The sequence below is a fragment of the Nonomuraea sp. NPDC052265 genome (assembly GCF_044547985.1).
Classification (GTDB): domain Bacteria; phylum Actinomycetota; class Actinomycetes; order Streptosporangiales; family Streptosporangiaceae; genus Nonomuraea.
Genome location: NZ_JBIUBJ010000032.1, coordinates 1 through 54986 on the forward strand (window position 1 = coordinate 1; position 54986 = coordinate 54986).

Sequence of the window (54986 nt, forward strand, 5' to 3'; positions counted from 1 at the left end):
CAGTGGTCCCACCAGGGCTACATCAACAAGATCGGACCAGCTCTCTACGGGCCCATGCCCGCCAGCACTTAAGCCTTTGTCAGCAGGCTCTTAGACCTGATGGACGTGGTGCGCGGCCTAATCGCCGAAGGCTGGCCCATCACCGCCGAAGAGCTCGGCGCGCTGTCGCCCTACCTGCGCGCTCACATCAGCCGATTCGGCGCCTATGCCACCGACGAGATCGGTGTGCGGCCCGCGGCGTTCAACCCCGAGCTCACCGAGATCGACTTCACCACGGTCGGCCTGGCCGCCTGAACCCGAGATCGGCCAGGTCGTGCTCACAGCCCTGGTTTGATCACGTGCTGCGCCTCCGTCAGCTATGGCGAGCCGCAAAGCCTTCAGTAACGGAGCACCTTCTTCGTGCTGTTACCTTCCTGATGGTCTGTTGGCCAATAGTTTGCCGCGTCGGATGTCATGGCTGGGCTTGGTGAGCGGGAATGTTGGGTCGGTACGCGCGCAGAAAGATCCGTATGCCGCCCGCGACCAGGTGGCTGATCTCGGCGTCGGTGAGGTGCACGGCTCCGTACCAGGAGCGGTGGTTCACCCGGCCGGTGACCAGCAGCCCGAGGAACTCGGCGGCTTCCATCGGGTCCGGGATGTCGAGCAGCCCTTGCTCGGACAACTCGGCCAGCCGGTCAGCGAGAGCGTGCTGGACGGAACGGTTCGCAGAGGTCGGCTCCAGCAGGGCGGGGAAGTGTGTCGCCTCCGCGATCATCAGGCGCATTACGGCTGCCCGTTCCGCCGATCGCGCGATTTCGGTGGCGAACTCACGGCCAAAGACGGTCAGGGCGGCCTCTACGTCATCGATCTGACCGAGAGTGCGTTCCAGCAGCTTCTGGAACTCCTCCGTTTGCGCGCTTTTGGTCTCCTCCAAGGTTGACAGGAACAGTTGTTCCTTGTCGCCGTAGTAGTCGTAGATGGTGCGCTTGGAGACGCCCGCACTGGCGGCGATGGCGTCGACGCTCGCACGCGTGTACCCCTCCCGTACGAACACCTCAAGTGCCGCGCGCACGATCGCGGCGCGTTTGGCCGGTGACCCTTGTCGGAGTGGGGGCGGGCTGTTTGACATGGCTGGCTCCTTCACAAGCATTCACTATACCGTGCAGTGTAGCCAGCGAACTACACTGCACAGTATAGTGTGGCTATGGGCGACACCTCAACTGCCACGCGTCTGGACAGCGCCGTGCTGAAGCTCAGTGCCGTTGTCGTCACCGGCACCATCACCGCCATGCTGGACATGACAATGGTCACCGTCGCGCTGACCGACCTGACCCGCGCCTTCCATGCCCCCATCGCCACGATTCAGTGGGTCAACACCGCGTATCTGCTGTCGATCGCGATGGTCATCCCCCTGACCGGCCGGCTGGCCGAGCGGTTCGGCACCCGGACCATGTGGCTGTTCGCCCTCACCGTCTTCCTTGCCGGTTCGGTGCTGTGCGGGGCCGCCTGGTCGGTAGGCAGCCTGATCGCGTTCCGGGCCGCGCAAGGCGTCGGCGGCGGCATGATCGTGCCGCTGAGCATGATGATCCTCATCCAGGCCGCCGGCCCTGAGCGCCGCGGGCGGGTGATGGCGATCGCGGCCGTGCCCGCGCAGTTCGCGCCCCTCGTCGGGCCGCTGCTCGGCGGCCTGATCGTCGACAGCGTTAACTGGCGCTGGATCTTCTACATCAACGTTCCCATCTGTCTTCTCGCGCTGCTGCTGTCCTACCGCGGCCTCTCCGACGACGGCCGGCGAGAAGCCCAGCATCTGGACCTGCCCGGCCTAGCACTGTTGTCCCCTGCCCTCGCACTGATCGTCTACGGCCTGTCTCGGACCGGCACCCCCGGTGGCGGGCTGCCCCCGCTGGCCATCGGCACGGCCCTGCTGGTCGCGTTCGTCTGTTACGCGCTGCGCGCCTCCGACGCCCCGCTGATCGACCTGCGCCTGTTCACCCACCGGGCGTTGGCCGCCGCCTCGGTGCTCAACTTCATGTCCCGGCTGTCGATCTTCGGAGCGCTGATCCTGATACCCCTGTACTACCAGCAGGTCCGCGGCCACAACGCGCTCACCGCCGGCATGCTCCTGGTCCCCCAGAGTCTGGGCACGATGCTCGCCCTGCCCTACGTCGGCAAGTTGACCGACCGCATCGGCGCCCGTCCCGTCGTGCTGACCGGGATCGCCGTAACCACGCTCGGCGCCCTCGCCTACACGCAGGTCACGGCGCACACCCCCGACCTGGTCCTGGCCGCCTCGCTGCTGGTCTGGGGCATCGGGATCGCCGCCGTCGCCGTCCCGGTCTCGGCCGCCGCCTACCAAGGTCTGCCACCCACCGCAATTCCGGGCGCGACCAGCGCCATCACCACGATCCAGACGATCGGCGCCTCAGTCGGCGCAACCGTGCTGGCAGCGATCCTGCAAAACCGCACAGCCCATCACCCCGGCGCGCTGGGTGCCGCCTTCGCGGACACCTTCTGGTGGGTCCTCGGCGCCACCGCCCTCGCGCTGATCCCCGCCCTTCTTCTCCCCATGCGGCGGGCCAAGGACTGAGGCCAGTGAAGCCCCGGTACTGCGAACGGGCCGGGCTCGGGAGTACTGGTCGGGTGGTAAGCGTCCGATAACGGCCTGTATTCCCGGAGCTGTAGCGAGAGGCAAAGCAACCCGCAAGTAACTCAAATCGGATCTCCGTGGGGGTCTACAGGCCATCACAATCGTCAAAAAACCATCGTTTATTGACGATTAGCGGATGTCGATTTCCGAAGTCGGCTGCACGGATGTCCGCACTCGCCTGCACAAAGTGCCTGACCGCTATCTGATGCTGGTGGAACAGTCACGTTTCTGGTGGTCGATCCTTCCGCCGGGGTGACGGTGGACGGTCATCGGGCCCCAACGCCGCCGAGATCTTGCCCGCCCGCATCGCGCCATCGGCATCGGCCAGCAGCTCCCGATACGCGGCCGGCAACATCGAAACCTTGCCGCCTGGCGCTGGTCGCGGGCGAGCTTGTGGTGGCCATCCACATCGAGAAGGTGCGCGGCTGGTGGCCTTCGCCGCGGAGTACGGCTTGGCGGACCGCTTACAGTGCCGGGTGCGTGGGGGTTATCCTCGGGGGCCCTTGTAGCTGATGGCGGCGTCCACGCCGTCACCGCCGTTCCGCCGAGCCCGATAGGAGTCGCCGTTCGGGACCATGAAGGAGCCGCCCGCGGCGCGCCTGCCGACCGCGGGGACGTGGCTGCTGAGTCGGAGGTAATACCAAGCGTGACCAGGATCCTTATCGGTGCACCGGGAGTCCGGGACGCGGATCCGGGTCGCCTTGCGGACACAGATCTCGACCCGGGGGTCGTAGTCGACCTCGGTCATCTCATAGCGGCCCTGGCCGCCCTTCTCGGGTGCTCGATAGCGGTAGTAGTAGTCGTCAGGCATCTTCGTCAAGGCGTCCTCGGTCTTCTCACCCGCCGCGGGGATGTGGACGCTCAGGGCGCCCATGGGGAAGTAGCGCAGCGCGAACCCGGGGAGAGCGTCGTCACAGGAGCGGTACGACACCCGGACCGTGGTCCTCCGGTCGACACAGACCTCCACATAAGACGGCGGATCTGTCTCTTCGTGCTCGGCCTCTACCTCGTGCGTTGGCACCTGAGGGGTTGGTGTGGGTGTGGGCCGGGCTCGGTTCACCTCTTGGGTGCACGACGAGATCAGCACTAACAGAGGCAGGGCAAGGCAGGTGAGAGCTCGAGACGGAGACACTCATCCAGGATGGGGGATGTGGGTGGACCGGGTCAGCGGAAGCCGAGGATCTTCAGGGACTCTTGGCCGCGCGTTCGAGGACGCGGTAGACCGTGGCGCGGCCGACGGAGAAGACCTCCATCAGCTCAGCGATGGTGTACTCGCCAGTGCCGTGCATGCGCACGAGCTCGGCTTGCTGGCGAGGGGACAACTTGGGCTGCTTCCCGCGGAAGCCTGCCCTTGGCGCGGGCGATGGCCATGCCTTCGCGTGTGCGTATGCGCAGCAGGTCGACTTCGAACTCGGCGAAGGTGGCCAGGATGTTGAAGAACATCTTTCCCATCGGGTCGGCCGGGTCGTACAGCGTCCCGCCGATGGACAGTTTCACGCCGCGGGCGACCAGGGAGTCTCCGATGTCGCGGGCGTCGGGGGCGGAGCGGGCGAGCCGGTCGAGCTTGGGGACGACGAGGGTGTCGCCGGAGTGGACGGCCGCGAGGGCCTGGTCGAGGCCGGGCCGTTCCCGGTTGGTGCCGGTCAGTCCCTTGTCGAGATAGATGCGGTCGTCGGCGACGCCGAGAGAAGCGAGGATTTCGCGCTGGGCGGTGAGGTCTTGCAGGGCGGTCGAGCATCTGGCGTAGCCGATGCGTTCTCCCACCCACCAACCGTACCGTTTAGTCCCCCTTCACCGGACAGCTTCGCGGACTACCTATATGAGACGCGGGAGCGGCTTGCCGAGCTGCGCTTGCGTGATCTCCACGGCCGCGGGGCGGGGTGTCCGGTTGAGGATCCTCTAACGGACACCTCCGGGGGAGGCGAAACGGCCCGGCTCGGGATCGGGAAGGAACGAGGCGGGGATGCCCTGGCCGATCATGAAGTCGCCTTTCCGGTCGTAGGCCTCCCGCGTCCGGGAGAAACAGGTGAGGATGCCGAAGATCTGGCGCGCGGCGGCCGCGTCGCTGCGCGCGGTGTCGAACCATTCCTCCACCTCCTGCTGGGCTTCGGCCCACGACTGATGCATGGCCTCTCGCCCTGCCGTGCGCACCTGCTCCGCCGTGCCGGGCCGGTCGCCCTCGTAGACGGGCTGGTGCGGCTGGACGGTCAGCAGCGGCCCGAGGCTGCCGCGCGCGGCGATCTTCCCGGTCCGGATGAGGTCCAGCGCGGTCGCGGCGGCTTCCAGCAGCGCTTCCTGACGCATGGTGTCGAAGGTCTCGTACGGGCGCCATACCGTGATTCCGGCCCGAGGCGGCCAGCCGGCGGTGACCCAGATCTGTTCAAGGGCGGCGGCCGAGTGTTGGCGGACTTGTGAGGTGGACAGGCTGACCTCGTCCAGCAGAGTACGCAGCAACCGGAGCCAGACGCCGACGTGCACGGATCGGCGGGGCAGGCTGACCGTGCCGGAAGTCAGACCCTGGAAGGTGAGCCGGTCCATGACCAAGATGTGCTCGGGCGCCGCACGGTCCGGCGCAGGCTCGCCCAGCGCCTCGGCGAGCCAGAACGCCTGCTCGGTTTCGAGGCGGCGCCCGTGCGTGGGACAGCTGAGCATGAGCGGGATCCTGGCGGTCAACGGAATCCCGCGGCCGGGCTCGGCGGCGCAGACAGGGCAGACTCGTCGTACGGCCCGAGGGGTGTGAGGGGGCAGGGGGAACCAGGGGCGCCATCGCTGAACGACGTTGCTGCCGGCCTCGCCCGGCCACAGCAGGACGGAGTCCTGTCGGACGTAAGTATGGAAGGTTTCCTCGCCGTGGTCCGGGTCGAGGGTGTCGGCCAGCCAGGGCACCCACCCGCCGATCGTCATCCGGCGTAGTCGGCTGACCGGCGTGCCGGTCCGCTCGGCGAGCGCGTGCAGGATCGCCACCGGAGGATCCCAGTCCAGATCATCGGCGGCGGGTCATCCAGCAGGGTGGAGGCCGGGCCGAGGTTGTGCTGCAGCAGTTGGCGTGGCGATAGGTGGTAGATGCTCGCCAGGCGGCCGAGCCATGAGGTCAGTGCCTCGCCCGGATGGGGTGGCGGGTGCACCGGCCAGCGGCGGACGCGCTCGCCTGGTCTCATGTGAGTTCGCGTTCGAACAGGCGGCGCCGCTCGGTCGGCCCCTCGTAGGTCGCCATGAGCAGGGTGCGCTGGTTGATGGCTTCCTCGCCGGACTCGATCGCCGCGATGGCGGCGTCGGTGAGCAGCGCGGCCAGTTCCCCGATGGTGCCTTCGCTGCGGGTCAGCAGGTATTCGGTCATCTCCGGGGTGGCCAGGTGGGAGGGGCGGCGCAGCGGGAAGGCTGCGGCGAAGCTGGCCAGCAGGGTGCTCGCCTCCCGGTCGGGCTGCCAGCGCGGCAACGTGAACGGGGCGAAGCGGTTCTCCAGTTGGTCGTCGGAGCGGATCGCCAGGTAGGCGTCCCGGGTGCCGACGCCGACCAGTGGGATCTTCAGCTCGTTGCCGAGGAAGCGCAGCAGGTTGAGGAACTCGCGGCGGGCATCGCCGCGCCCGGCCAGGACGTTGTGGAGTTCGTCGATCACCAGCATCCGTACGGCGGCCTGCCGCAGCAGTCGCAGGGCGAGTTGCTCCAGCTCGGCCAGCCGCTGGCGGGGCCGTAGCGGCGCGCCGAGCGCGCTCAGCAGCGCGGTGTAGAAGCGGGCCACCTGCGGGTCGGACGGCATTTGCACCGTCAGCACCGGGAACTCCTCCCGGTCCGGATGGAAGATCGGCGGGTGAGAGCGCCGGAACTTCTCCACGATCTTCGACTTGCCGTTGTTGGTCGGCCCGATCACCAGCAGGTTCGGCATCCGCTGCTTCGCCGGCCAGGTCAGCAGCTTCTGCAGCCGGTTCAGCGCCTGCGTGGCGCGGGTGTAGCCGATCCACCGATCCGCCCGTACCCGGGCCAGCCGCTCGGCGGCGGGCAGCCGTGCCACCGGCCGGGCAGTCTCATGCAGATGAGACAGCTCCTCTGCCGGCCCTATCTCCAGTTCGACATCCGGCGTGCTGCTCACCACTGCTCGATCACCTCGAACGGGCGCACCGGCTCCCCCTCCGCAGGATCCTGCGCCGCGGCCGGCGGTAATGGCGCAGGATCCTGTGGAGTCCGTCGCGTGACGGGAGTGGCAGAGCGGCGCTCAACCTCCCGGCGGGCCCGGCGGGTCCTGGCCGCCGCGTCCTCGGTGATCTGCCGCATCTGCTCAACCATCGCGAACAGCGCCGTCTCATTCACCTGATCGCGACCCAGTTCCCGAAGCCGAGCGACTGCCGCGCGCTGTTCCCACAGACTGATCGGCGGCCGGGACATCGTCCGATACGGCACCGGCAGATAGGAGTCCCCGTCCGGATCGAGCGCCCAGACGCGGGAGATGTCGCGCGGGTCGCGCCGCAGCACGATCTTCTCCAACTGCCTGCGCCGGGCGATCCACGGCTTGAGGGCGTCGCAGTAGTACTGAACGTGATCGAGCGTGAAACCCGTGCGGGTCAGCGTCCGCCGCTCCGCCGGCAAGAAGTCGACCAGGAACGCCGTCTCGCTCGACACCGTCGCGGGACGGCCGCCCTCGGCGACGCCCTGCTCCCACCGCCCGGCCGGCGTCTGCTTCAGCGTGCCGTGCACCTGGCCGTGGTAGACCGCGACCGCCAGCGCCAGCCACTTGTTCAGCTCCGCCAGCGTCAGCACCGCGCTGGCCTGGCTGTCATACCCGCCGCGCTCGGCGGGGTTGGAGAACGTGGTGCCCGGCAGCTCGTGCACCATCTCCATCATCGTGCCGATGAGCCGCTCGATGATCCCGCCGAAGTGCGGCTGCCCCGGCGGCCGGTAGCTCTGCTTGATGCCGTCCTGGTCACAGCCCCGCTGTAACGCCTCGCTCGTGAACTCCGGGGCGTTGTCGGTGAAGATCTCGCGCGGCTTGCCGCTCATCGGCCAGGCCGCCTCGACCCCGAGCCGCTCCAGCCACGGCCGCTTGTCGGTCGCCATATGCGCCAGGCACAATCCCACCGACAACGCCGACGGCGGCTCCAGGATGACCACCAGACCTACCACGCAGTGGCTGGCCACATCGATCGCCACCGTCACGTACGGCCGGCCGATCGGCCGCCGATACCGCTCATCCACGATCTCCAGATCCACCACCGTGTGGTCAATCTGCACCTGCTCCAGCAGCCCCTCGACCACCGGCGGCTCTCCACCTGCCGACCGCAACGCCCGAGCGGCGTCCGCGCCCTGCCGGGCCGTGACCGAGGCCACCGGATCCAGCCGGCCGATCCGCCGCTCCAACGTCCCCCGCGACGGCACCGCCAACCCCCGGGTCCGGCACTGCCGGACGACCTCCTCGTAGACCGCGCTCACCGTCCGACGCTGTCTGGTCAGATACCGCGACCGGATCACCTCCAGCAGCAGCGCCTCGACCTCCTCCGGCAGCCGACCACGCCCCCGGCCACCAGTCGAGCGGCGCGGAAGCAGATCAGACGCAACCTGCGAACCCGCCCGCCACCGCTTCAGCAATTCATAGACCTGGCGGCGAGAGATGCCCAGCTGTGTCGCCGCCTCATCCGCTTCCGCGATGCGAACGCGCGGCTCCTGCGCCAGCCGGCCGATCACCTCCGCCCGGCGGACAGCCACCGACCATTCCGCCGCCGAAGCCGTCAGCACACCCAGCTCCGCCACATCCGCCACGTCGTCGACCATGCCGACTTCACCGTAGTGAACACGAGTACAGGCAAGAACCGACAGTAGTGAAGAGGAGTACAGAAATCAGGAGTTTCCGAAGTCCTCTGCAATCAGCCCTATAACCCCAGGACGTCAGTGAACACGACTACGAGAATCGACAGCGGATGGGGTAGCCGAACGGCCCGTCAGCCCTTCAAAAACCCCTTCAAAAACCCCGGTGGTTCAACAACCCCACAACACCGTTTATTGAGAGAATCCACGGCGTGACCACCGTCTTGGGGCTCCCCGATGATCCGCTCGCCGCCTTCCCCGCCCGGCCCAGCGAGATCCGCATCGGTTACGCCCGCGTCTCCACCGAAGGGCAGAAGCTCGAACGCCAGCTGGATGCCCTGGCCGCCGCCGGATGCCGCCGCGTCTTCGCCGACAAAAAGTCCGGCAAGAGTGCTGAGCGGCCCGAGCTGGATGCCTGCCATGCCTTCCTGGCCGCCGGCGACACCCTGGTGGTGCCCTCCTTGGACCGCTACGGCCGCTCCCTGGCCGACCTGATCGCCATGGTCGGCGAACTACGCCGCCGCGAGATCGACTTCACCTCGCTGCACGAGAGCCTCGACACCACCACCCCGGGCGGGCGACTGGTCTTCCACGTCTTCGCCGCCCTGGCCGAATTCATCCGCGAACTCATCGTCGCCGGCACCCGCGAGGGCCTGGCCGCGGCCAAGGCACGCGGCCGGGTCGGCGGCCGCCCCACCGTGGTCACCCCCGACCTGCTGCGCGCCGCCCGCGACATGCTGCCCAACCCCGAACACTCGGTGACCTCGATCGCCAAACTCCTCGGCGTGAGCCCGGGAACCCTCTACAACCACATCCCCAACCTGCGCGAGCTGCGCGCCGCCCGCCGCCCGGCCGAACTGCAAGCAGGCACCCGGTGATCCGCACCCCCTACCGGGCCAAAAGCGGCGCCGCCCAACTCGGCGCCGCGCTGCCGGGACAGCCAGGCCCGTTCGGCATCCGCCCGGAACCGACGCCGGAGCCCACCTCACAGGACACCGCCCAGGAGCCCCTGCCGCCGGTCGAGCAGCACAACCGATCACGTATCAGGCTCCAGCGCGGACTCTGAGCAGCCCTATTAGCCCTTTCCGGCTTACTTGGTCTGACCCCCACCTTCGGGAGCATTGTCCACGCGGACGGCTGGCCGGCGACGGAGACGCTGATAGTCGGCGGCGACGCGTTGCGACCCGACCTGGCCCAGCCGGACGAGGTGCTGGCGATGTTCCGGGAGGCGATCGAGATCTACCGCCGCCTCGCCGACGACGATCCCGCGCAACACCAGTGGCATCTAGCCGTCGCGATCTTCGTGGCCGCTCTGTGTGGGCCGCACCTCGGAGCGGGGCAGGAGTCACTGGCCCTCGCACGCGAGGGCGTCGAGATCATGGGCCGGCTGGCGCGCGAGAGGGACGGCCTCGACGAGGAGTCGCTCGACCACGTCGCGATCGCCTTGGGGGGGGCGGCGGGGAACCTGGTGACCTCGGAACCGGAGCAGGCCGAAACCCTGGCCCGCGAGTCCGTGGAGATGCTGCGCAGGCTCGTCCGGGAGCAACCGGCCAAGTCCGTCCATGAGGAGAACCTGCACAGCACGCTGACCATTCAGTCCGGGGTGCTGATGCGGCTGGGCCGCGCCGAACCGGCGCGCGCCGCGTTCCAGGAGGCCGTACGGATCCGTCACCGGCTGGACCGGCTCAAGGACCCCGACGGCTGCGCCGCCTTACAGGGCACTGCCGTGATGGTTCTCGGCCTGATCTGGCTCCAAGGCACCGGGAAGGACCTGGAGACCGGCTTGGAGACAGCCTTGGCGGTGTTGCACCAGGAGGCGCGGGACGCCCCCGTCACCCACGCGACCGCGGTGTCCCAAACCCTCTACATGCTCGATCTCTTTCTGCGTCGGCTGGAACGATGGGATCTCGTCCTGGCCGGGTAGCGCGTTCACGCCGACCTCCTCAGACGCATCGAGAACGACGACTGGATCGACCAGTTGATGGCTAGCGGCAGCATCTTGGGGATGCTGGGCAGGTGGGACGAAGCCCTCGACATGATGGGCGAGTTCGCCGCCGAATTCCACCGGCGGGACAGCAGCGACCAGCTGGAGTACTGCCTTTATGGCGCGCTGACCACGATATCCTTCAACGTGCTGGGCCAGACCTCGGATGAGCACCCCGTGGGCGCCTACGAAAACCAGGCGCGGGAGGAGAACGTCGCCCTGCTGGAGCAGATCGCGGCGGCCTACCGCCGGCGCTCCCGCGGTGACGCGCACGAGCGTGACCACGGCCTGGCCGTCACGCTGAAGACGATCGCGAAGCGCTGTGGATCATGGGCCGGCCGTGGCAGTCCCTGGCCGCCGGCGAGGAGGCCATCGAGGTTCGTCGTCGGCTGGCGCGCGGCGGCTCGCCCGAGCATCTCGCCTACCTCGCGTATGCGCTGCAACGCCAGGCGCACAAGGCCGGAGGCCGCCGCCGCGGCCGACGAGGCCGCCCGCATCTACCACCACCTCGTACGGGACGGCCACCACGCGAACGACCGCACGCTCGCCGCGACCCTGCACCGCCTGGCGACCAACCTGCGGTGGTTCAGCCCGGCCCAGGCGCTGGCACCGGCGCGATGGGCCGCCGAGATCCTGCAACGGCTGGCCCACGGCGAACCCGCCACGCCCGACGAGGCCCTCGCGACCGTGCTGGACATCCTCGCCGCGGTCCTCGAACTCCTAGGACGCGAGGAGGTGTTCCGGGCCGCGGCGAGCCGGGCGGCCACAGTGCGCGATCGGCTTACCGCGGGAAGCGGCTCCGCCGTGACAGGTCCGGGGCGCGGTCAGGAGCAGACGTAGCCGCCGCTCCTCACGCCGAGCACGTCGGTGAGGTTCTGCACCTGACCGATGGAGCAGCCGTGGCTGAGCGGCTGGTCGTTCCTTGACTTGGCCGGTGTAAATCCAGAAGGGCGTGGGTGCCGAGAACTGGGTCACAGGGTTTGATCGGGGATTTGCCGCGCTCAGCGGCTCAGTTCCGCCAGGACCGTAGGAGGGCTCTATGGCTGCTGTACTTGATCGTCGTACGGGTCTTCGGCTGGATCGCGCTGCTTGCCGATCGCGGCCGTGCAAGGACGCGGAGATTCTTGTGTTGCGGCATCAGCTGGCTGTGCTCAGCCTGCGTCTGCCGAAAGCTCCATCCGTGCGGTTCAAGCCGTATGTGAGTACTCGGCCGGCAGGTCGTCCAGTCCATGACGCCGACGACGTCGGGGTGTGCTTCAGAGCATTGAGACGAAGCGCCGACAGACGTGAACTCGGGCGAACTGCGCGCGTATCGCATGCTCGTCCTCCAAGCTGGCATGCAGGAAGATCGCCATGGGCCGTAGCCCTGGCCGGCGCGCACCAATAGCCCGGTCCGGCTCACCGGGATCGGTGTAGTAGTTCGCGTAGACGTGGAGGTAGTGCTCCCCTCGGTGAAGCCGTTGGCTCGATATCAGCGCAATGTTCCCGAATCATCCCTCGTCCAGGCGTCGAGCGTGCGTGCGCCGAGCGTGCGGGCCCGGGCACGGGCCTGGTCGAGGAGAGCGCTGCCGGTGCCTCGACGTTGATGGTCAGGATGGGGTGTTCACGAATAGGGCCGGCCTGGGGTGCAAGAGGGGGTGAGGAGATCACCTCCCAGGATCGGTGTGATCGTTTCCCAGCAACACGGCTTCGGGGAGGCTGGCTGCCATCTCGAAGTGGAACAGCCGGACGGGGCAGGACACGCAGACCCGCAATGGTCAGCACCAGACACAGCGTCAACGACGACGCACACTGAACGATCAGAGTGATGACAAGCGGTTGCACGGGGCCTTCGACACCGATCAGGAAGAGGCCGGGCGCGGCTGTCCTACCGACGCGCCGCGGAACTGTTCGAGACCCTCACCCGGCCGCTGGCCCACCCCAGCATCACCGGCGCCGCCGGACTCCTGCAGCGGGGCGGCTGGACACCGCACCAGCTACGGCGCTCCGCGCTGCCCCACGAGCCCGAGGACGGCAGCAACACCCCACTCTGCTGGCTCGCTCCCGGCACGCGGACGAGCTACGGCGGTTGGCCCAGCACCTGGCCGAACCGCTCCGCCGGCTCGCGGGCTCTATGCCCCGCGGGTCTGGAAGGCAACCTGAACCCTGAGTTCCGCAATGCGGTCGAACCCGCGTGTGTGCTCGGTCGGATCGCTTGACCTTAAGCACGGTTGAGGTCGCAGACTGCTGCCATGATTTTCACTGACTCAGAGCACGCATACCTGTCGGAGCAGGAACTCGGCCGCCTGGCCACCCTCGGCCCCGACGGGTCTCCCCACTCTCAGCCGGTCGTGATCTGGTTCGACCCCTCAACCGAGACCATCCAGATCGGCGGCCCGGAGCTGAGCAAGAGCCGCAAATATAAGAACGTCCTAGCCGACCCCCGGGTCTCCCTCGTCATTGACGACCAGTCACCGACGCCCAATGCCCTCGGCCAGACCGGCCGCGGCATCGAACTGCGTGGTCACGCCGAGATCGTCTTCCTGGACCCACCGCTCCACCCGGCCTTCGACCACGAGACCCTGCGCATCCGACCACACCGCATCGTCGCCTGGAATCTCGAGCCGATCACCAATCCGTCTTTCGGGAGCGGCTCCCACCTCCAGGGTTACAACTCCCGCGACGTCTGACCACGATCGACGAGACGACGGCAAGCGCGGCGATCTGCGCTTGGTTGGTCTGGGTGGTGAGACTACGGTCGTGGGCGCCGAGCAGAACCTGCGCCGCCACCGCCGCGCTCCGTCCGGGGCGGTGAGCCGTGGTGTGGAGAAGGTAGCCGTCATGGCAGGGGCCACCACGAACAGAGCTGCATGGGCCTGAGGAGCCTCCGATCGACCAGGCCTCGGACTCGGCGGTCGCGACAGCGGGCGCGGGCGCGCATCCGCACGGTGATCGCGCTGGCGGGCATTCCCGCAGCGGTCAGCTCCGCAGCCTTGGCACCACCGCGGCTCGCTGGGGCCAGCCGCTATCGCGGATACGGCTCGGCCGGCCTGGCAGATCGCTCCAGCCGTCCCCGGCGCGCTGACCTGGAAGGCAGGGGAGCTTAGATTCAAACGATCAACGCAACACTGCTAGTGGATGGGTGGATCGTGGCTCGGATGGGTCGGCCGGGAATGTCGGACGCGATGAAAGAAGACTTGTGGCGGCCTTCAGGATCTCGTTCGCCCGCCGGAGTTCGGCGTTCTCCCGGCGCAGCCGCTTCAGCTCGGCCGACTCGTCCGTGGTGCGGCCGGGCCGGCTGCCCTCGTCGATCTGGGCCTGGCGGACCCAGGTGCGCAGTGTCTCCGCGGTGCCGATGCCGAGCTTGGTCGCCACCGCGTTGATCGTGGCCCACTCGGTCGGGTAATCCGGCCGCACCTCGGTGACGATCCGCACCGCTCGGCGGCGCAGCTCGGCGGGATAGGGGGACTTACCTGGCATGGACTCGATCCTCTCAAGAGATCAAGTCTCCACCGAACCCGGGGCCTGCAGGTGAGTGAGGATCTGCTGCCACAGGCCGGCACGCCGCCAGCGGCGGAACAGGCTGTAGACCGCCTGCCAGGAGCCGTAACACTCTGGTACGTCCCGCCACGGCGCGCCCACCCGTACCCGCCAGCGGATCCCGTCAATCAGCTGACGTTTGCTCCATTGCGACGGCCGACCTGGCCTTTTGGGAACCGGCAGCAGTGGTTCCAGCCGCGTCCACTGCGCATCGGTGAGGTCGAACCGCCGCGTCACCGCTGAGGTGGCCACGAGGTCTCCGGGGTGCTGGTTCTTCTTGGTCGTTGAACCCTTTACCGGAGACCGCGGCGACGTCAGAGGGGCCTCGCTCCACCGGCTACCGGGTGAGCGCCGCGTCGGCCTGCCAGCAGTGCGTCCAGTGTCCCTCGCCCAGCTCCGTACGTCCTGGCACCTCGGTCGAGCACACCGGCAACGCCACCGGGCAGCGCGGATGGAATCGGCAGCCGCCCGGTGGGGTGATCAGGCTGGGCGGCTCGCCGTGCCGTTCCCGCACGGGGGGCGCCACCCGGTCGGGATCCGGCGCCGACTCCAGCAGCAGCCGCGTGTACGGGTGCCGCGGCGACCGCGTGAGCTCCTCGCTCGGCCCGCTCTCGATCAGCCGCCCCGCATACATGACCGTGATGTCCTCGGCGAAGTAGCGGGCGCCGGCGATGTCGTGCGTGATGTAGAGCAGCGCCAGCCCGTTCTCCCGCGTCAGCCCTTCCAGCAGCCGCAGCACGCCGAGCCTGATGGAGACGTCCAGCATCGACACGGGCTCGTCGGCGATCAGCGCGACGGGCCGCACCGCCAGCGCCCGCGCGATCGCCACCCGCTGCCGCTGGCCGCCGGACAGCTCGTGCGGCATCTTGTCCATGAACTGCTCGACCGGGGTGAGGCTGACGCGTTCGAGCAGCTCGGCGACCTGCTCGCGCTCCTCGGCGTCGGAGCGTGCGTGCCCGTGCAGGCGCAGGGGCCTGGCCAGGTGGTAGCGGACCCGGTGGAAGGGGTTCAGGGAGGCGAACGGGTCCTGGAAGATGAGCTGGACCTGGCGCCGGTACTCCTTGAAGGCGGCGCCGCGGTGGGCGCGTACCGGCTCGCCGCGCAGCAGCACCTCGCCGGACGTGGCCGGATAGACCTGGGCCAGCAGCCGGGCGACCGTGCTCTTGCCGCAGCCGCTCTCCCCGACCAGCGCCGTCACCGAGCCGGCCCGCAGCGCGATCGAGACGTCCTCCACCGCCCGCACCGGCGGCCTCCTGCCGAAGCGGCCCCGGGGGCCGCGGGCGGCGGTGAAGTGCTTGGTGAGGCCGCGCCCCTCCAGGGTGTTCATGACACTCCCCTCTCGTCGCCGAGGCTGCCGTCGTGGAGCAGGCACGCGACCTCGCCGTCTGCCTCGGCCCGCAGCACGGGCAGGGTCTCGGAGCACTCCCCCACCGCCATCGGGCACCTGGGGTGGAAGGCGCAGCCCGGTGGCGGCGAGCGCAGGTCGGGCGGGGTCCCAGGGATGCCGAGCAGCTCCTCGCGCGGCCCGCGCAGGCGGGGGAACGAACGCAGCAGCCCCAGCGTGTACGGATGCCGCGGCGCCCGGTGCAGCGCCTTGGCCGTACCGGTCTCCACGACGCGGCCCGCGTACATGATGGCGATCCGGTCGGAGATCTCCATGAGCAGCGACAGGTCGTGGGTGATGAAGACGACCGCGAAGCCGTACTCCTCCCGCAGCGCCCTGATCTCCGCGAGGATGTCGCGCTGCACCACCACGTCGAGCGCGGTCGTCGGCTCGTCCATGATGATGATCTCGGGGTTGAGGGCGAGCGCGATGGCGATGGCGGCACGCTGGCGCATGCCCCCCGACAGCTCGTGCGGGTAGGAGCGGCGGCGGTCGGCGCTGATGCCGACGCGCTGCAGGAGCTCCACCGACCGCTCGGTGCGCTCGTTGCGGGACATGCGGGGCGCGTGGATGCGCAGCACGTCGTCGATCTGGGCGCCCACGGTGAGGACCGGGTTGAGGGAGTTCATGGCGCTCTGGAAGACGACCGCCAGCTCCTTCCATCGGAAGGCGCGCAGCTCGTTCCCGCCCAGGGCGAGCACGTCCACGGCCGAGCCGTCCTGGCGGCGGTAGACGACCGAGCCCGACGTGATCGAGGCGGGTGGGCGCAGCAGCCGGGCCACCGCGCCCGCCAGCGTGGACTTGCCGCTCCCGCTCTCGCCCGCCAGGCCCAGGATCTCGCCGCGGCGCAGGTCGAGCGAGACGCCGGAGACCGCGTGCACGGCTCCGGAGCCGGACAGGTAGTCCACGCCGAGGTCGCGGATCTCCAGGACGTTCATGCGCGCGCCTTCCGGGGGGCCTTGATCGTCCGCAGCCGCGGGTTGGCGATCTCGTCGATGCCGAAGTTCACCAGGGCCAGGCCGGTGCCGATGAGCGCGATGCACAGGCCGGGCGGGATGAACCACCACCAGGCGCCGATGAGCAGCGCCTGCCCGTTCTGCGCGAAGTACAGCATGCTGCCCCAGCTCACCGTGGACAGGTCGGCCAGGCCCAGGAACGACAGCCCGGCCTCGGCCAGGATCGCCGCGACCACGGTGGCCAGGAAACTGGTGGCGATGACGGGCAGCAGGACCGGCAGGATCTCGTAGAAGACGATCCGCAGCGGCCCTTCGCCGCTCGCCCTGGCGGCCTGGACGAAGTCGCGCCGGCGTACCGACAGGGTCTGGGCGCGCAGCACCCGCGCGCCCCAGGCCCAGCCGGTCACCGCGATCACCACGGCGACCGAGGCCACACCGCGCTGGGGGAGATAGCCGGCCAGCACGATGATCAGCGGGAGGGCGGGCAGCACAAGGAAGATGTTGGTCAGCACCGACAGCGCCTCGTCCACGGCGCCGCCGACGTAGCCGCCGACCAGGCCGACCGCGACCGCCAGCACCGTGGCGATGAGCGCCGACAGCACGCCGACGCCGAGCGAGACACGGGCGCCGTACACGATCTGGACGAGGATGTCCTGCCCGGTCTGCGTGGTGCCGAGCCAGTGCTCCGCCGACGGACCCTGCAGCCCGGCCTCGCTGGTGGCGGCGGGATCGGCGTCGATGAGCAGCGGCCCGAAGACGGCCACCAGCGCGAAGAGGACGAGGATCCCGGCCCCGAGCTTGATCTTCATTCCGACTCCTGTCTGGTCCGGGGGTCGAGCACCACGTACGCCAGGTCGGCCAGGAAGTTGGCGACGAGCACGGCCAGCGAGATGACGAGGAAGATGCCCTGCATGAGCGGGAAGTCCTCGTTCTCCACGCCCTTGAGCAGCATCGACCCGATGCCGGGATAGGAGAAGACGATCTCCGTCAGCACGGAGCCGCCCACCACGAAGCCGAGCGAGAGCGCGAAGCTGGTGATGTTCGGCAGGATCGCGTTGCGGGCGGCGTAGGCCCACATGACCCGGCGCGAGGTCAGCCCCTTGGCCTCGGCCATCACCACGTAGTCCTCGCCGAGCGTGGTCACCATGACGTTGCGCATGCCGAGGATCCGGTCGGCCATGGAGGCCAGCACGATCGTGATCGCCGGCAGCGCCGCGTGGTAGAGCACGCTCCCCGCGAACTCGCCGGTCAGCCCCGGCATCACGTCCAGCCCGTACGCCCGGCTGACCGGGAACCACTGCAATGTCACCCCGAAGACGAACACCAGCGCCAGCGCGACCCAGAAGTACGGCACCGCGTGCATGAACGTGGCCGCCGGCAGCACCCCGTCCAGCCAGGTGCCGCGCTTCCAGGCCAGGATCACGCCCAGGGAGGTGCCGATCAGGTAGCTGATCAGCGTGGCGACGCCGACGAGCCCGACCGTCCACGGCAGGCTGTCCGCGATCACCGTGGAGACCTCGGTGGGGAAGAACGTGATCGAACGGCCCAGCTCGCCATGGGCGAGGTTGCCCAGATAGTCCAGATACTGCTGCCACAGGCTCGCGTCGCTGATGCCGAACGCCCTGCGCATCGCGTCGATGGCGGCCGGGTCGATGTTCCCCTTCATCCGGGCCACCAGCAGATCCACCGGATCCCCCGGCATGAGCCGGGGGATCAGGAAGTTCAGCGTGATGGCGGCCCAGGCCGTCAGGAGGTAGAAGCCGAGCCGCCGGGCCAGGAACCTCACGTACCGGCCGGCTTCAGGTGCAGCAGCACCACGGCCGCGTCGGGCGAGGTGTAGGGCGACGGCATCGCGTACGGGTCCTGCTCGGAGGGCCAGCCCACGTACTTGTCGGTCCGGTACTGCGCCCAGGCCGGGCTGTAGAACAGCGGCAGCGTGGGCATCTTCTCGGCCATGATCCTGGCCAGGCCCTGGACGGCCTGCTGCTGCTCGGCCAGGTCCTCGGTGGCGGCGTACGCGTCGATCAGCTTGTCGGTCTCGGCGTCCTTCCACCGCTCGTAGTTGCCGGTGGCGGACTCGCCGACGGGCTCGGCCAGCGCGCCGGACAGCATCGTGCGCATCTGAGAGTACGGGGTCGGCCCGGCCGGGGTGGCCCTGATCGACAGGTCGTAGTCGCCCTTGCCGACCTTGGACACCCAGTCCGCGAACGCCACGCCCCTGGTCTCGACCGTGATCCCGATCTTGGCCAGGTCCTCGCGGATGAGCTGGGCGGCATTGACCCAGTCGGTGAACGGCGACGGCACCAGCAGGGTGAACTTCAGCCGCGCCGGATCGACGTCCTTGAGCAGGTCCCTGGCCTTCTCGACGTCGACCTTGTAGGCGGCCTCGCGGTACTCGGGCGGCACGTAGGCCTGCCCGCCCGGCATCGGCACGCCGGTCGGGTGCGCGACCTTGGTGTAACCCCGCTCCGCCACCCGGACGATCTTGTCCCGGTCGATGGCGAGGCTCATGGCCGCGCGCACCTCGGGCCTGGCCAGCACGGGGTTGGTCAGGTTCGGCAGCAGGGCCACCACGCCCTCCGGCGGGAAGTAGAACTTGTTCTGCTCCGGCTTGTCCCGCACGTAGATCTTCTGGATGTCCGGCACGAACGCGCCCGCCCAGTCCACCTCACCCTGCTGCAGCGCCGTCTGCAGGGCGTTGGCCGTGTACGCCGGGAACCGCAGCACCGGCACCTCCGGCTTGCCCGGCTGCCAGTAGGACGGGTTCTTGACCAGCTCGTACAGCTGCGCCGAGAACTTCGACAGCGTGTACGGCCCGGTCCCGACCGGCTTGGGGTTGGCGAAGGTGGACGGGTCCGCCTCCTTCTCCCACACGTGCTTGGGCACGATGGGCGAGCTGCCGGCGATGTCGAAGAGCTTGGCGTAGGAGGTCTTGCCGAAGTCGAGGCGCACCTTGTCGGGCGCGAGCACCTCGGCCCCCTCGATCCCCAGCGCGTTCTTGTTGAGCTGCGGATGCTTCTTCAGCATCTGGAAGGTGAAGGCCACGTCGTCGGCGGTGAACGGCTGCCCGTCGGACCACTTCACGCCCTGCCGCAGCGTGAACGTCACCGACCTGCCCTCGTTCGACCACTTGTGGTCAAGCGCCAGCCAGGGCGTGATCTCCCCCGGCTTGAGCTTGTTGAAGTACATGAGGGTCTCGTGGATCATCCCGCTGGTGCCGAAGTTCACGCCTTCGAGGTGGTAGGGGTTGAAGTCCTGCTGGAACGTGCCCGCGTCCACGGCGTGGATCACCAGCGGCGGCGCGTCCCCGCTCTTGGCGGGGCCACCACCGCCGCCGCCGGAACATCCCGCCAGTGCCAGCGCGGCCAGCGCCGCCGCGACCCGGCTCATGGGCCGGCTCATGGGCCGCCTCATGCGGAGGCCCCCTTTCCGAAGTACTTCGTGCGTAACTGCCGCGAGCCCTTCGGGGCGGCGAAGGCCTGGGCGCGGCCGAACCCGGCCGGTGCGCCGCGCACGATCGTCAGCGCGCGGTAGTAGTCGACGTACGGGAAGCCGTAGGTCTCGCCCCTGGCGTAGGCGTAGCCGGTGATCGCCTGCGACCACAGCTCGTACGCCTCCTCGCTCAGCTCGACGAACACGTCAGGCGCGTAGCCCTCGGCGTCCTCCCAGTTGTCGGCGTAGTAGAGCTCGCCGGCCCAGTGGGCCGGATGCTCGCGCTCCAGGGTCTTCAGGCCGCCGTAGAAGCGGGCGTCCTCGACGATCCGGTGGGTGCGGGCGTGGTCCTTGTGGATGGAGGCGCTCCAGTGCGTCAGGATCACGTCCGGCCGCAGTTCCCTGATGACGTCGCCGACGCGTAGCTTGGTCTCGTCGTCCTCGGGCAGCAGGCCGTCCTCGTGGTCGAGGAACCTGACGCCGGCGCCGATCCGGCCCGCGAACATCTCGGCCTCCTCGCGCTTCTGCTCGGCGTAGTCGGCGACGGTCATGCGCGGATGGCCGCGTTCGCCGAGGGTCAGGTGCAGGAGCGTCGCCCGGTCGCCGCGCAGCACGTGCTGGGCGAGCACGGCGCCCGCGGTCAGGTCCAGGTCGCCCGCGTGGGCCCCGATGGCGAGAACGTGGGTCATGCGGACCGCCTCATCACGTGGAACCTTCTGGTGATCTCGTAGCCCGCCTTGGTGTAGAGGTGGCCGGCCGGGCTGGTCTCGCCGGTCCACAAGAACCAGGACGAGTGCAGCCCTTCGGCGCGCATCCTGGTCATGGTGAGGTGGAGGAGGATCTTGCCGAGTCCGGTGCCGCGCTGACCGGGGTCGACGCCGAAGGGGCCGAAGCGCTCGGGGACGCCGCGGTAGGCCGCGTACAGGGCGAAGCCAACTATGTGGTCTTTTTTCGCGATGACGATGCGTTCGGGATCGCGGTGGAGCCGGATGGCCTCGCCCCAGTCGGGGTTGAAGGCGTCGGCCGCGAAACGGATCAGTTCGGGCAGCTCACCGACGGCGGGGCTGCGGAAGGCATACCCCTCGCGCCGGCGCTCGCTAAGTAACGCGTGGACCTCGGGCGGGGTCTGGTAGCCGACGAGAGCGCGGTCCATGGCGACCGGCGAGTAGAGCGTCCGGAAGCCGAGCTCGCCCAGCAGCCGGTACCCGCCGGGATAGAGCTCGGCGTCCGCGCCCGGCAGAACGTAGTTGGGGGTGTACGACGAGAAGTCCACCTTCGTGCGGCCGAGGCCCTCCAGGAACGCCACCGCCTCGCCCACCAGCCGCCGGCCCAGGCCGCCGCCGCGGTGCTCGGGGACGACGAAGAAGAACGGGATCCAGCCGAGGTCCGGCTCCAGGCCGGTGCCGGGGGCCAAGGGGATCAGGCGGCGAACGGCGTACGCGCAGCCCACCACGGCGTCCCCGTCCACGGCCACGCGCAGGCCCTCGGCATCGAAGTTGGGGTCGAGCAGCACGCAGTCCCGGAACCAGCCGGACGTCGTCGGGTCGGCGGGCATGCTGCGGTTCCAGGCGTCGACCAGCGAGGTCTCATCGCCGGACTGGAAAGGGCGGACAGTGACCATGCAGGAGCGGTCCTTTCACCTTTCGGCACTCCCGCCACAGCTTTCCTACCGTCAACCGGTCAGGTCAAGAAGATTCGGAAGAAATTTTTCAACAAGTCGGATATCTAGAAAATTGTTTTCGCCTGCGGTATCTATGGATGGTTGGCCCTGCCGACGCGTGCCAGTTCGCCTGGTCTTTTCTTGAGTTGTTCAGGTGCTTCCGTCCCAGGACGGTGAACCCCCACCTGGGCCCACCATTTTCGGGCGCTGTCGTCACGTCGTGAAGGAGGCGATGCCGTCGAGGTCGAGGGAGCCCGGTGGGATCTGGGCCAGGAGCGGGAATGCGTGGGCGCCGTTGACGAGCGCTGGGGTGGCGCGGGCCGGGCTCACCCCCGCGTGGCGGGTGATCGCCCCCGACCAGCGCGCGCACGGCACCTCGGACCGGGCCGGCGACTACTCCCGTGCCGGCTACGTGGCCGACCTGGCCGCGCTGCCGACGCACCCCCCTTGTCGAATCCGACGGCTCTTGTCGAACTCGACGGCGACCACTTCATCGACCGTCCGAACGCGGCCCGCTGCACCGCTGCGATCCGCGCCTTTCTCGGCACGCTCGCCTGACCCGTCGTGGCGTTTCGGCACAAGCGGCGAGCCGAAGGTTAAAGCAGTCGCTTGACTTACGATGGCCCGGGTTGGTTGCCTGGACCTGACAAAGGAACGTGCTGGTGCGTCACGCGGGAGGTCGATGAGCGCCGTCCGGGCCGAGCGGGTCAACGCCACCCGCGAGCAGATCCTGGCCGCCGCCGAGCGGCTGCTCGCCGAGCAGGGCGTGTACGCCGTCTCCAACCGCCAGATCAGCCTGGCCGCCGGCCAGGGCAACAACGCCGCCGTCGGCTACCACTTCGGCACCAAGGCCGACCTGGTCCGCGCCATCGTCCGCAAGCGCACCGACGACGTCGAACTGCTGCGCCGCCGCATGCTGGCCGAGATCGAGGGCTCCACCGACGTGCGCGACTGGGTCGGGTGCCTGGTCCGCTCGCTCACGGAGTACCTGGCCGGTCTCGGCACCCCCACCTGGTACGCCCGCTTCGCCGCCCAGGTGATGACCGACCCCGCCCTGCGCCAGATCATGAGCGAGGAGGCGCTGACCTCCCCGACCCTGCAACGCGTCGTGGACGGCCTGCGGCGCTGCCTGCCCCGGCTGAGCCCCGAGGTGCGCGCCGAACGTGCCGACATGGCCGGCCGGCTCGTCGTGCACATGTGCGCCGAGCGGGAGCGCGCCCTCGCCGAAGGCCGTCCCACCGTACGGCCGAGCTGGCACGACGCCAGCTGTAGGAGCTCCGGGCCGAGCCGGGAGAGATGCCTCGCCGTTCTCGAAGTCGATTACCAGCTCTGCGACGACAAGGAGAAGGGCTACGCCCGGCGCCTCCTGCCCGCCGGCGCAAGGATCCCCGCCATCGGCAAGAAGGTCGGCAAGGGAACAACCGGCGAGTACGCCGGCCTGACGTACCGAGCTCCCAAGAAGGGCGGCAAGGGCGTGACGAACATGATCCTGGACGAGGATGACCGCATCGAGATCTGCGTCCACAAGGAGACCCGGGTCCGCGCCGCCGACAAGCACTGCGAGAACGACAGATCCGGTTACGGCTGGTACTACCTCCTGCTGTCCCGCCAGATCCCTCCGGTCGGCAAGAAGGCCGCGAAGGCTCCTTCTTCTCGAACGAGAACTCCGCCTGTACCAGGAAGTTCACAGGCCGCCGCCGCTAGGCTCCGACGTGTTGGCATGCAGCCTGGAAGGGATCCGATCATCAGCAGCGACTTTGCCTCTCCGCCGGAGGACCGGTCACGGCCGGCGCGCCGCCGCGTCACCGAAGCGGCCGTCCTGAGCGCCCACGACCAGAGCCCGGCCGAGGTCGCCCAATGGACCTGCCCGCATGGGCGGCATGCCGGCCATGGCTGCGTCGCCTGCTACCACGCCTGTGCCGACGCCGATCCGGCACATCCGCAATGGGAGGTCGCGGCGTGGTTCACCACCGAGCGGCCGATCCCCATCAGGGCGTTGCAGGACGTGCACCGCCACGACCGCGGGCTCACGCTGACCCAGCCGTCGACGCCCCTGGTCTACCTTCTGAGCGCACGGGTGAGAGCCGCCCTGGGCGTGGAGGCGGTGGCGGGAGTGGTGGGGTTCCTGGTGCAGAACCGGCACATCGTCGACGCGTTCACCGTGACGGAGATCCGCGCCGTCCACTCCTGAACGCCCCTGCCGGGCGCGCGTGGTGTTCGTGAGCGCCACACGGGCCAGGGCCCCTCCGTGATGCTCGGCCCGGCACAGGCCGGCCGCGACCTGGATCACCATGGGGCCGGGCGCCGCGGGCTGTGCGGCACCCGGCGTTGCGCACTGCGGGCCTTGGAGGACTGCGGCCCGGGGTGGCGGTAGGGCGCAGATCCGCCGGACAAGTCCTCCACGCGCAGGACTGGAGACGACCTCACCTCGGGAGCGGGCGGCGGTGGCCGTTCAACGGGGCGGGCGCTGCGCGTGGCCGTGGGCGGCCTCGGCGGCGCTGCAACTGCTCTCCCCGGGCATGGCCTGGACGCGGGAGGGCCACCACACCTCGACGTCCTGCGGGCCTACCCGGGCGAACAAGCATCTTCCCGGACGTTCCCGCAGCGCGACGCCGATCACGCCGTCGATCTCGGCCACGTCCTTGCCGATGCGGTCGTCGAGGTCCAGATGGTCTACCGCCTCCAGGGCGGCCACCAGGTCGGGGGTCTTGGGCAGGTGCGTCTCCAGCCACGCGAAGGCGTCGCCGGGGATCGCCGCCGGGGAGCGAAAGGCCCGGGGCTCGCCCGTCGGGCAGTCGACCTCGTGCACGTCGGCGTCGGCATAGGACACCCAGATCTCGAAGCAGACGGACGCCACCGCGTACCTGGACGGGGACGGGCCGTGGGTCGCTTCGTAGGCGCGCGTGGCGGCGTCCACGGGCTGCGGCCGGCCGTCCGCGCCGACCCGGCCGGCGGCGCGGATCCGCAGCAGCACCCGTCCCCGGTCGGTGGTGCTGTACCGGGTGCCCGTCACGGAGTACACCTCGACGTCCTCGTCCCGGGAGAGCACCCAGCCGACGTCTTCGGCGTTCCAGTCGAGGCCACGGCCTAGTTGCTCGGCAATCTCCTCGGCGTGCACGCGCGCGGCCCGTACGGCGGGATCCTCGGCGCAGGCGCTGAGCACGAGCAGGACGGCCAGGAACACCAAGGGGAGTCGGCGCACCCCTCCTCCCTACCTCACCCCGACGGCGGGGACGGCCGACGTGTCCGGACGGTGACCTGATCGCAGCGAAAGGCGTGCAACGCCTGGGCTCGCGCTGGACGTCAGGCGGCGGCCGATGACTGTTCGGCTCCAGGAGCCGTTTCGCCGCCCGCGGGCCGGCCTGAGAGCAGGCCCCTGCGCCGGCGATCTCCCTGAGCGGGCCTGACCTCTTCCCGTCCGCGCCAGGGAGACCCTGGCGGTGGTCAGCAGCAGGCACTACGGCTCTCCGGCGGCGACGCCCCCCGCCAGTGCGTCGTCCTGGTCGACCCGCGCACCGGCCAGCGCACCGCCCTGGTCAGGGCGCTGGCCGAGGTCTGGGACGTGCCGTGGGCGGTGCTGGACGGGGCCACGCTGACCGCGGGCGACGCGGAGGCGGTCAACGAAAGCGCTACAAGGATCCGCAAGAGATAGATATCTGCGCATGTTGACAGAGCGGTTGATCGAAGCTGCCCGCCGGCTGTACTTGCTACGGGGATGACTCACGCCCCTCTCCTTGGTTCTCCTCAGTGCGGCGCGGGATGGGTTGATGCCTGCAGTAGGTATCAGGCGCGCACCAACTCGCCGTGAGCGTAGAGACGGCTCGTTGGGTCGCCGTTGGGTCGCCGTGGTGTGGGGCTCCGGGCGCGGACGGTTCGGCGAAAGGAGAGGGACTGCCCGGGGTAGTGCGGTCAGTCCCGGCAGCCCGGAGCCTGCCGCGTTCTCACTGGTCAACCGCTGGCGAGGCATCTATGACCAGCGACGCGTCCCGGCTCATCTGGGCGTGCGGCGCCGACGAGGGCCTGGTTGTCGCGCTCGCGGGTGACGTCCGTCAGCACAGCCAGGCCGTCGATCTCGGCTGCGAGGGCCTGGCCCGCTGCCCCGTCCACGTCCGCGAGCACCACGCGGGCGCCGTCGCGGGCGAACCACCTGGCCACTGCGGCTTCCGATGCCGTCGGCTCCCCCGGTGACCAGGACGACCGTGGTCAGGCCCGCACCTCACTGTCTGTGCTCATCGGCTGTGCATGACCTCGTCATGAATCGAGCAAGGCGCACCGACCGGGCCGGGGCGGTGCGCCTGCTACGTCAGCGCAGTCCGAACGCCTTCAGCGTCGTCTGTTCCACCCGGTTGCCGTCGGTGTCCCAGGCTTCCGCCTTCAGGCTGACGGTCCCCGTGGTCTGGTCGCGGGGCGGGTAGGTCGCGGTCGCGGTGTAGGAGCCGCCCTTCTTCTTCGAGAGCTGGACCGGGTTCCAGGTCTTGCCGTCGTCCGTGCTGGTCCACACCTTCAGCCCGGCGATCTTCGGCATCGCCTCCAGCGACGGGCCGTGCCCGGCGTTGACGGTTAAGCGGTGCCGTCCGGTGGCCACGGTGTTCCGCAGGTCGAGCGTGTCATCCAGGTCGAAGCCGACGGTGACGATCGGCTCGGGACGGCACGGATCCTTGGACACGACCGCGCAGATGTGTCCCGGTTTCACCGTGTCCTTCTCCGCGCGGAACGAGGTGAACGTCCAGACGGTGCTGATCGTCTTGCTCGTCGCCGCAAGCCGGTACGTGGCCTTCTCCGGGGGCATCCTGAAGAGGGGGACGCGGTTGATCTGGGTCAGCGGCACGTCTGTTCCGTCCTGCTTGGTCAGCCGGTAGGTGTAGCCGTAGATCCCGCCCATGTCGTCGTGCTGCTGGAGCCCGCCGTTCACCCGCATTGTGTGGAAGATGGGGAAGAGCAGGTCGCCGCGCCTGCACAGGTCGCACGGGGTGTTCAGACCCAGGGTCGCCGGGTACGGCCTGGCGGGGTCGGGCACCAGGTACACCTTGTCCGGCGCCGTGTAGCCGGCGGGGGTGCGCGGCCCGGCGAACATCCGTTGCTGGGTGCGGACCGGCTTGTCGTAGATGTCCAGGGCGTCGCTCACCTCGACGGTGTTGTCAGAGGAGTGGGCGACGCTGACGTTCAGCTGCATCACGTCCGCGGCCAGCGGACCGACGTAGTCGCGCCGCGTGTGCGGACCGACAGCCGACCAGGTGCCGAGTTCGACCGCCTGCGGGATGAAGAGGCGCTCGTCCTGTTTCCAGGCCAGGCGGTGGTCGGAGAACTTGGTGGCCGGGTCCGAGGCCACGTGTACCACGTCGACCTGGGCGAGCTGGTTGCGCTTGTAGGTGTGGTTCAGCGATTCGGGAATCCTGCCCTCCTGGTACTCCTTCAGCGTGTAGGTGAAGGAGGTGTCAGGCGTTCCCGCCACCCGGATCGTGACCGGGCCCTTGGCCAGCCGGTCGCGTACGGCTGCGCCGTCGCGGGCGGACAGCGACACGTTGGCGATCCCCAGCTCCTTGAGCTCGCCGGTGAACGGTTTCTGCGAGATCGGCAACGGCAGGGAGCAGCGCGGCATCGTCTCCGACGGCGCGCTCGGGAACGCCACCACTCCGGCGGCCCCGGCCGCGCGCAGGTTCTGCAGCACCTCGATCGGCACCCCGCAGGCCGAGCCGAAGATGTTGGCCTGCAGGCCGGTCTCCAGCAGCGCCAGCTTGCCCTTGAGGTCGATGCCGGCCAGCTCCTCCGGAGTGCCCGTGCCCACGTTCACCACCGGGAGATCCTGGGTTCCGGTGAACGGGATCCAGCCGGGATGGCCGTTCTGGCTCTCGACTCCCTCGTACTCCCAGTGCATCCCCGTGACGGCCTGGATGTCCGGCATGCCCTTGCCGAGGAGGGACATGCTCACTTCCGACTGGCCGAGGATCGTCTGCTGGGTGAAGCGGAACTTGCCCTTGGTGACGCGCTTGGTGGGGGTGGCCCAGACCCGGTCCCAGGGGATGTGGTCGAGCATGCCCGCGTACTGCGCGCCGTTCTCCGTCGTGCGCTGGTAGGTCTCGACCACCATGTTGTTCAGCGGACCGGCGGGAGTGGGCGTACTGAACCGCACCTGGCTGGCCTTGCGCAGGTCGAGCGTGATCGTGGTGTCCTCGGTGACCTTCACCTCGGGGTCACTCAGCCAGCCGTAGTTCGTCCGCGAGTCGTCGTCGATCCACTCGGCCAGCTCCATGATGCTGTAGGTGCTCGGAGGCACCCGGACCGTCACCACGCCGGGCTCCGAGACGCCGGCGCCGTCGGGCTGCTCCTCGGAGTCCGTCACGCTGACGATGTCGAGCCCCGTGGGGGTCAGCGGGGCGCCGTCCCGGCCGATCGTCTTGACCGTGAGCGTGACTCTCGGTCCCGCGATGAACAGGCCGACCGGCGTGCTGAGCCGTACGTCGCCCGCCTCGGCGATGATGGCGCCGCCGTACGCGCCGAAGCCGAGGTCGGCCGCGTCGAGCGTGACCGTCGCGGACGCGGTGCCGCCAGCGGGGACCGTGAGGGTCTTGTCGGCGCTCAGCGCGCCCTCGATCGGTATGCGCTTGCTGTCGGACAGCGTCGGGGTCAGCGTGAGCGTGACCGGCTGGTCCGTCAGGTTCGCGTAGGTGACCTGCTTCGTGGCGGTCTTGCCGTCGCCGAAGTCCAGGTTCGCGGTGGTGGCGACGACCTGCTGGGAGGCCGCTCTGGCCACGTCGACCCGGCCGGCGCCCTCTTCGTAGACGGTCAGCCCGACCTGCTTGCTGGTGCTCATCAGCGCGGCCTTGTACTGCGCCGCCGTCCAGTCGGGGTGGCGCTGGGCGAGGATCGCCACGGCGCCCGCCACGTGCGGGGTCGCCATCGAGGTGCCGTTGGCGGAGGTGTAGTAGTCGTCCACCGGCGTGCCCATCGCGGTGCCCGCGGCCCGCGCGGCGACGATGGCGAAGCCCGGGGCGGCGATGTCCGGCTTGAGCGCCCCGTCCAGGCGGGGGCCGCGGCTGGAGAAGCCGGCCAGCTCGTCGGTCTTCGTCGTGGCTGCCACCGTCAAGGCGGCCTCTGCGGTCCCCGGCGTGTTGACGGTCCGTGCTCCGGGCCCGTTGTTGCCCGCGGCGATCACGAACAGCGTGCCGGTGCTCGCCGTCAGCTCGTCGACGGCCTGCGACATCGGGTCGGACCCGTCGCTGACGCCGCCGCCGATGCTCATGCTGACGACCTTGGCGCCGCTGCTCGCGGCCCACTCCATGCCGTCTATGAGCCAGGACGACTCGCCCTGGCCCGCGTTGTCGAGCACCTTGCCGATCAGCAGCTTGGCGCCTGGGGCGGCGCCCTTGTTCTTCCCGTCAGACGCACTGCCCGAGCCCGCGATCGTGGAGGCCACGTGGGTCCCGTGGCCGTGGCCGTCGGTCACGTCTTGGCCGGGGACGAACGAGTGCGTTTCCGCGAGCACGGCCGCCAGGTCGGGATGCTTGGTGTCGACGCCGGTGTCGAGGACGGCGACCTTCACCCCGGTGCCGTCGAACCCGGCGGCCCAGGCCTGGGGCGCGCCGATCAGCGGAACGCTCTCGGCCAGGTTGACCTGCACCTTCCGGTCCAGCCAGAGCTTGGCGACGCCCTGCTTGAGGGTGCGCGCGGCCGTACCGCCGTCGCGGACGGCGCTCCAGAAGTCGCCGGCCGTGGCCTTATCGACCCGGAGTCCGGCGCCGCTGATGCTGGTCAGGTCGGTGGCGGTGGTGGTGGCCGGCAGCGCGTCCGCCGCCGCCTTCACCCCGCGCCGTCCCTTCGGGTACTGGACGATGACCGGCAGCTGCTTGGCCTCGGCGTCGGTGTAGCCGTTCTCAGCCAGGTACTCGACGTTGAACAGTTCCTTGTCGACGTTGCCCGCATTCACGGCGGCCATGGCGTCGGTCGGGAAGACGTACACGCCCTTGGGCGTCGCCCTGGTCAGGAAGGCGGGCGCCGGGCCGCCCGGACGGGCGGCGGGGTCCACGTCGACCTGGTGAGCGCCGCCCCGGTCCGACAGGGTGACGGTGTCGCCGGTGATGAGCGTGATCTTGTGCGTGCCCGCCGGCAGCCGGTCCAGATCGGGCTGCGCGGCCGGCACGGCCAGCGCCCCCGGCGTGGAGACGGCAGACAGCGAGCCGGCGAGGGTCACCGCGGTGACGGCGACGGCGGATCCGCGCCGTAACAGGCGCGAGAAACTAGGCATGGGGCTCCTCGGGAGGTAGGTCAGGCGGGCGGGCGGTCAGACGTCGACCCAACCGTCATCGGGCACTCGGGCAGCGGGGTCCTCGTCGGGCTCCTGGTCGCCCTCTTCGGGCTCCTCCGGGTGCTCAAGGTCACGCTGCGGATTGGTTCCGGACATGACGCCCATGCTCTGCGGCGCGCCCTCTACCTACCTATGGGTAAAAATCCCCATTTATGCCCCGCCGTCCAGCCTTCGGGCGAGCGCGGCCCGCGAACGCAGCCCGAGCTTGCGCAGCGCCGCGCTGAGATGCTTGTCGACCGTCTTCGTCGACAAGAAGAGCTCCGTGGCGATCTCTCTGTTCGTCAGCCCGGTCGCCGCCAGCGTCGCGACCTCCCGCTCCCGGGGTGACAGGTCGCCGCCGTAGCCGCTCGGCCCGCCCCGGTGCCGGGCCGGTGAGGGGACGCCGCGCCGCCTGGCCAGGTGGGAGGCACGGTCGAGGTCCCAGCGGGCACCGAGCAAGGCGTACCCGGCCAGGGCCGCGTTCAGCAGCTCGGCGGCGCGCTCGTCGGCGAGCGCGAAAAGGCTGGCGGCGGCCAGCTCGCGCGCCTGGGCGGCCTCGTACGGGCAGCCGAGCCGGTCGTAGCCGTCGACCGCGGCCAGGAACTCGGCCGATGCGATGGCCGGGTCCTGTGCGCCGCCGGCGAGCAGGCCGCGGGCGTGGGCCAGCGACGGGGGCGCGAGTGGCGCGTCCAGCGTGGCGAGTTCCTGCTCGAGCCGGTCGGTCAGTGTCGCGGCCTCCTCCCGGCGCCCGACCTCGACCAGCGCGCCGACCAGCGGCGGCAGCACCCGCACGGCCACCGGCCAGAGCCGTTTGGTGTCCCACACCGCGATGGCCGCCGCGACCCCGGTGGGCGACTCGCCGCCCTGCCTGAGCAGCGCGCCCAGCGCGATCGGCAGCAGGTCGATCGCACCCATCCGCGTCGCCCGATCCACCACGTCGAGCAGCCCGAGCCGGGCCTGCTCCACCTCACCGGACGCGAGTGTCAGACAGGCCTTGACGGTGTCCAGCATGGCGAGTTCGCGCGGGTGATCGACCAGCCGTTCGGACAGGAATGCGATCTCCTCCCGCAGGCCGGTCCACGCGCCGCGCGCATAGGCGAGTACGGCGAGCGCCGCCCGGCACTTGAACTCCATCCACCTGGTCAGGTCGCAGCCCGCAGCGCCGAGCAGCGCGGCCGACAGCATCCGGTCGGAGACCTCGTACCGCCCCGCGTAGCACGCGTCCTCGCCGAGCGAGCAGAACGCGCCCACCTCCCTGCGGTGCACGGGCCTGCCGCCCGTCTGCGCCAGCAGCCGGTCCGCCAGCTCCCCCCAGCGGGGATCGCCCACCGCCGTCAGCACCATGGCGACCTTGCCCAGCACGAACGCCCGCAGCGGCGCGTCGTCGATCGCCGGCAACTGCTCCAGCGCCCGTTCCAGCCAGCCGACGTGCTCGGCCAGCGGCACCGCCGGCGTTGTCGGCAGGCCGAGCCCCACCATCGCCTGCGCGACCAGGTCGGGCCGCCCGTCCAAGTATTCCACCGCGTCGGTGAAGGCCCTCCACTGCAGGTGGGGCTCTGCCGCCGTCCGGTCCAGGCCCAGCGCATACAGGAACGTCAACTCCCCGCGCAACGGCTGGGGCGGGTCGTGCGCGAGCGCCTCCGACAGTGCGTCGAGCTCGGCGACCACCTTCAGCGTCCTGGTGCTCGCCCAGCCGAGCTTGACCGCGAGCTCCGCCCGCCGGACAGGATCCAGCGGAGCGTGACGCAGCACCGCCTCCAGCAGGTGCGCCGCCTCGTCGTCGTCGCCGAGCGCGATCGCCTGATCGGCGGCCTGCTCGGCCGCCGATACCCAGGCGTCCAGCTGCCCGGAGTGGCGCAGGTGGTGCGCGAGCTGCCCGAGCGGCACCGGGCTGAGCCGCCCCACCGCCGCCCCCGCCCGCGTGTGCAGGTCCCGCCGCCGCGACAGCGACACACTGCCGTACACAGCCTGTACGGCCAGCAGATGCCGGAACCCGACCAACCCCGACCGCTCGACCAGTAGGCCGCGTTCGAGCGCCTCGTCGAGCCCGGGCTCCGCCTCGCGTGCCGGGACCCCGCAGGTCTCCAGCAGCGTGCCGATCGGGACGTGCGCCTCCAGCACCGCGCCCGCCTCGACCACCGCGCGGGCGGCGGGAGACAGGCGGCCGACCCGTTCGAGCACCGAGTCGCGCACCCCGGCGGGGACGTCGAGCTCGTCGATCGCCTTGCGCGCCCAGCCGTCGTCACGCCGTACGAGTGTGCCGCGGGCGCGCAGCAGCGCCAGCAGCTCCTGGATCGCGAACGGCAGGCCCGACGTGCGCTCTCGCAGGTAGAGCGCGAAGTCCTCGGACACGCGCACGGTGCCAAGGATCGAGGCGGCCAGCTCCTGCGTGTCTGCCGTGCTGAACGGGGCCAGCGCCACCCGGGTCCTGGCCACGGCGGTCGGCAGCCGGGAGGTCAGCGCCCGCACGCCAACCCCCACCTCCTCACCGCGGTAGGTGAGGACCACGCTCAGAGCCGGCGGGGGATCGGACAGCAGGTAGCCGAGGAACTCGACGGTCTGTTCGTCGGCCCAGTGCATGTCCTCCAGCACCAGTACCATCGCGCCGAGGGTGGCCAGCAGCTCAGCCAGCCCGCGGAACACCCGGTGCCGCTCACCGACCCGGTCGCCCAGCGGCTCCGGCGCGACCGGGAGCACGTGCGCGATCTCGGGCAGCAGTGGCCGTAGCGCCCCGACCACCGGTGACAGGGAGGCGGCCGCCAGCCGTTCGCCGGTGCCGCGCAGCGCCTCCAGCACCGGGCCGAGTGGGAACGGCTCGCGGATGTGCCCGCAGCCGCCGGTCAGCACGAGCGTCCCGGCCAGCTCGGTGGTCAGCTCCGTGACGAGCCGGGTCTTGCCGATTCCCGCCTCGCCCTCGACAACCGCGACCGCCGGGGGGGTGCCCAGCGTGGACAGGAGCGTGGACAACTCCGCCGCCCTGGCGACCAGTTTCGGTGAGACGATCCGTGCGCTGCTGGCGATTCGGGGGGTCACGTCACCGGCCTCGTTCGAGATCAAGACGAGGGTCAGCCTACTAGCTGTTCTGTCCCGTGAGGTTGGGTACGCGGCTGGCGGGTGGCAGGCCGTTCAGGGCGGTGTGTCCGCGGTAGTGGTTGTAGGTGTGTAGCCACACGCTGGCAGGGCAGCTCGGCGTTCGGTCTCTGAGGCGTATGGCTGGGCGTAGGCCCATTCGTCGAGCAGGGTGCGGTTGTAGCGTTCGGCCTTGCCGTTGGTCTGGGGCCGGTAGGGGCGGGTGCGCTTGTGGGTGATGCCCGCTTTGGTGAGGGTGTCGCGCCATAGGTGTGAGCGGTAGCAGGAGCCGTTGTCGGTGAGCACCCGGCGGACGGTGATCCCGGCTGCGGTGAAGAAAGCCTGGGCGCGTTGCCAGAACGCGGCGGCGCTTTCCTTGGTCTCATCGGCACGGCCGGTGGCGCGGTCCAGGTGGGTCAGGCGGGTGAGCCGGTAGCGGGTAAGGACGCGATGCACGGTGGAGGGGTGCAGGCCCAGGTGGTAGCCGATGCGGGCGGGCCCCCAGCGGCGCAGCAGCCGTACTTTGATGATGCGCCGTTCGGTCCGGGTGGGGGTGCGGCGGGGGCTGTGATGCGGGCGGGAGGAACGGTCACGCATGCCGGCCTCACCGAACAGGCGGTAGCGGTTGGCCCAGCGGCGGGCGGTGGTGACGGCGACCTGGAAGCGTTCAGCGGCTCGGCGCAGCGGCCATCCGTCCTCGACGACACAGCGGGCCAGGCGCAGGCGTCCCAGTTCGGTCAGCGGCGCGTTACGGTGGGGCATGAGGGCCTTTCCGTTCGGCGTGTGGATGTCGCAATCCACACCGAACCGAAGGCCCTCACCCATTCACAAGATCATCGACATCGTGTCGTCGTCCCCGTATGGGGTCCCCGTAGCAAACAGCGAAAAACCAACGGATATGGATCTGACCTGTGGTTAGTGGGTGCGTCGAGGCGGAGCGAGGATGGCGGTGATCTCGGTGATGGCTTCGCCGCCCGGGTGGGTGTAGCGCATCGCGGTGCGCGAGTTCTTGTGCCGGGTCTTGGCCATGATGAGTTGCAGTGGCACCTTGGCCTCGCCCAGATGGGTGGCCGCGCTATGGCGTAGCTGGTGCGGGTCCAGCCCGAGGTGGGCCTCCATCAGGACGCGAAGGCGGTCATACCCCAAGCGTGGCCGCCCGGTGTGGGGGCAGATGTGTTCAGGTCCGGGCCGGCGGGCGGGGACGGGCCTCCGGTTGGCCAGGAACAGCGGCCCCCGCAGGCGGACGGGCCCGTCGGGATGTCCGTCGGGCAGGCGCAGCAGCCGGCAGGTCGAATACTTCCGCACGCGCGACCTGCTGACCGTGGCCCGGCACCTTGAGGCCGCCATCGCAGTGGAGGGCCGACAGCCTGACTCGATGAGCGACCGGGAACTCCAGATCGTCGGTGAGTGCCTGACCGCCGCCGTGCAAGGGCCGTTCTTCGACAACGACAGCGAGTTCCCGACCTACATGGGGATCGAGTGGGACCGCCTCGCTCCTGTCCGCCTCGGCCGTCGCCACCGAGAAGGATCAAGGAACGCGGCCCGGCGCTTACCTCCGCGGGGCGCGCGCAGGCCGGTGAGCCCGAGGAGGGCGGCTGGCAGGACGATACGTAGCTTCGTGCCCGCGATTCTCTCCCCATCAAGTTCATGCCCCTTCGGTAGATCCATAGTCAAGATTTCGATATACCGTCGCGCGTGTGGACTTACGCCGATTGCAGTACTTTGTGGTCGTCGCGGAAGAGGGCAGCGTGGGACGCGCCGCCCATCGCCTGCTCATCTCCCAGCCGCCGCTGAGTCAGCGCATTCGCGAACTGGAGGCGGAGCTGGGATGCGCGCTGTTCGTCCGCACCGCGCGCGGGATGATCCTCACCATGGCCGGCGAGGTGCTGCTCAGGGAGGCCCGGGGACTGCTCGCCGCCGCCGCGGGCGCGGTCGAGCGAGTACGGCAGGCGAACGGTGAGCCGGTACTGCGGATCGGCGTGCTGGGCCCGGCCGAGTCGGCCTTGTCGGCCGAGGCTGCCCGGAGCTTCACCCAGCGGTATCCGGCCTCGCGGGTCCAGCTTCGCCAGGGCAACGTGGCCGATCCCACGATCGGGCTGGGGCGCGGCGAGGTCGATGTGGCGATCACGTTCACGCCGTTCGACGAGACCGGGCTGGCGGTTCACGCGGTCCGGGCGGAGCCAATATACGTGGCGCTGCCCATGGACGACCCGCTGGCCGACCGGCTCTCACTCGCCCGCGCCGAGCTGTACGGCCACCGGACCGTCCGGCTGCCCAGCGAGGCGGACCCCACCTGGGTGAAGTTCTGGCAGATTCCGGGCGACGGTCCGGTGGTGCGATCACTCGGCGAGGGGCTGCACGCGGTCCTGTGGCAGCAGGCCGCGATCTTCGTTCCCGAGCGGACGACGCGGACGAATCCCGTCCCGGGCGTGCGCTACGTCCCGCTGGCCGATCATCCCTCGACCCACCTCGTCCTGGCCAGGCGAAGCACCGATCACTCGCCCCTGGTGACCGGGTACATCGCCGCGAGCCTCGCCTGGGCCCAGAACTCCGAGTCCGCCTGACGGCTAACGGTCAGTCATCGATCAGCTTGATCCAGCCCGAGACATTCCAGGCCGCGGTCGAGGGACTGTAGATGGCGAAGTCGATCGCGCCGCCGATGGTCGTGTAGCCGCTCTTGCCCTTCCAGCTCACCCCGACGCCGGTGTCGGTGCTGTTGGCCCAGGCCCAAGGGTCGACCTGGCCCCGGCAGTTGTAGATGCTGCCTCCGACCGAGAAGCCGAAGATGCTGACGGAGATGGGCTGCTGCCGGCAGGGCTCGAAGAACTGCGTCCACTTGGGGTCCTGGTCGACGACCATGTTGCCGGGCGGGACATAGGTCCACTGCCAGGTCTGCTTGATCTCCGTACCCTTCGCCAGGTCGTTGGCGCTGTGCCAGATCTGGCCGAGGACTCCCCAGTTCCCGGCTCCGTCGTTGTTGACCAGCCAGTAGCCGTACCAGCCGTAGATGTGGGCGTTGCCGAACCAGTAGTCGGCGACCAGCCACCAGTCCGGGTTCCGGTCCACCGGGGTGCTCAGGGCGGCGGCCCCGCTGGTCGCCGGATCGGGGACGGACCCGGCGTACTTCAGCAGTTCGGACTTGCTGAGGTTCGGTCCGGTGATGGACAGTCCGACCGCTCGGCCGCCGGCGAGCTGGGCGGAAGGGTTCACACCGGGGACCTGAGACGCCGCGTGGACGACCCGGACGGTGCTGCCGGGCAGCACTCCCTGAAGCCTGAGCTTCGCGCCGGTGTTCGAGGTCCAGGTGATGGTCCGGACTCCGACGGCATCCGCCGCGCTGACGGACTCGGTGAAGGTTTCGCCCGCCTGATCGGAGACGATGGTGACCGGCTTGTCTCGGCCGGGCGGCGGCGACTGAGCCGCCGCCGGACTCGTCGTCAGGGCAAGCGTCACGGTGACGGCGGCCAGGATGCGCAACGACCTCATGGTTCTCCTTCCGGTGCCGGAGCGGGGTGACGAGGGGAGGTGCGGCTCCAGCCCTTCCAGAAAACGATTTCAGTAACCGCTCGTCCAAGACTTTTTTGGGGTCACCGGGACAGTTCTCGATATGGCTCACTTCCGCGTAACGTCGGTGTCGTCGGTGGTGGTCTTGCGGGACGTGGCGTTCTCCGCCTTGGTGGCGATGAGCTGGGCCGGGGTGCAGTCGAAGATGTCGCAGAGCGCCGCGATCGTTTGGACCACCTCGCAGCGCCCATGAATCGGCTGCTCCGGTGACCACTGCCGCTCGACACACTGCCGTTTGCCGCTGGTTCCGGAATACGGGCTACAGGAGGCCGGCGTCGCGTACCGTGTTCGCCACGTCCACGCGGCTGTCGGTGCCGAGCTTGGCGAAGATGCGGGTGATGTTGGCCTTCACCGTGGCCACGCTCACCGACAGGTTCGTGGCGATCTCGGAGTTCGAGCTGCCCTTGGCCACCTCGATCGCCACCTCGCGCTCGCGCTCGGTGAGCTGGTCCAGCTCCTTGACGGCCTGCGGCTTGTACCGGCAGGTGGCCGCCGCGATCACCTGGTGGGCGACGCTGGGTGACAGGACCGGCTCGCCCCTGGCCACCGCGCGCACAGCCTCGATCATCTTCGCGGGCGGCGTGTCCTTCAGCAGGAAGCCGTGCGCGCCGAGCCGCAGCGCGCGCAGCACCATGTCGTCGGCGTCGAACGTGGTCAGCACCAGAATGCGCGGCGGCGACGGCCGATCGAGCAGTAGCTCGGTGGTCGTGAGTCCGTCCTGGACCGGCATCCGGATGTCCATCAGGACGACATCGGGCCGCATGTCGCGGACCACGGTCATGGCCTGCCTGCCGTCCGCTGCTTCGCCGACGAGGTCCAGGTCTGGCTCGCCGCCGAGGATGAGGCGCAGCCCCGTGCGTACCATCGGGTCGTCGTCCACGATCACCACTCTGATCACGGATCAAGCCTCCCACGGCAGCCGTACGTCAAGGACGAAGCGTCCGTCCTGGACCGCATGGCTCAGGGTGCCCCCGGCCATTCGGGCCCGCTCGGCCAGCCCGACCAGGCCCAGCCGCCCGCCGGGGCCGGGGCCGGACGATCCGGCGTACGGAGCCGGGTTGCTCATCCGGATCCGTAACCCTTGGCCAGGCCGTCCGCCGAGCTCTGCCCTCACTCGGGTGCCCGGCGCGTGCTTGCGCGCGTTGGTCAGCGCCTCCTGCACGATCCGGTACGCGTGCCGCCCCGTCTGCGCCGGCAGCAGCTCGCGCCCCTCGACAGTGTCGGCCACCTCGACCTGCTGCCCGGCCGCGCGTACTTCGTCGAACAGGGCGTCGAGGTCGGCCAGGTTCGGCTGCGGGTCCTCGACGCCGCCGTCGCGCCGCAGCGTGCCGAGTACGGCACGCAGTTCGTTGAGCGACTGGTGTGCGTTCTCCTGAATCGCCTGGGCCGCCTCGCGGGTCTGCTCGGCGGTGAGGTCGGTGCGGTGTGCCAGGCCGCCCGCGAGCATGGCCAGCAGAGAGATCCGGTGTGCCAGCACGTCGTGCATCTCGTGGGCGATATTGACCCGTTCGGCTAGTTTGGCCTGTTCGACGCGGTGCGCCTGCGCCTCTAGCGCGGCCTGTCGCCGCGAGGCGCCCAAGTCGCGCCATGTGCGCAGGTAGAGGCCGAAGACGGTCAGCCCACCGACGATCACGCTGCCGGTCGCCATGGTGACGCCCGTGACGGAGAGGCCCCTGAGCTTGTCGGCGTCCGACCACAGGATCTGCGCCGCCGGGCACAGCCACGTGGCGAGAGCGACCGGGACGATCTGGCGCCAGCGGCGATGCGTGCACAGAGAGACGTAGGTGACGTACGCGGGGCCGGCCGCCGTGGTCGAATAGAGGGTCAGGAGCGCGGTCGCCAGCGCGACCTGCCAGGGGAAGCGGCGCCGCCATCGCATCAGCGCCAGACCGGCCCCGAACAGGGCCAAGTTCAGCGCACTCTGGGCGAGGCCGGGGGCGACCTCGCGGTTCACGGCTGACAGGATCGAGATCCCGCCGACGAACAGGGCAGGCACAGTGGCGCAGAGGTAACGCAGAGCCTCGTCCCGGCTCCTTCCTTTCACGCCCGGCTCATCGACGCCCCACTTATCCACCTCTGGCTCGTTCACGCCCGACAGCCTAGGCAAGCACTGGAGCCGCCCTTAGCTACCCGGGTCCAGAGCGGGTAGCCCTGGGTCTATTTCTCGGCCGGTGGCCGTCGACCTGGGTCCGATGCCCCGAGGCGGGGAATCCGGTGAACTGGGCCCGTGATCGAGTTCTCTTGCGTCAGCAAGGCATACAAAAGGGTGAAAGCCCTCGACGAGGTGTCCTTCACCGTCGAGGCAGGCAGCGTCACCGGGTTCCTCGGCCCCAACGGCGCGGGAAAGTCAACGGCTCTGCGCATCCTGACCGGGCTCTCGCGGCCGACGTCTGGGGCGGCCACCGTGTTCGGGCGGCCGTACGCCGAACTCGCCTGTCCCGGCCGCCGGGTCGGCACGCTGCTCGACGCCGGCGCCTTGCATCCGGGGCGCAGTGGGCGGGAGGTCCTGACGCTGGGGGCGATGATGCTGGGCCTGCCCCGCTCGCGCGTCGGAGAGAGCCTGGAACTGGTCGGGCTGACTGGCAAGGAGGGCAGGCGGGCCGTCGGCGGCTATTCGCTGGGCATGCGCCAGCGGCTCGGCATCGCCCACGCGCTGCTCGGCCGGCCCGAGGCGCTCGTCCTGGACGAGCCCGCCAACGGCCTCGACCCGCAGGGCATCCAGTGGATGCGCGGGCTGCTGCGCAGCCTGGCCGACTCCGGGTGCGCGGTGCTGCTCAGCTCACACCTGCTGCACGAAGTGGAGCAGGTCGCCGACCAGATCGTGATGATCGGCCGCGGCCGTGTGCTCGCCCGGGGCACCGTCGCCGAGCTCGCCGGCGACGGCGGCCTGGAGCGTACCTTCCTCGAACTGACCGCCCAAGCCGACAGGAGTGCCGCATGACCCCTACCGACATTCCGTTCACCAGGCTGCTACGGGTCGAGACCCGCAAACTGTTCGACACACGCAGCGGTCTCATCCTCGCGGTGAGCACGATCGGGCTGGCGCTCGTGGCCGTCGTCATCCGGGGCCTCACGTCGGAGCCACGCTGGTTCACCCTGGCCGGGACCGCCGCCATCCCGCTCGGGACGCTTCTGCCCGTGCTGGCCATTCTCACGGTGACCGGCGAATGGCGGCATCGCACCGCGCTGACCACGTTCGCACTGGAGCCCCGGCGCGGGCGGGTGCTGGCGGCCAAGTGCCTGCCGCCACTGACGGTCACCGTGGCGGGCTGTGTGTTCGCCCTGCTGGCGGCCCTGCCCATGACCGCCGTCGCCGCCGCGGTTCACGGCGCCGAGGCCACGTGGACCGTCGCGCCCGCCAAGGTGCTGGGCTGGATCGCGACGATGGTGCTGGTGACCGGCCAGGGCCTCGGCATGGGGCTGGCGTTGTTGAACGCGCCGGCGGCGATCGTGATCTGTTTGGCCAGCACGGCCCTGTGGAGCACTGTCGCCCGGCTCGGCGACGTGGGCGCGACCCTGGCGGGCTGGCTGGACCTCAACCTCACTACCAACCCCCTGATGAACGGCGGGTTCACCGGCGGCGCCGCCCTTCGGCTGGCCGTTTCGGTGTTCGTGTGGATCGTCGTTCCGGTGGCCGCAGGGATGCTGCGCATCTCCAGGAAGGAGATCGGCTGACGGCGGCGTGGTCACGGCGGATGCCGTGGGCGAAGGCGCGCAGGTGGGACAGATCGTCCTCTTCGGCGGCGGTCAGCCAGTTGGCAAGTCGGTCACCGTGGCGGCCGGTGAGCATCTCGGCGAACGCGGCGACGTGAGTGCTGAGGCGTTCCAGGGCAGGATCGCGATCGCCGCACGCGGGTTGTCGCGGTTGACGGACAGATGACGGGTCGCGCGCAGCGCGGCCTCGCTCTCGCCGTGGCGGCCGCCGTCGGCGGCCCGCTTGATCCCCACGTTCGTGCCGAGCGTCCAGGTCGGGGATGTGCCGGCAGTTCACGGAGGACCAGAATGAAACGCACAGCCCTTCTACGTGTCGCCCGCGTTGTGCCGCGAGCGCAGCGGCGCGATCTCCAGGTACGCGGGAGAATCCCACCAGGCCCGTGCCTCGGCGATCTCCGGACGCGGCCCGGCTGTACCGTGAGGCGGCCTGGCTGACCGGCGATCGGATCGAGCAGCGATGCCTTCTCGACCGGGCCGATCACCTCGGCTGAGCGCCCGGCCGCCTCAGGCGCCTGTGTCCTTCGAGGGCTTGAAGGCGGTTGTCTGGGACCGTGGTGGAGGCTTGATGGTGACCTTCATGCCCCAGTGCGAGAAGCGGATGTCCTCGACGAACCCGAACCATCCCTGACCGCCGGTGGCGCCCTTGAGCCGGCCCTCGGGCTGACGCCACTTGACCCAGCCACGGCGCACCAGACCGTCCTGGCCGATCCACAGCCGCCAGGTGACCGGCCACTCGGCGTACTCGTTGTCGTCCTGCTCCGGACGCAGTTCCGGCCGGACGTCCCACAGCTGACGAGACGTCATCACCCCCTCATGGAGGGTCGTGGGCACGCCGTCGTAGCGGTCGGAGGGCCGCTCGGACGTCCTGGTGGCCAGCACGGCCGCGAACACCTTCGGCTTGTCCAGCTGCAGGTATCCCACCTCCAGGCGCAGTCTGCACTGGTACGGGAGGAGCACCGGCAGAGCCACCCACTTCTTGCCCTCGGCACGCTTCTTCGTCGGGTCGTACACCCATTGGCGTTTGCCGATGCAGATGTCGCGCACGTCATCGACCTGATGATCGACCAGGTCGGTCGCGACGACCTTGCCATCGCCGAACCCGATGACGCCCTTGGTCGGCTTGAAGCGTTCCCATTCGCCGTTGTTGTTGAAGGTGCTGTGTTGGACGATCCGCACGCCGTGGCCTTTGACCATCTGACGCCGGGTCGCGGCGACGGGATCGACCGCCGTCCATGCCGCGGCCGCGCCGGGCGCGGGCAGCCCCGGCAGTGTGGCTCCGGCGAACGTCAGACCCACGACTGCTGCCCATGTCCTCATCGCGTGACGTTCTCCTCCGGCCACGGGCGCGCCTCCCCCGGCGCGCACTGGTGCGGTGAGGATTCCAGACGGAGGTTACGCCGTGATCACACCGCGCGGTGGCGCAGGAGCGGAGTCGTGTTCGGCGGTGATGCGGACGGAGATCTCCTCGACCGGCCGGACGTACCTGCTGAGGCCGAACAGGTGCTGGTGGCGAGACTGGGCCTGCGGCTCCGGTGCGGTGCGGTGCGGCCAGATGCTTCAGCGTCGAATGGCGGAGCTGGTGCAGGGTCCATCGCGCGCCGGCCGATGCCGACCAGCGCAGCGTCTCGCCGGACGCGTCCAGCTGAGCACCGGTGTCCGGGAGCCAGGAGGAAGGCAGGCGCCTGCGGCGCTCGAAAGCCGAGCGTCCATGCGTCCTGCCACCACGGAGGGCTGAACCCGCTTCTGCACCGGGCGACGCGGTCGCCGCCGATCAGCAGGAAGGCCGCCTCAACCTCCTCATTGAGCGGCCGTGACGGGCGTGCACGGCTTCACGGACGTGCCCGCCTGGGCCAGCCAGGCGCCGAGCTGCCAGGGCACCTGCGGGTTCCCGTTGTCGCGGAACTCCACCACGAGCGTCTCGTCCGGCTTGATGTACTGCGGGAAGATCCGGATCGTCCGCACGGACGTCACCCGGGTGGCCTTGAACGATCGCGACCCGTCCACGAGTGAACGCAGCTCGCTCGCGCTCTGAGCGGGTTCCCCGCCGTAGGCCCGGTCCACGCCGGTGAATCGCGGGGCCGCGCACCGCGTGGCCGGGGCCAGGAAGGTGACGTCGGCCTTGATGCCCACCGCACCCAGCTTGGCTTCCAGCCCGGCGGGATCGCTCAGCTCGTTGACGGTGACCTCGACCGTGCCGTCCGGGCTTGTGGTCACCGCGTGGGCGGGGGGCTCGGTTCCGGTGATCAACGGTGTGACGGTGAGTGCCGCCGCGATTAGGTCAGCTCGGCCCATGCGACGAGCAGCAGCACGTCGCGATCGGCCGGGGCGAGCTCCAGCAGGACCAGCGCCAGCGGGCGGTTGACGGCCAGGGTGTTGACCTCGTCCTCGACCTGAGAGCCGGACAGCTCCGCCGGATGCACGCCGCTGCGAACGTAGGCGCGATAGAGGCTCATCTCGGTACGCCGCCGCCGGCCGATCAAGTTGGAGGCGATGCCGTACAGCCACGGTCGGGCATCGGCGCGACTTCGGTCGTAGCCGCCGCGGTGCTGGAAGGCGGCCAGAAAGGTGTCGGCCACGACGTCCTCCGCCTCGCTGGGCCCCAGGCGCCTGGTCACGTAACGGTGCAGGAGCGGCGCATGCCGGTCGAACAACGTGGCGAAGATCTCGGGTTCGTTCAGCGATCTCTCGATGAGGAGCGCGTCATCGACCTCAACTACTTCGCGAGGGATTGTCATGCATGTCGGCCTTTCCTGGCGTATGCGGTCACCTGTACTTACCGCGCCAGGCCGAAATTCTTCACGGGCCGACCATCATGGGCACGCGGGCAGTACGGGGCCGAGCGCCGGGCAGCAGGAGACGCCCACGTTCCCGCAGGCCGGAGCGTGCCGGCCTGCGGCGGAGGGTCCGTTATCGGATCGCGATCAACCTTGCGCGGCGATGAGTGGTCCAACCCCGTGTGAAGATCCTTTGTGCGGCGCTCGCCGTCCTTTCGGTAGTCGTGGCCGTCCCGGGCGCCGCCCGCGCCGCCGTTCCGGCGGGCGCGACGTCCGCCCCCATCCGGTACGCCGCCGCCTCCGACTGCGACAAGGGCCGGCTTGATGCCGCCTGGTGCGGTCCTTGGTGGTACCGGACGACCGACGGCAGGCGCCACCCGCTCAAGGAGGCGGGACGGTGGGAGGACGCGGTCGCCGTCAGCGGTGACGGCCGCCGCCTGGCCTACATCAGGGCCAAGGACGCCCGGCTCGTCGTCCGCGACCTCGACGGCCGGACGCGGGTGTCGAGGGTCAGGGCATGGCCGTCGAAGTCGGAGCTCGAACTCACCCGGGTGACGATGTCGTACGACGGCTCCCTGGTGGCGGTGGACTGCTGCTGGGCCGGCTTCACCGACCACCCCGCGCGGGTGTACGACGCCGCCACCGGCGCCCTGCTGACCAAGGTCACCGGGGTGTCGGTGCACGACGACGCCTTGAGCTTCAGCAGCGACGGCGACCAGATCCTCGTCAGGACGTACGACGGCAGGTCCGGCAGGCTCAGCGTCCACGACCTGAACGGCAGGCGGACCGGCAGTGTGGTGCCGCCCCGGCTCATCGGCGTCAACGCGGCCACCGCCGCGCTGAACGCCGACGGGCGCACGGTGGCCGTCTACGTCTCCGGCCGCAGACCCGGGATCGCCCTGTACGACCTGAAGACCAGGCAGGTCACCGCCAGGTTCCCGGTGCCGGCGTCGGGCCAGAAGGTGGAGCGGGACCCCGCGGAGGACAGGGTCACGGAGGTTGACACGGACGTCAGGCTCGACTGGACCGGCGACTCCACGCTGCGGATGGTCAGGAAGGTCGGGTTCAAGCTGGTGCGGGTACAGGTCTACGGCATCGACGCCGGCACCGAGGCGGTCGTGTTCGAGCGCTCCTACGCCATCGCCGGAACGACCTCTGAGGCCCTCAGCGGCCTGTGATGCTGATGGGGCTGCTCGTCCCCCTCTACCGTCGGGCGGGCGAGCGGCTACGGCGCCGACGACCAGAGAGCCCTTCGGAGGAGAGCCATGTCCTTTCCCGAACGTCCCCAGCCGGAGACCGGCGAGGTGCTGCTGCTCCGCACGTGCTACGAGGGCGACACGGAACAGTGGGGCGGGCTGCTCGACGAGATCGGGGGCCGCCGGGAAGGCGACGTGCTCGTCGTCGGGGACCGGGTGCGGCTGCGACCGATCGAGGACAGCAGGTGGGACTCGCTGCGCGGCGGCAACGTCCCGGCACTTGTCGCCGACGGCGGCCCGGTCGCCGTCCTGGTGGACCTTCCGGCGGTGTACGGGGACGGGCCGCTGCTGGTGGATCTGGCGGCGACACCCGGGCGCGGCGTCCGGGGCCCGTCGGCCCGGCTCGGTGAGATCCTGGCCGCTCTGCTGGACGGCACACTCGAGTTCGACCACCTGGTACGCGACATGGACGTGTACGGCATGTACCAGGGAGACGGCGGCCGACCGGCCTTCCCCACGCCGGCTGCCGTACCGTACCGGTCCTTCCCGGCACTGCCCACGGGGGAACTGCTGGTCCGCACCTGTTTCGACGACGAGGAGGGCTGGCGCGACCTGCTCGACGAGCTCGGCGGCGCCGACGAACAAGGCTGGGTCGGCGCGGACCTGGACCCGGACGACATCGACGTGGATCACTATCCGCTCACGGCATCGGTCGTCGACGACCGGGCCTTCGAGGGTCTCCTGCCCGGTCAGGTCCCGGCGCTGGTCCCGCCGGGCACGGACAACCCCACGCTGGTCGTCCTCGCCGACGCCCGGACCTTCGCCGAGCCCGGCCGGCCGCTGACCGTCGTCGACCTGTACGACACCCCGGGGCACGTCGCCGTCCTCCCCTGCCGCATGGTCGGATCGATGGCGGCCAACCTGGAGATCGCCAACATGGACTTCCACGAGTTCGTCGCCGTGGAGGACACGGAGCCGTGGTGGCAGAGCTCGCCCAGCCACCCGTAGCCGACTTTGCCCGCCAGACCGACGGCCGCACACGCCGCGTGCCTGGGGGCGTTGGCGCTGCTTGCGCGCCGTCCAGAGCGTGCCCTCCGCAGCCCCGTCACACCTCCGAAGTTCACCTCGGCGGTGAAGACCGCTCTCCTGACGTCGGTGTCGCGGGGAGGGTCGCCCCGGCGAACGTGACGTCGCGGCTGAAGGTCACCCGTCAGGCGGTCGTGAAGGAGATCCACACGTCCGGCGGGACGTCGGGCCGGTGCGGGACCGCCCGGCGTTCCTCCGTCCACGCCTCGCCGGCGATCGCGGTGGCCACGCGCCTCCAGAAGGCCACGGCCGCCTTGTTGGAGTCCTGGAAGGCGATCTTCCACGGGCCGGGATGCCGGGAGATCACCTCCCGCACGACCGTCATCCCGATCCCGGACCGGCGCGCACCGCGTACGACGAAGAAGCTGTTCAGCACCCGCTCCGGCCCGGACAGCGCGCGTACGAACGAGAACCCGACCGGGTGGTCGTCGCTGGTGAACAGGTAGGGCGCCCAGTCATCGTCCTGGAACGCGGCCTGTAGGCGGTCGCCGTGATAGGTGGCGTCGGGGGCGGGCAGGCCGCCCTGGAACTCCGACATGTCGTGGCGGAACATGAGCCAGAGTCGTTCGACAGTGGAGAAGTCTGCGGCGCTCGCGGGCCGGACGCTTACCTCGAAAGTGTTCATACAAGCACTTTCCGGCTGAAATCAACATTTCAGCCGGAAAGGTAATAATACCAGACTTTGATCATCGCCGGCCACGACCCAGAACCAGCAGGGTGGCAAGTTCGGCCGGGCTCGACGTGGAAGTCCAGCCCGAAGCGGCCGACCACGACGTGCTCGTCCTCCCCCTCGACAAGGATGGCGTTCAGCGGCCGATACGCTCCAGGTCGGCCGCGTCCTCATCGGAGAGGGAGAGCCCAGCGCCGGCGATGTTCTCCCTCAGATGGGCTGACGATGATGTGCCGGGGATGAGCAGGATGTTCGGTGAGCGCTGCAACAGCCAGGCCAACGCGACCGACATCGGCGTCGCCCCAAGCCGGACCGCGACCCCCGAGAGCACATCGGACTGCAGCGGCGTGAAGCCGCCCAGCGGGAAGAACGGCACGTAGGCGATGCCATCGGCGGCGAGCCTGTCAATGAGGTCGTCGTCGTGACGGTGGGCGAGGTTGTACATGTTCTGCACGCAGACGATCGGGGCGATGGCACGGGCCTCGGCGACCTGCCGGAAGCGGGCCAGGGCCGCGGTCACGTCGGCGCGCGTCCTGTCGAGGTCGCCCGCGTTCTCGGCGAGCCGGGCCCGGAACATGCGGGCCGGCCCGGACAGCCACACGTCGTCGCCGTCGGCCAGGTGCTCGACGATCGCGAGCGCGGTCTTCTCCTCTTGCAGGAACGCGAGCGTGAGCGCGTACGCGCCGTACGGGCCGGGCAGCTCCGGGTACGCGAGCAGCCGGTTGGTCAGCTCACGGATCCGCGCCCGGTCGTCCACGGCCTCCCCGGCGGCCATGCCCGGCCGGGTGTCGACCCGGTTGGACAGGTAGATCGCCTGGGCGCAGTCGCGCTCGGGCGTCGGCTCCGCGCAGGGCACCCATCTCCTCACCCTCGTCAAGACCGGCGGCGGAGGGCTCGGGAGCGCGTCATGCGACCTTGGACTCCGGCGCCTTCCAGGTGTTGCACGCGCCCGGAGTGCCCTTGGTGTAGCCCTGCGTGAACCAGTAGAGGTCGTTGGCGCTGAGCTTGTCCTTGCCGAAGCGGTCGCGCCAGTACTTGTCCTTCGGCGTGGGCTCCTCGGCCTTCAGCGTGGCCTTCCAGTTCTTCGACTTTCCGCCCAGGGCCTTGAGCGTCACGCCGGCCAGGCACAGCTGCTGCATAAGCGACGCCCAGGCTGGACGGCGTCTGCGGCAAGCCCCTCGCAGATGACCATCCGACCGACGCCCTCGCGAGATCCGAGCTCGCACGGCGGCCCATGACCGACGGCACCGATGCCCTGCGCCCGCTGAGCAAGGCTCATCGGACCGGAACCGCTGCCGCTGGTCACGGGCGCGTCCGGCGTCATCGGCTCATGGAGCCACGGTCAGGGTGAGGGTGGCTGTGTGGTCGAGGGCGACGCCGTCGCCCACCACCGTGATCGCGTAGGTGCCGGGCGCGGTGCTCGCGCCGACCGTGAAGGTCAGCGTGGACGTGGCGCCGGTGGTGATGCTCGCCGGGCTGAAGGAGGCCGTCATGCCCGGCGGAAGCCCCTTGGCGCGCAGCGAGATCTCCTGCGGGGCGCCCGAGACGACGGCGCTGGTGACGGTGACGCTCACCTGCTGGCCGGGCTGCGCGGTCGCCGCGGCGGGGTTGACCGCGACCGAGAAGTCGCACGTGTACGGCTCGCCGGCGCGGGCGGGCACGCGGACGGCGTTCCACGCGGCCTTGACCGTGTTGTACTCCAGGCACGACGCGGGGAACAGATCCAGGGCCGCCTGCAGCGAGGCTCGGCGGGCCGCGGTGTGAGGCCAGACAGAGGTCTTGCGCAGCAGCGTGCCCATGTAGATCTGGCCCGCCTTGCGCGCGCCGAGCCCGACGATGGTGGAGGAGTCGCAGGTCGGGCTGGGAGGTTGGCCGTTGGTCGGGTTGCTGCCCTCGGCCAGGAGGTAGAACCAGTGGTTCTGGACCCCGGCCCCGATCTGAGGAAACATCGTCGGCACCGCGCTGCTGAAACAATCGGGGTCACCGGGGCTCAGCGACGGCTTGTACATGTAGCGGAGCGGGCCGGTTCCACTGATGTCGAGCTCCTCGCCGACGATGTAGTCGGGCGGGTCGAGGGTGGCGGGCTGGTTGGCGTACTGCTCGGTCAGCGCGGCGAAGATGTCGCCGGTGGACTCGTTGAGTATGGCCTTCTCGTTGTCGCCGAGGTCAAGGCCGGGCGTGGTGGCGAAGACGGCGTGGCCGTACTCGTGCGCCACGACGTCCATCGAGGTGACCTGGCGCCGGTTGTCGGAGGTACGGCCGAAGGCGGTGTAGGCCCCGGTCCAATAGGCGTTGACGTCGTTCAGGCCCACGCGGGCGGGGTAGCCGTCGCCGGCGCCGTTGAAGCCGTTGCGTCCCAGCCAGTTCTTGAGCATGTCCCACTCGGTGTCGATCGCGTAGAGCACGTCGACGCAGGCGGTCTCGAAGTTGGTGCCGGTGCCGTTGCCCCAGTTGTCGTCCGTCCCGGTGAAGGCGGCGCCGTTCTGGCCGCCGCAGCGCACGCCCCGCCGTACCGGATCCACCATGGTGAAGGAGGCGCCGCCCCCGCTGGTGCCGATGGTGACCGGGTTGCCGTTGTAGTAGCTGTTGCCCAGCCCCTCCCTGACCTCGTCGGACTTCTCGGCGACCGCGCCGGTCAGCGCGTCGACGAAGACGTGCAGCTTGCTCTGCCTGCCTCTGATGGCGCCGTTGACGATCACCTCGTAGGCCAGCCGGCCGCGTCCTTGGGCCATGACCACCAGTCGGGGCGTGGTGACCGAGGAGATCTCGGGCAGTTGGCTCCTGGCCACCCGGACGGCTTCGGCGGCGCCGAGCTTGGGCGTGGTGGCCACGTCCAGGGCGCTGTCCTGGGAGACGGAGGTGCTCAGGACCTCGCCGGTGGCGGCGCTGACCACGACGAAGTCGCCGCCGTAGACGGGCAGTCCCGCGTAGGTGCGGGTGTAGGTCGTGTAGCGCAGGCCGCCCTGTCCCTCGATCAGGCCTTGCCGTACGTACGCGTCCTTGGGCGAGCTGTGGAGCAGTGCGGGCCTGGCCTTCACCAGGAGGTCGGCGGGGTCGCCCTTGGAGGCGTTCGCCGGGCCGGGGACCGAAGTGGCCACGAGCACACAGACGGCACTCGTGACCAGGGCTAACGCGGCATTGCGTCTCACGTGGTCGCTCCTTTGCGCTGGCGGGCGGTGAATGGGGTCACCTGCATTTGAGTTGATGAACTACAAGAGGTCAATATCGTGGTAAATAGCGGAAAAATCGTGTCCGGACATCGGCAGGGAGGAGTTGATCAGGTTCTTCCCGTTGCCACGGAAGGATCTGGGGGTTCATCGACAACTTAAGCCGGGGCCGGGGTTCGGCGGCGCGCTTGGGGTTGGCGGCGCAGCTGTGCACATTGCCGCGGCTGGGGTTCGTACCGGACGACATCCGGTCGGTGGCGCAGCCCCTGCTGGACCGGGCGATGGAGCATGACACGCCGTCGCTGCTGTGCCACCAGGCGGCCGAGCATCTGATCAGCTCGAAGGTGGTCCGGCCCGGTGTGGTCGTGTTGATGAAGATGGTCGGGTCGGCGCGTAACGCGGCGGGGGCGTTGACGTCGGAGAAGGTCGATCGTCTGTTGATCGGGCCGATGCGGGCGGAATCAGACCGGCTGCTGGTGCGCGATCCGGAGATCGGAACGACCCGGTTGGCGTGGCTGACGACGCCCACGGTGGAAGCGACGCCGACGTCGATCAAGTTAGCGATCGACAAGTTGATGTACCTGCGCACGATGGACTCGCAGCTGCGGGATCTGTCGATGCTGTGGCCGACGCAGATGTAACGAAAGAACCCTTTGCGCCGCCGCCCCCGAGGGGGACGCCGACGCGGTGCGGAGCGGGCGGCCGTGACCCCAGGCGGCGCACCCCTCCGCCTGCCCGACCCGCCGGTCGACCGTCTTCTTCGTGCAAGCCCCACGGCACGCCGGAGTTCTCCTTCCCACCGCCGCGGCGGGCGGCTGTGACCGGATCGACCTCTGCGGCCCGCGTCGGCCGGGATCAGTGCACGACGGCCCGGACGAGGAGACGCTGCAGGGCGTCCTGCTCCTCGGAGGAGAGCGGGGCCAGCGGGGAGTCCTGGGAGAGCAGCTCCAGGAGGCGCTCGCGGAGTTCGGTGCCCGCGGGCGTCAGGACGAGATGCTTGGCGCGGCGGTTGCCGGGGTGGGGATGGCGTTCGAGGTAGCCCTGTTCCTCCAGGCGGTCGGCGACGAACGTGGCGTTGGACGGCTCACAGCTCATCCGCTCGGCGAGCTCGCGCAAGGTCATGGCGCCGGTCAGCTCACGCATCGCGACGCCCTGCAGGAACCATGGCCACGACGACCACCTTCGACCGCACGCGCCTGAGCCGCGCGCCCCGCGTGCGTTCTCTCCGGCTGGGCGAGCTGAGGATCACCCATATCCCGGACGGAGTGGTCCGGCTCAAGCCGTACGGCTGGTTGCCCGCCGCCACCGCCGCCGACTGGGCCACCTACCGCGACCACCTCGACGACGACGGCCTCCTGGTCGCCGGGATCGGCGGCCTGCTGGTCGAACGTGGCGACCGGGCGCTGCTCATCGACACCGGTTTCGGCCCCGAGTCCCACCCCGACGACCCGGCCAACCCGCTGCTGGGCAGGTTGTACGGCGGCGAACTGCTGGACAACCTGCGGCACCTGGGCCGTGCACCGGAGCAGGTCGAGGCCGTCGCCATCACCCACCTGCACTCCGACCACCTCGGCTGGACCTGGAGCACCGCGCCCGGCGAGGACGCACCACCCTTCGCCCACGCCGCGCATCTCCTCGCAGCGCCGGAGTGGGAGCGGCGCGACCTCGCCGACGAGCCGCGACTGGCCGTCATGGAACCCCGGGTACGGACGATCGAGGACGGTGAAGAGATCTTCCCCGGCGTCCACGCCTCGTTGTCGAGTCCGCCAGGCACCGCCGCCGCCTGGTCGAGGAACTGAGCCGTCCGGACACGATCGGCTACGGCGGCCACTTCGCCGACGTGACGTTCGGGCGGGCCGAACCCCGCCCCGACGGCCGGTTCACCTGGACCCCCGTCGCCTGAGCAGCCGGCTCGCGAGGCCCTGCACGACGGCGACCAAGAGCGGCGATCAAGAGCGGCGGGCTACGGGTGCGGAGCATCCCCCATGGGAAGACGGCCCCAGTCGGTCGCGGCGGCGGGTCAGGGAGGCGGTTACGGCGGTGTTGCCGGCCAGTTCGATGGCCTGGTCGTAGGCCGCGCGCGACTCCCGGCCACGGCCCAGCCGGCGCAGCAGGTCGGCGCGGGTGGCGTGGTAGGCGTGATAGCCGGCCAACCTGTGCCCGAGACGGTCGACGGCCGCCAGCGCCGCCTGCGGGCCGTCGAGCTCGGCGACCGCGACGGCCCGGTTGAGGGCGATGATCGGCGACGAATCGAGGCGGACGAGCTGGTCGTACAGGGCGAGGACCTGCGACCAGTCGGTGTCGCGCATGTCGCGGGCGGAGGTGTGCACGGCGTTGATGGCCGCGAGGATCTGGTAGCGGCCCGGCGCCACACCGGCGGCGGCAGCGGCGAGACGCCCGCGCACCAGCCGGTGCCCCTCGGCGATCAGCGCCGCGTCCCAGGCTCCGCGGTCCTGCTCGTCGAGAGCGACCAGTTCGCCGCCGGACGAGACCCGGGCGGGGCGGCGGGCCTCGATGAGGAGCATGAGCGCCAGCAGCCCGGCCACCTCACCGTCGTCCGGCAGCAGGGCACGGATCAGGCGCGTGAGCCGGATCGCCTCGGCGGTCAGCTCGTGCCGTACGGGATCGGTGTCGGGCCCGGTGGCCAGGTAGCCCTCGTTGAAGACGAGGAACAGCACGGCCAGCACGCCCGAGACGCGCGCCGGAAGATCCTCCGCCGACGGCACCCGATAGGGGATGCGCGCCGCCTTGATCTTGGCCTTCGCGCGGGTGATCCGCCGGCCCATGGCGCTCTCGGCCACCAGGAAGGCGCGGGCGATCTCGGGCATGGTCAGGCCGGCGACCATGCGCAGCGTCAGCGCCACGCGGGTCTCCATCGCCAGCGCCGGGTGACAGCAGGTGAAGATCAGCCGGAGCCGGTCGTCGTCGATGACGCCGACAGGCCCGGGCGGGTCGTCGTCGTAGACCATCTGAGCCTCCTTCTGCTTGCCGTCGCGCTTGTTCTCGCGCCGGATCCGGTCGATGGCCTTGTGGTTGGCGGTGGTGGTCAGCCAGGCGCCCGGGTTGGGGGGCACGCCGTCGTCCGGCCACCGCTGGACGGCGGTCGCGAACGCCTCGGCGGCCGCCTCCTCGGCGATGTCGAGGTCACCGAAACGCCTGGTCAGGGAGGCGACCACCCGGGCCCACTCCTCGTGGTGGGCCCGGGTGACCGCCTCGCGGACGTCGATCCCGTTCACAGGAACGGCCGCACCTCGACCTTCCGGTTGCAGGCCTTCGACCCCTCGGCGGCCAGCTTGAGCGCCGCGTCGAGGTCGGCCGCCTCGATGATCCAGAAGCCGGAGAGGTACTCCTTGGACTCCAGAAAGGGCCCGTCGGTGAGCATCGCCTCCCCGCCCCGGTTGTCGATGACGGTGGCCGTGTCGGGCGAGGCGAGGCCGCCGGCGAAGACCCAGTTGCCCTCGGCCCGGAGCCGGTCGTTGAACACGTCGATCGCCGCGTCCTCGTCGGGGGTGGCCGAGTCGCTCTTGTCGTCGATCACGGAAATCAGGTACTGCATCTGAGCATCATCTCCTGTGGTGCCGGGGACGGGTGTGGCGAACCGGTCAAGGACGTCAAGCCGTCGCATACTGCGGGCGTCCGGCGGGCCGGTAGACCTGGATCGTCACGCCCTTGGCGTCGACGCGCGACTCGACCAGGTCGAGCGCAAGATCGGGGCCGGTCTCCGGGAACAGCCGCGCGCCCTGGCCGACGATCACCGGGACCACGATCAAGGTCATCTCGTCGACCAGACCGTTCTCCAGCAGCCACCGGGTCAGGGTGCCGCCGCCGTGCACCTGCAGCTCGCCTCCCGGCGCGGCCTTCAGGCCGGCGACGGCGGCAGCGAGGTCGCCGGACAGGACGGTGGTGCCCGACCATGCCGGATCGGCGAGCGTGGCCGACGCCACATACTTGGGCCGGGTGTTCAACGCCCGCGTGACGGGCTCCCAGCCAGGGACGTCCCCGACCGTCCAGGATCCCCACGAGCCGGCGAACAGCTCGTAGGTCCGGCGGCCGAACAGGAACGCGTCGGCGCGCTGGTAGGTCTGGTTGATGAACGCCGTGGTCTCCTCGCCGCCCTTCCCCAGGGCCCATCCGCCGCGTTCGAACCCGTTCCTGCGGTCCTCCTCCGACGCGCCGCCGTTTCCCTGCGTCACTCCGTCGAGGGTGATCTGAGTCATGGTCGTCAGCTTCATGATCGCGCTTCCTTCGCCGTGGCGCCGCCCCTTGTGGGTGGCCTCACCTCCGCTACGAACACCGCCGCCCCGATCCGACACCGCCTCCCGGACTTCTTCGCACCCTCGCTGGACGGCCGGACCGGCCTGCTCATCGGGCCACAGGGGCGTCCGGTCACCCCCTCCCGCGCGGCCACCGACCCTCGCCTCGTCCAAGCGGTCCACCGTCTCAGCGAGCGCCTGGCGCCCCTCGCGCCGAGCTGAGCCGGGCGCCGCCTCCGGCGATCTGGATGGGCCATCCGGTTAAACTGCCCGCATGACGACTCCCCTGCGCAAGGACGCGGCCCGCAACTGGGAACGGATCGTCACCGTGGCCAGGGAGCTCATCGACGAGGGCACCCCCCCTGCAGCTCAACGACGTCGCCCGCCGCGCCGGGCTGGGCGTGGGCACCGTGTCCCGCTCATGTGCGGCATCGCCTACGCCGCGGCCGTCCACGGCGGCACGCCCACCGCTCGCGTGCCGACCGCCCACCGCTATCTGACCCTCCTGCTGGAGGGCCTGCACGCCTGACGCGCCCCGCTGGAGCCCGATCCCGGTCGATGGTGGTCATCAGCCCGACTCCGTCCACGTCCACCACCACGCCGACGTGGGGTGCTGGTGCCGTACAGCACCAGGTCGCCCGGACGGATGCCGCCGAGCGCCCGCGACGTGCCCCCGCTCTAGCCCTTCCTGACCGCCTGGCCTACCTGGGCCGGTGAGGTGCGCCAGGGCGCGCCGTGGCCCGGCAGCACCCAGGACGCCGACAGTCCGGCGATCCGGTCCAGGGAGTCGAGTGCTTCGGCCGGGTCGTCGGTGAAGGGCGCGGGCTGGGGGCCTTCGCGTCCGGTGAGGACGTGTCGCGTGGTCAGGGCGTCACCGACGAAGACGGCGTCGGCGAGCGGAACGTGCACCGCCACGCTTCCCGGTGAGTGTCCCGGCATGCCGACGATCACCGGGCTGCCGGGCAGGTCCAGGACGTCGCCGTCGCCGATCTCGGTGACCTGGCCGAGATAGCGGGTGCGCAGGCCGTTCTTGCGGATGGAGTACCCCAGGAACCCGAGCGCCGGTCCGAGGCGCATCGGGCCGACCGCGACCTTGGGCTTGTCTCCCGTACGGGCGCGGACGGCGTCGGCGGCATGCACGAACACCGGCACGCCGTGTTCGCTGCGCAGCCGTTCGGCGAAACCCAGGTGGTCGGAGTCGCCGTGGGTCAGCACGAGTCCGCGGATGTCGGCGACGGACTTGCCCAGGGAACGGAGTTCGGCCTGCAGATCCTGCCAGTGGCCGGGCAGCCCGGCGTCGATCAGGGTGATGCCCTCGGCGGTGTCGACGAGGTAGCAGGCCACGACATCGTTGCCGAGGCGGTGCAGGTGGGGCGCGAGCTTCATGGACTTCCCCAAAATGACGTCAACGGCTCTCACGAACGGAGAGTTCTGGCCGGATGATGCTACTCACCGTAGAGCTTTGCTCCTTTATGAGAGCAATGCTCTCCCAGTAGGGTGCTCACTGTCAAGAGCACTGCTCTCGGGACGGCCGGGACCTCAAGTCCGGCATTTCATGGCGTACAGCTAGATTCCTGGGCATGTTGCGGGGGCGGGAAACGGAGCCGGCCCAGGTCGCGCGGCTCCTCGATACGGCCACCGTGGCCGAAGCGCTCGACCTGGCCAGGGACACCGGCCAGAGCCACCGGATCGAGCAGCTCGGCACGATCATCGCGAGGATCGCGGCCATCGAGGGCGACGCCGAAGGCTGCCGCGACCGTGCGCACACGGGTCTGCTCCACCTCACCCTGGGCCGGTACGAGCAGGCGCTGCGCGACCTCGCCGCGGTCACCGTCGTCTTCGCCGCCCCCGACCTGAT

At 69.9% G+C, this 54986-nt stretch carries 56 protein-coding genes and 4 pseudogenes (1 of these 60 running past the window's edge); 19 read left to right on the forward strand and 41 right to left on the reverse strand.

Annotated features, from left to right (window positions below):
• Positions 1-99: 99 nt before the first annotated feature.
• Positions 100-294: a hypothetical protein gene (locus tag ACIHAD_RS44830; RefSeq protein ID WP_397360959.1), complete on the forward strand. Its 195-nt coding sequence runs from the start codon at positions 100-102 to the stop codon at positions 292-294.
• 157 nt (positions 295-451) lie between these two features.
• Here the strand turns inward: ACIHAD_RS44830 and ACIHAD_RS44835 are convergent, their stop codons facing one another.
• Positions 452-1108, reverse strand: coding sequence for a TetR/AcrR family transcriptional regulator (locus tag ACIHAD_RS44835; protein ID WP_397360960.1), 657 nt, complete (start codon positions 1106-1108; stop codon positions 452-454).
• A 75-nt stretch (positions 1109-1183) separates the two neighbouring features.
• Here ACIHAD_RS44835 and ACIHAD_RS44840 point away from each other — a divergent pair, with 75 nt between their 5' ends.
• Positions 1184-2566: an MDR family MFS transporter gene (locus ACIHAD_RS44840; RefSeq protein ID WP_397360961.1), complete on the forward strand. Its 1383-nt coding sequence runs from the start codon at positions 1184-1186 to the stop codon at positions 2564-2566.
• A gap of 547 nt (positions 2567-3113) precedes the next feature.
• Here ACIHAD_RS44840 and ACIHAD_RS44845 read toward each other — a convergent pair.
• The 7 genes from ACIHAD_RS44845 to ACIHAD_RS44875 all read right to left on the reverse strand — a co-directional run bounded on the left by ACIHAD_RS44845 (position 3114) and on the right by ACIHAD_RS44875 (position 8386).
• Positions 3114-3647: a hypothetical protein gene (locus ACIHAD_RS44845; protein ID WP_397360962.1), complete on the reverse strand. Its 534-nt coding sequence runs from the start codon at positions 3645-3647 to the stop codon at positions 3114-3116.
• Between the two features lie 163 nt (positions 3648-3810).
• Complete coding sequence (locus ACIHAD_RS44850) at positions 3811-3915, reverse strand: helix-turn-helix domain-containing protein (RefSeq protein WP_397360963.1); 105 nt, start codon at positions 3913-3915, stop codon at positions 3811-3813.
• Positions 3884-4390 (reverse strand): recombinase family protein, encoded by a 507-nt coding sequence (locus ACIHAD_RS44855; protein WP_397360964.1) that lies wholly within the window; start codon positions 4388-4390, stop codon positions 3884-3886. The genes ACIHAD_RS44850 and ACIHAD_RS44855 overlap by 32 nt, the downstream gene beginning before the upstream one ends.
• Positions 4391-4525: 135 nt before the next feature.
• Positions 4526-5590, reverse strand: coding sequence for a TniQ family protein (locus ACIHAD_RS44860; RefSeq protein ID WP_397360965.1), 1065 nt, complete (start codon positions 5588-5590; stop codon positions 4526-4528).
• Positions 5527-5784 carry a TniQ family protein gene (locus tag ACIHAD_RS44865; protein ID WP_397360966.1) on the reverse strand — a complete coding sequence of 86 codons (258 nt, stop codon included), beginning with the start codon at positions 5782-5784 and terminating at the stop codon, positions 5527-5529. The genes ACIHAD_RS44860 and ACIHAD_RS44865 overlap by 64 nt, the downstream gene beginning before the upstream one ends.
• Positions 5781-6689, reverse strand: coding sequence for a TniB family NTP-binding protein (locus ACIHAD_RS44870; protein ID WP_397361029.1), 909 nt, complete (start codon positions 6687-6689; stop codon positions 5781-5783). Before ACIHAD_RS44870 ends, ACIHAD_RS44865 begins: the two co-directional genes overlap by 4 nt.
• A 20-nt stretch (positions 6690-6709) precedes the next feature.
• The gene (locus ACIHAD_RS44875) at positions 6710-8386 is read right to left on the reverse strand and encodes a Mu transposase C-terminal domain-containing protein (protein WP_397360967.1); all 1677 of its coding nucleotides are present in this window, start codon (positions 8384-8386) and stop codon (positions 6710-6712) included.
• 257 nt (positions 8387-8643) lie between these two features.
• Here ACIHAD_RS44875 and ACIHAD_RS44880 point away from each other — a divergent pair, with 257 nt between their 5' ends.
• From ACIHAD_RS44880 to ACIHAD_RS44895, 4 genes are all read left to right on the forward strand, one after another.
• Entirely contained in the window at positions 8644-9297 is a 654-nt protein-coding gene (locus ACIHAD_RS44880) for a recombinase family protein (protein WP_397361030.1), read from the forward strand.
• Positions 9294-9485: a hypothetical protein gene (locus tag ACIHAD_RS44885; protein ID WP_397360968.1), complete on the forward strand. Its 192-nt coding sequence runs from the start codon at positions 9294-9296 to the stop codon at positions 9483-9485. Before ACIHAD_RS44880 ends, ACIHAD_RS44885 begins: the two co-directional genes overlap by 4 nt.
• A gap of 111 nt (positions 9486-9596) precedes the next feature.
• Positions 9597-10343, forward strand: coding sequence for a hypothetical protein (locus ACIHAD_RS44890; RefSeq protein WP_397360969.1), 747 nt, complete (start codon positions 9597-9599; stop codon positions 10341-10343).
• An 81-nt stretch (positions 10344-10424) separates the two neighbouring features.
• Positions 10425-11243: a hypothetical protein gene (locus ACIHAD_RS44895; protein WP_397360970.1), complete on the forward strand. Its 819-nt coding sequence runs from the start codon at positions 10425-10427 to the stop codon at positions 11241-11243.
• A gap of 631 nt (positions 11244-11874) precedes the next feature.
• Here ACIHAD_RS44895 and ACIHAD_RS44900 read toward each other — a convergent pair.
• A pseudogene (locus tag ACIHAD_RS44900) lies at positions 11875-11988 on the reverse strand (GNAT family N-acetyltransferase); the annotation flags it as partial.
• 646 nt (positions 11989-12634) lie between these two features.
• Between ACIHAD_RS44900 and ACIHAD_RS44905 the strand changes: the two are divergent.
• Positions 12635-13072 carry a PPOX class F420-dependent oxidoreductase gene (locus tag ACIHAD_RS44905; protein ID WP_397360971.1) on the forward strand — a complete coding sequence of 146 codons (438 nt, stop codon included), beginning with the start codon at positions 12635-12637 and terminating at the stop codon, positions 13070-13072.
• A 490-nt stretch (positions 13073-13562) separates the two neighbouring features.
• On the opposite strand, the pseudogene ACIHAD_RS44910 reads toward ACIHAD_RS44905, so the two are convergent.
• The 10 genes and pseudogenes from ACIHAD_RS44910 to ACIHAD_RS44955 form a co-directional block, all read right to left on the reverse strand.
• A pseudogene (locus ACIHAD_RS44910) lies at positions 13563-13862 on the reverse strand (transposase); the annotation flags it as partial.
• A 21-nt stretch (positions 13863-13883) separates the two neighbouring features.
• On the reverse strand, positions 13884-14174 hold the full coding sequence (locus ACIHAD_RS44915) for a transposase (RefSeq protein WP_397360972.1): 291 nt from the start codon (positions 14172-14174) through the stop codon (positions 13884-13886).
• An 85-nt stretch (positions 14175-14259) separates the two neighbouring features.
• A complete protein-coding gene (locus tag ACIHAD_RS44920; RefSeq protein WP_397360973.1) occupies positions 14260-15249 on the reverse strand; it encodes an ABC transporter ATP-binding protein in 990 nt (329 codons plus the stop codon).
• The gene (locus ACIHAD_RS44925) at positions 15246-16244 is read right to left on the reverse strand and encodes an ABC transporter ATP-binding protein (protein WP_397360974.1); all 999 of its coding nucleotides are present in this window, start codon (positions 16242-16244) and stop codon (positions 15246-15248) included. The genes ACIHAD_RS44920 and ACIHAD_RS44925 overlap by 4 nt, the downstream gene beginning before the upstream one ends.
• Entirely contained in the window at positions 16241-17071 is an 831-nt protein-coding gene (locus tag ACIHAD_RS44930) for an ABC transporter permease (protein ID WP_397360975.1), read from the reverse strand. The genes ACIHAD_RS44925 and ACIHAD_RS44930 overlap by 4 nt, the downstream gene beginning before the upstream one ends.
• Complete coding sequence (locus ACIHAD_RS44935) at positions 17068-18048, reverse strand: ABC transporter permease (RefSeq protein ID WP_397360976.1); 981 nt, start codon at positions 18046-18048, stop codon at positions 17068-17070. Before ACIHAD_RS44935 ends, ACIHAD_RS44930 begins: the two co-directional genes overlap by 4 nt.
• Positions 18045-19664, reverse strand: a complete 1620-nt coding sequence (locus ACIHAD_RS44940; protein ID WP_397360977.1) for an ABC transporter substrate-binding protein — start codon at positions 19662-19664, stop codon at positions 18045-18047. The genes ACIHAD_RS44935 and ACIHAD_RS44940 overlap by 4 nt, the downstream gene beginning before the upstream one ends.
• A gap of 8 nt (positions 19665-19672) precedes the next feature.
• The gene (locus ACIHAD_RS44945) at positions 19673-20383 is read right to left on the reverse strand and encodes a PIG-L deacetylase family protein (protein WP_397360978.1); all 711 of its coding nucleotides are present in this window, start codon (positions 20381-20383) and stop codon (positions 19673-19675) included.
• Positions 20380-21315 (reverse strand): GNAT family N-acetyltransferase, encoded by a 936-nt coding sequence (locus tag ACIHAD_RS44950; RefSeq protein ID WP_397360979.1) that lies wholly within the window; start codon positions 21313-21315, stop codon positions 20380-20382. Before ACIHAD_RS44950 ends, ACIHAD_RS44945 begins: the two co-directional genes overlap by 4 nt.
• 252 nt (positions 21316-21567) lie before the next feature.
• The gene (locus ACIHAD_RS44955; RefSeq protein ID WP_397360980.1) at positions 21568-21729 is read right to left on the reverse strand and encodes a hypothetical protein; all 162 of its coding nucleotides are present in this window, start codon (positions 21727-21729) and stop codon (positions 21568-21570) included.
• Positions 21730-22036: 307 nt separating this feature from the next.
• On the opposite strand from ACIHAD_RS44955, the pseudogene ACIHAD_RS44960 reads away from it, so the two are divergent.
• A pseudogene (locus ACIHAD_RS44960) lies at positions 22037-22621 on the forward strand (TetR/AcrR family transcriptional regulator); the annotation flags it as partial.
• A 1185-nt stretch (positions 22622-23806) separates the two neighbouring features.
• On the opposite strand, the gene ACIHAD_RS44965 reads toward ACIHAD_RS44960, so the two are convergent.
• A complete protein-coding gene (locus ACIHAD_RS44965) occupies positions 23807-24556 on the reverse strand; it encodes a hypothetical protein (RefSeq protein WP_397360981.1) in 750 nt (249 codons plus the stop codon).
• A 242-nt stretch (positions 24557-24798) separates the two neighbouring features.
• A complete protein-coding gene (locus ACIHAD_RS44970; RefSeq protein WP_397360982.1) occupies positions 24799-24975 on the reverse strand; it encodes a hypothetical protein in 177 nt (58 codons plus the stop codon).
• A 348-nt stretch (positions 24976-25323) separates the two neighbouring features.
• On the opposite strand from ACIHAD_RS44970, the gene ACIHAD_RS44975 reads away from it, so the two are divergent.
• Positions 25324-25542, forward strand: a complete 219-nt coding sequence (locus ACIHAD_RS44975) for a hypothetical protein (RefSeq protein ID WP_397360983.1) — start codon at positions 25324-25326, stop codon at positions 25540-25542.
• A gap of 115 nt (positions 25543-25657) precedes the next feature.
• Here ACIHAD_RS44975 and ACIHAD_RS44980 read toward each other — a convergent pair whose 3' ends face one another.
• The 4 genes and pseudogenes from ACIHAD_RS44980 to ACIHAD_RS44995 all read right to left on the reverse strand — a co-directional run bounded on the left by ACIHAD_RS44980 (position 25658) and on the right by ACIHAD_RS44995 (position 34009).
• A complete protein-coding gene (locus tag ACIHAD_RS44980; RefSeq protein WP_397360984.1) occupies positions 25658-29596 on the reverse strand; it encodes a S8 family peptidase in 3939 nt (1312 codons plus the stop codon).
• A 210-nt stretch (positions 29597-29806) separates the two neighbouring features.
• A complete protein-coding gene (locus ACIHAD_RS44985) occupies positions 29807-32668 on the reverse strand; it encodes an ATP-binding protein (protein ID WP_397360985.1) in 2862 nt (953 codons plus the stop codon).
• Between the two features lie 40 nt (positions 32669-32708).
• Positions 32709-33466 (reverse strand): annotated as a pseudogene (locus tag ACIHAD_RS44990) (integrase core domain-containing protein).
• A gap of 153 nt (positions 33467-33619) precedes the next feature.
• Positions 33620-34009 carry a tyrosine-type recombinase/integrase gene (locus tag ACIHAD_RS44995; RefSeq protein WP_397360986.1) on the reverse strand — a complete coding sequence of 130 codons (390 nt, stop codon included), beginning with the start codon at positions 34007-34009 and terminating at the stop codon, positions 33620-33622.
• A gap of 392 nt (positions 34010-34401) precedes the next feature.
• On the opposite strand from ACIHAD_RS44995, the gene ACIHAD_RS45000 reads away from it, so the two are divergent.
• Positions 34402-35268, forward strand: coding sequence for a LysR family transcriptional regulator (locus tag ACIHAD_RS45000; protein WP_397360987.1), 867 nt, complete (start codon positions 34402-34404; stop codon positions 35266-35268).
• Positions 35269-35278: 10 nt separating this feature from the next.
• On the opposite strand, the gene ACIHAD_RS45005 is transcribed toward ACIHAD_RS45000, so the two are convergent.
• The 4 genes from ACIHAD_RS45005 to ACIHAD_RS45020 all read right to left on the reverse strand — a co-directional run bounded on the left by ACIHAD_RS45005 (position 35279) and on the right by ACIHAD_RS45020 (position 38222).
• On the reverse strand, positions 35279-36190 hold the full coding sequence (locus ACIHAD_RS45005) for a hypothetical protein (protein ID WP_397360988.1): 912 nt from the start codon (positions 36188-36190) through the stop codon (positions 35279-35281).
• 126 nt (positions 36191-36316) lie between these two features.
• Positions 36317-36445: a hypothetical protein gene (locus tag ACIHAD_RS45010; protein WP_397360989.1), complete on the reverse strand. Its 129-nt coding sequence runs from the start codon at positions 36443-36445 to the stop codon at positions 36317-36319.
• 82 nt (positions 36446-36527) lie between these two features.
• Positions 36528-37166 (reverse strand): response regulator, encoded by a 639-nt coding sequence (locus ACIHAD_RS45015; RefSeq protein ID WP_397360990.1) that lies wholly within the window; start codon positions 37164-37166, stop codon positions 36528-36530.
• A 3-nt stretch (positions 37167-37169) separates the two neighbouring features.
• Entirely contained in the window at positions 37170-38222 is a 1053-nt protein-coding gene (locus ACIHAD_RS45020; RefSeq protein WP_397360991.1) for a sensor histidine kinase, read from the reverse strand.
• A 312-nt stretch (positions 38223-38534) separates the two neighbouring features.
• Between ACIHAD_RS45020 and ACIHAD_RS45025 the strand changes: the two genes are divergently transcribed.
• The 3 genes from ACIHAD_RS45025 to ACIHAD_RS45035 are packed head-to-tail and all read left to right on the forward strand — an operon-like array spanning position 38535 to position 40148.
• On the forward strand, positions 38535-39209 hold the full coding sequence (locus tag ACIHAD_RS45025; RefSeq protein WP_397360992.1) for an ABC transporter ATP-binding protein: 675 nt from the start codon (positions 38535-38537) through the stop codon (positions 39207-39209).
• A complete protein-coding gene (locus ACIHAD_RS45030; protein WP_397360993.1) occupies positions 39206-39943 on the forward strand; it encodes a hypothetical protein in 738 nt (245 codons plus the stop codon). The genes ACIHAD_RS45025 and ACIHAD_RS45030 overlap by 4 nt, the downstream gene beginning before the upstream one ends.
• Positions 39944-39986: 43 nt before the next feature.
• Positions 39987-40148 (forward strand): hypothetical protein, encoded by a 162-nt coding sequence (locus ACIHAD_RS45035; protein WP_397360994.1) that lies wholly within the window; start codon positions 39987-39989, stop codon positions 40146-40148.
• A 338-nt stretch (positions 40149-40486) separates the two neighbouring features.
• On the opposite strand, the gene ACIHAD_RS45040 is transcribed toward ACIHAD_RS45035, so the two are convergent.
• From ACIHAD_RS45040 to ACIHAD_RS45050, 3 genes are all read right to left on the reverse strand, one after another.
• Positions 40487-41299, reverse strand: a complete 813-nt coding sequence (locus ACIHAD_RS45040) for a hypothetical protein (protein WP_397360995.1) — start codon at positions 41297-41299, stop codon at positions 40487-40489.
• A 480-nt stretch (positions 41300-41779) separates the two neighbouring features.
• On the reverse strand, positions 41780-42229 hold the full coding sequence (locus tag ACIHAD_RS45045; protein WP_397360996.1) for a hypothetical protein: 450 nt from the start codon (positions 42227-42229) through the stop codon (positions 41780-41782).
• 26 nt (positions 42230-42255) lie between these two features.
• Positions 42256-42717, reverse strand: a complete 462-nt coding sequence (locus ACIHAD_RS45050) for an RNA polymerase sigma factor (RefSeq protein ID WP_397360997.1) — start codon at positions 42715-42717, stop codon at positions 42256-42258.
• A gap of 221 nt (positions 42718-42938) precedes the next feature.
• On the opposite strand from ACIHAD_RS45050, the gene ACIHAD_RS45055 reads away from it, so the two are divergent.
• Positions 42939-43934 carry a WD40 repeat domain-containing protein gene (locus tag ACIHAD_RS45055; protein WP_397360998.1) on the forward strand — a complete coding sequence of 332 codons (996 nt, stop codon included), beginning with the start codon at positions 42939-42941 and terminating at the stop codon, positions 43932-43934.
• An 87-nt stretch (positions 43935-44021) separates the two neighbouring features.
• Entirely contained in the window at positions 44022-44960 is a 939-nt protein-coding gene (locus ACIHAD_RS45060) for a DUF6924 domain-containing protein (protein ID WP_397360999.1), read from the forward strand.
• A 202-nt stretch (positions 44961-45162) separates the two neighbouring features.
• On the opposite strand, the gene ACIHAD_RS45065 is transcribed toward ACIHAD_RS45060, so the two are convergent.
• The 4 genes from ACIHAD_RS45065 to ACIHAD_RS45080 all read right to left on the reverse strand — a co-directional run bounded on the left by ACIHAD_RS45065 (position 45163) and on the right by ACIHAD_RS45080 (position 48857).
• A complete protein-coding gene (locus tag ACIHAD_RS45065) occupies positions 45163-45663 on the reverse strand; it encodes a GNAT family N-acetyltransferase (RefSeq protein WP_397361000.1) in 501 nt (166 codons plus the stop codon).
• A 181-nt stretch (positions 45664-45844) separates the two neighbouring features.
• Entirely contained in the window at positions 45845-46564 is a 720-nt protein-coding gene (locus ACIHAD_RS45070) for an aldo/keto reductase (RefSeq protein WP_397361001.1), read from the reverse strand.
• Positions 46565-46613: 49 nt separating this feature from the next.
• The gene (locus ACIHAD_RS45075; protein WP_397361002.1) at positions 46614-46847 is read right to left on the reverse strand and encodes a hypothetical protein; all 234 of its coding nucleotides are present in this window, start codon (positions 46845-46847) and stop codon (positions 46614-46616) included.
• 189 nt (positions 46848-47036) lie between these two features.
• Positions 47037-48857 (reverse strand): M4 family metallopeptidase, encoded by a 1821-nt coding sequence (locus ACIHAD_RS45080; RefSeq protein WP_397361003.1) that lies wholly within the window; start codon positions 48855-48857, stop codon positions 47037-47039.
• Positions 48858-49129: 272 nt separating this feature from the next.
• Here ACIHAD_RS45080 and ACIHAD_RS45085 point away from each other — a divergent pair, with 272 nt between their 5' ends.
• Complete coding sequence (locus ACIHAD_RS45085) at positions 49130-49516, forward strand: hypothetical protein (RefSeq protein WP_397361004.1); 387 nt, start codon at positions 49130-49132, stop codon at positions 49514-49516.
• Between the two features lie 214 nt (positions 49517-49730).
• Here ACIHAD_RS45085 and ACIHAD_RS45090 read toward each other — a convergent pair whose 3' ends face one another.
• On the reverse strand, positions 49731-50018 hold the full coding sequence (locus ACIHAD_RS45090; RefSeq protein WP_397361005.1) for a MarR family winged helix-turn-helix transcriptional regulator: 288 nt from the start codon (positions 50016-50018) through the stop codon (positions 49731-49733).
• A gap of 20 nt (positions 50019-50038) precedes the next feature.
• Between ACIHAD_RS45090 and ACIHAD_RS45095 the strand changes: the two genes are divergently transcribed.
• Positions 50039-50674, forward strand: coding sequence for an MBL fold metallo-hydrolase (locus ACIHAD_RS45095; protein ID WP_397361006.1), 636 nt, complete (start codon positions 50039-50041; stop codon positions 50672-50674).
• Positions 50675-50824: 150 nt separating this feature from the next.
• Here ACIHAD_RS45095 and ACIHAD_RS45100 read toward each other — a convergent pair whose 3' ends face one another.
• From ACIHAD_RS45100 to ACIHAD_RS45110, 3 genes are read right to left on the reverse strand one after another with little or no spacing between them, the layout of a single operon-like run.
• Complete coding sequence (locus ACIHAD_RS45100) at positions 50825-52111, reverse strand: RNA polymerase sigma factor (protein WP_397361007.1); 1287 nt, start codon at positions 52109-52111, stop codon at positions 50825-50827.
• On the reverse strand, positions 52108-52431 hold the full coding sequence (locus ACIHAD_RS45105; protein ID WP_397361008.1) for a YciI family protein: 324 nt from the start codon (positions 52429-52431) through the stop codon (positions 52108-52110). Before ACIHAD_RS45105 ends, ACIHAD_RS45100 begins: the two co-directional genes overlap by 4 nt.
• Before the next feature lie 55 nt (positions 52432-52486).
• Positions 52487-53107: a dihydrofolate reductase family protein gene (locus ACIHAD_RS45110; protein ID WP_397361009.1), complete on the reverse strand. Its 621-nt coding sequence runs from the start codon at positions 53105-53107 to the stop codon at positions 52487-52489.
• A gap of 295 nt (positions 53108-53402) precedes the next feature.
• Here ACIHAD_RS45110 and ACIHAD_RS45115 point away from each other — a divergent pair, with 295 nt between their 5' ends.
• Positions 53403-53657: a hypothetical protein gene (locus tag ACIHAD_RS45115; protein WP_397361010.1), complete on the forward strand. Its 255-nt coding sequence runs from the start codon at positions 53403-53405 to the stop codon at positions 53655-53657.
• A 149-nt stretch (positions 53658-53806) separates the two neighbouring features.
• On the opposite strand, the gene ACIHAD_RS45120 is transcribed toward ACIHAD_RS45115, so the two are convergent.
• The gene (locus ACIHAD_RS45120) at positions 53807-54514 is read right to left on the reverse strand and encodes an MBL fold metallo-hydrolase (protein ID WP_397361011.1); all 708 of its coding nucleotides are present in this window, start codon (positions 54512-54514) and stop codon (positions 53807-53809) included.
• 194 nt (positions 54515-54708) lie between these two features.
• Between ACIHAD_RS45120 and ACIHAD_RS45125 the strand changes: the two genes are divergently transcribed.
• Positions 54709-54986, forward strand: the 5' portion of a protein-coding gene (locus ACIHAD_RS45125; RefSeq protein ID WP_397361012.1) for a hypothetical protein. The gene runs 106 nt beyond the window's last position; 278 of the gene's 384 nt are visible here — the first part of the coding sequence; it begins with the start codon at positions 54709-54711; the stop codon falls past the right edge of the window.

Coding starts and splice junctions, on each gene's coding strand:
- ACIHAD_RS44950 (WP_397360979.1), bottom strand. CDS start 21,315: ATGGTCACTGTCCGCCCTTTCCAGTCCGGCGATGAGACCTCGCTGGTC.
- ACIHAD_RS44830 (WP_397360959.1), top strand. CDS start 100: ATGGACGTGGTGCGCGGCCTAATCGCCGAAGGCTGGCCCATCACCGCC.
- ACIHAD_RS44975 (WP_397360983.1), top strand. CDS start 25,324: ATGACCAGCGACGCGTCCCGGCTCATCTGGGCGTGCGGCGCCGACGAG.
- ACIHAD_RS45115 (WP_397361010.1), top strand. CDS start 53,403: ATGACGACTCCCCTGCGCAAGGACGCGGCCCGCAACTGGGAACGGATC.
- ACIHAD_RS44865 (WP_397360966.1), bottom strand. CDS start 5,784: ATGAGACCAGGCGAGCGCGTCCGCCGCTGGCCGGTGCACCCGCCACCC.
- ACIHAD_RS45065 (WP_397361000.1), bottom strand. CDS start 45,663: ATGAACACTTTCGAGGTAAGCGTCCGGCCCGCGAGCGCCGCAGACTTC.
- ACIHAD_RS44840 (WP_397360961.1), top strand. CDS start 1,184: ATGGGCGACACCTCAACTGCCACGCGTCTGGACAGCGCCGTGCTGAAG.
- ACIHAD_RS45095 (WP_397361006.1), top strand. CDS start 50,039: ATGGCCACGACGACCACCTTCGACCGCACGCGCCTGAGCCGCGCGCCC.
- ACIHAD_RS44875 (WP_397360967.1), bottom strand. CDS start 8,386: ATGGTCGACGACGTGGCGGATGTGGCGGAGCTGGGTGTGCTGACGGCT.
- ACIHAD_RS44945 (WP_397360978.1), bottom strand. CDS start 20,383: ATGACCCACGTTCTCGCCATCGGGGCCCACGCGGGCGACCTGGACCTG.
- ACIHAD_RS45120 (WP_397361011.1), bottom strand. CDS start 54,514: ATGAAGCTCGCGCCCCACCTGCACCGCCTCGGCAACGATGTCGTGGCC.
- ACIHAD_RS45060 (WP_397360999.1), top strand. CDS start 44,022: ATGTCCTTTCCCGAACGTCCCCAGCCGGAGACCGGCGAGGTGCTGCTG.
- ACIHAD_RS45005 (WP_397360988.1), bottom strand. CDS start 36,190: ATGAGGTCGTTGCGCATCCTGGCCGCCGTCACCGTGACGCTTGCCCTG.
- ACIHAD_RS45040 (WP_397360995.1), bottom strand. CDS start 41,299: ATGAGGACATGGGCAGCAGTCGTGGGTCTGACGTTCGCCGGAGCCACA.
- ACIHAD_RS44925 (WP_397360974.1), bottom strand. CDS start 16,244: ATGAACGTCCTGGAGATCCGCGACCTCGGCGTGGACTACCTGTCCGGC.
- ACIHAD_RS44835 (WP_397360960.1), bottom strand. CDS start 1,108: ATGTCAAACAGCCCGCCCCCACTCCGACAAGGGTCACCGGCCAAACGC.
- ACIHAD_RS45075 (WP_397361002.1), bottom strand. CDS start 46,847: ATGCAGCAGCTGTGCCTGGCCGGCGTGACGCTCAAGGCCCTGGGCGGA.
- ACIHAD_RS45090 (WP_397361005.1), bottom strand. CDS start 50,018: ATGCGTGAGCTGACCGGCGCCATGACCTTGCGCGAGCTCGCCGAGCGG.
- ACIHAD_RS45105 (WP_397361008.1), bottom strand. CDS start 52,431: ATGCAGTACCTGATTTCCGTGATCGACGACAAGAGCGACTCGGCCACC.
- ACIHAD_RS44940 (WP_397360977.1), bottom strand. CDS start 19,664: ATGAGCCGGCCCATGAGCCGGGTCGCGGCGGCGCTGGCCGCGCTGGCA.
- ACIHAD_RS45030 (WP_397360993.1), top strand. CDS start 39,206: ATGACCCCTACCGACATTCCGTTCACCAGGCTGCTACGGGTCGAGACC.
- ACIHAD_RS44930 (WP_397360975.1), bottom strand. CDS start 17,071: ATGAAGATCAAGCTCGGGGCCGGGATCCTCGTCCTCTTCGCGCTGGTG.
- ACIHAD_RS44920 (WP_397360973.1), bottom strand. CDS start 15,249: ATGAACACCCTGGAGGGGCGCGGCCTCACCAAGCACTTCACCGCCGCC.
- ACIHAD_RS44980 (WP_397360984.1), bottom strand. CDS start 29,596: ATGCCTAGTTTCTCGCGCCTGTTACGGCGCGGATCCGCCGTCGCCGTC.
- ACIHAD_RS44905 (WP_397360971.1), top strand. CDS start 12,635: ATGATTTTCACTGACTCAGAGCACGCATACCTGTCGGAGCAGGAACTC.
- ACIHAD_RS45050 (WP_397360997.1), bottom strand. CDS start 42,717: ATGACAATCCCTCGCGAAGTAGTTGAGGTCGATGACGCGCTCCTCATC.
- ACIHAD_RS44895 (WP_397360970.1), top strand. CDS start 10,425: ATGCTGGGCAGGTGGGACGAAGCCCTCGACATGATGGGCGAGTTCGCC.
- ACIHAD_RS44850 (WP_397360963.1), bottom strand. CDS start 3,915: ATGCACGGCACTGGCGAGTACACCATCGCTGAGCTGATGGAGGTCTTC.
- ACIHAD_RS45110 (WP_397361009.1), bottom strand. CDS start 53,107: ATGAAGCTGACGACCATGACTCAGATCACCCTCGACGGAGTGACGCAG.